This is a genomic window from Shewanella sp. N2AIL (assembly GCF_022690845.1).
GTDB lineage: Bacteria > Pseudomonadota > Gammaproteobacteria > Enterobacterales > Shewanellaceae > Shewanella > Shewanella baltica.
Genome location: NZ_JALBYT010000024.1, coordinates 1 through 57671 on the forward strand (window position 1 = coordinate 1; position 57671 = coordinate 57671).

The following is a 57671-nucleotide window of genomic DNA, read 5'->3' on the forward strand; positions in this document are numbered from 1 at the left end:
GCTGCTTCAAGTTTGAATTCAGCACTAAATGTTTTTCTGGTTGTCGATCTCATGTGTTCACCTAAAGTCATCTACGAGGTAATAATATCACCTCTATTTAGGTGGCCAAAATTAGTGTGCCACTACAAGCCTTGTGTTTACAGAGCAATAGTTTTAGGTTGAATGGTTATGTTGCTCACTACTTAACACACCGTTTTTAAAGGTAAAAATGAACTTTGTATATGAATTCCTATATGTGCTGTCATTATCAAAACGCACTCAGTTAGCCCTGATTTTTGGTGTCGTTTTTCACTTTGTAATATTATTGATTGGCAAATACTACATCGCTGAAATTGAGTTCCAAGGAGTAATGAAGCCTTTAGAAGATGCCATTGTTGGGAAGTTATTACATAGGTACGATAAGGTAGCGTTATTCGTTCTGGATCTTGGCTTTTAAATGTTACCGTAAAGACCGCAAAAGACTATATAGCTTATAGTGATATTGCAGCCGAGACTTGTGAACTTACTGAACGTCCCCTATGTATTTACCGGTTGAACTCGCTTTAGGGTAAAGGGATTTTTTGACTGCCATGATGTTTTGCCGTTGAGCATAAAACAGACATCACCGCGAACTCTACCTAGCCAAAACCAGCCATGGCGCTCGACTTCCATTATTGAGGATGTATGGAAAAGGAAGGTATTCTCTTGTTCCGACCGCATAATGACTTAGTTCAATCGGGTAGCGAAGGCCTCTAGCCACCACACCTGAGTGATTTTATGAACAATATTGTTGGTGTTGGCAAATTACTGATGACCATTCCCGTAGGAAATATTCTAGGGGAAGGCGTGCTTTGGGATGATAAAACCCAATCCATTATTCAATTACAACTCAAAGTCTTCGAACCATTGCCATGCCGCACCGAGTAGGTTCATTTGGTCTGACGCAAAATGCAGATCAACTGATTGTCGCGTTTGATCGTGGTATAGCTTTATACCATTTAAAAACTAGAGAAGTACAATGGCTTGCTAAGCCAGAATCACACCTAACGAATAATAGATTTAACGACGGCCGAGTCGACAGGCAAGGGCGCTTCTGGGCCGGCACTATGGTTGAATCTATGGTCGAAAATGGCCCTTATCCAAGTAGTGATGCGGCACTTTACTGCGTAGGTCATCAAAGCCAATGCTTAAAAAAGTGTGCGAGAACATCAGCATTTCAAATGGACTCTGCTGGAGTCCAGATGGGCTAACTATGTACCATGCAGACTCACCAACAAATGAAATATTTCAATATGACTTTGATCCAAACACTGCATCAGTCAGCAATAAGCGTTCATTTGTCACAACAGAGCAAATGATTTTCCCTGATGGTTCTGAAGTCGATGCCGCTGGATATATTTGGAACGCTCAATGGGGTGGCGGCCAAGTGGTGCGTTATCGTCCCAACGGTCAAGTCGATCTTACGCTGACATTACCCGTCACCAATCCAACCAGTATTGCCATCGGTGGGCCAAACATGGACTAGCTCATCATCACCAGCGCAAAGCATTCCTTAAGTGCTGAACAATTATCAAATGAGTCCCAGGCAGGCGATGTATATATTTATCAGTTAGTCGGCATAAACGGACTGCAAAGTCATTTAGCCGAAATTTCCAAGATATTTACTTGAACGCCATCTTAGACAAGCAAATGCCAAATTGGCGAGAGCATCGTAATTTACTCAACAGTCTGCCATTGGCCTATGAAGATTGGCAATATTGATACCAGTCAAAAAGAACGCGTTGCTACGTGAATAATAGAGGACTATGCCAGCCAAGACTCTAATGAATTCACGTAGCTACGCGACACACAAGCCACTAAACTTCATTTTTCAAAACTTAAGTTGAGTAATTCCAGTGATTTAGGTGGTATTGATAACTTCAAGCAATGGATTGTTATACTTAGAACAAACCTTTACAGAGATTGATGGGCGAGGGCGGATAAGGGAGATAGTAGTAACATAGTCATGACTCGATTTTATTTGAACTATGCAATTAAGACTTAGTCCAATTTTAGCAACTAATGAGGGAAGGCGTATCAAGATATAGCTCATCAATGTTTTATTGAGTATGAGATTTTTGGGGTCTAAAGAGTATAAAGTGGGCCATGCGCTGAGATTTACTAGCTTCGCAATTCGCAACAGGTTAGGGCAGTGTACCCTCGACATACACAGTTTTTGTTGTCCATCATGATTCAATCAGATGAATACAGTTTGTTATTATGTGCATAAGCTATTATTCAAGAAAAATACAGTTTTACGCTAATGCCGATAACGTCATTTATCGGCATTCTTGGAGACTCAGATAACACTATTAACCGTTCAATGAACTTATTATTTACTGACACATTTGCTCAGTTCATTTCTAAAGATTCCATGTATCAATCAGTGGATTTATAGCCGGTAAGACAAATGTATCACTTAGCCAGAGTTTAGGTCGCTTTAACATCCGCTTCGATAGAGTCATATCATATCTTCGAACTTGAAGGCATTCTGCAAAAGTAAATCTGCTTTAAAGCTGTTACTGCGCGTTTTAAATGATTTCTTTCGCATATGGTTACACAAAATCTTAAAGCATTCACGTAGAGACGCGAAAATCCAATAGCTCAATGACATCTTCGATATCAGACTTTAGATGAAAATTTCAATCTAATCGAATAAGAAACCGTCCGTAATTTTTATCTGAATATCCATTTGCTAATCCTAGCTAGTCAAACAGCAAAAAATATCAGTAGGTTAGCTTGCTGCATAGATTCATGTTCATCATAAAGGTAAATCTCAGTCTGCCGCGAAATCTCATTCTGAGTGGCCACGAACAAACACACACGGGTGAAATATAATAAACATTAGCCATATTTAACATAATATACATTGTGCGCAGCTTTGTGTGGAAGGGATTAGGGGTCGATAATGTGGTAATTTATCTTCGCAATGAAAATATTTGATCGAATGAAAATGACCTTTCTCGTTGAAATTATTATCTATCTGGAAAAACTATCCTTATGGGCTTAATTTTCTTCCTACGTGAATGCTTTAGCGTTTTGGCTATGCTTGCCCGCAATTATTCACGTACAGACACCTCATCATGAGAGCATGAACCACTTCAGCACTTAAGGAATGTTTTGCGCTGGTGATGAGCCAGTCCATGTTGGGCTCACCTATGGCAATACTGGTTGGATTGGATGGTTTTATCCGCTTAAATGGAAATTATACTTCAGTGTAATTATGAGTTTATCATTCGTATTACTCCTAAAAGTTAAGCGCAAGCGCTCAGCTAAACAAACATTCTAAAGAAGCATTTTAAGAAATTATTTCAAGAAACCATTTAAGAATCTATCTTAATAAATTGAGTCACATGGATAATCGTAAGCGGCTCAGATTGATTAAATCAAAGCCGCTTTATTTTTTCATCTCATCCAATGACTCAAGGCCGTGCTAAGTGACAGCTTATGAGCTTTGAAAGCCTCAAGCGATTTTGCTACTGTTAGCACCCTCACACTTTTCGAATACGACTTATGCCCTCTTCATGGTTTTTCTTTGATGCGATCCCCGCCGATATATTTGCCCTACTCACCCTAAGCGCCGCATTTACCTCTTTTTTTACTGCCTGCTTTGGCATTGGTGGTGGCGTCATGCTTTTAGGCGTGATGGCGCAAGTGTTACCGCCGCAATTGATTATTCCATTGCATGGCGTGGTGCAATTGGGCTCGAACGGTGGCCGTGCCGTTCTAGGCTGGCGCCATATAGAATGGCGACTGATAGCGGCATTTTTCCCCGGTGCAATATTAGGGGCATTATTGGGGAGTGTTTTGTTAGTGGCGCTGCCACCATCAGTTATGTATCTCACCATTGCTGCATTTATTCTTTATTCATGTTGGGGTCCCAAACTGCCCAAAATGGTATTTGGTACTTTAGGGACACTTGCAGCTGGCGCCATAACCACGTTTATCTCGTTATTTGCAGGCGCAACTGGGCCATTAGTTGCGGCGTTTATTAAACAATTGGAAGTTGACCGTTTTCGCACCGTCGCCACTTTTGCCATGGCGATGTCACTGCAACACGGGGTTAAAATTGCGGTGTTTGAAGGCATGGGGGTATCGCTAGCGGATTGGTTGCCGCTGTTGATGTGCATGATTTTAAGCGGCACCATAGGCACGTGGATTGGGTTTAAAATGCTAAAACGCGTCGCCGATAAACATTTTCAAACCGCTTTTAGCATTGTACTGACGCTGTTGGCCATTCGATTAATTTGGCAGACGATTAGCCAGTGGTAGAGGCATAAAAAAGCAATAACTTTTAAATAGTTACTGCTTAGCGCCGCGCAACGCTGGCTCGACCAAGATGTCGTTAAGCGACCTCAATTTACAAACTGTTTGTTGCTATTTCACCTCTCTGAAATAGAACTGCTGCGAAATATTATTTTTCCAGACATCCTCAACGATATTATCGCCATTGGCATAAGACTCGCCTGCCACTTTCATCGATGAACAGCCCTTACGCGATACCACTCGCAGTGAACCGTTTGGCATAAACTCAGTTCGCCATTCACTGTCCGCCTGCTCGCAACCACCCAGATGCATCACTAAGCATTGGGCTTGTTTGTTCGCCTTTAGCTGCTTCGATTGCAGGCGGTAATAACCATCAGTGGTGGATGTTGCTTGCCATTGCTGGCAGGCATTAGCGGTAAATTCATGTTGAACCACATTGGCTCACCAAAGTTAGGCAGGCCTTTTTCATCACACTTACTTTTTCATCACACTTAAAGGGTTGAAAAGTTTCGCTTGTGGCGATTTTGGGGTGGCGTGGTTAATCTGGTGATTGACATCGAGCGGATGAGTGAGAATAATATGCGGCAGGTTGCAGAGAAGCCTGTCCGCAAAAGATGATATCACTCTGATAAATTAACAGCGTTGCGAATCGATTTCATATCGAACCCACAGCAATCAAATAAGTTTGGCTTAGCGGAATGCCAATAAACTTAGGAGAATTGTTTGTGAAACATGCAACAGCCAACACTTTCAAGCCCGCCAGTATCAATGTTGAACCTTCTGACATTGTGCCCTTGGCAGCCACCGCCCCCCCCTCCCACGGGAAATCTCATTCAGGCTTTCAGTCAAGATCTCAGTCAACAGAGTCCTTAGGTACGTTAGCTATCCCTACTTTGTATTTACGTTTTGCGTTACCCATGGCATTCGCCATGATGCTCAGCGGCAGTTACAACTTAGTTGACTCTTATTTTATTTTGAAATACATCGGCGCCGATGCATTGGCTGGGGTAACGATTGCCTTCCCGTTACAAATGATGATTTTCGCTTTAGCCTGCATGATAGGAAATGGGACTGCGACCTTAGTGAGCCGATTTTTAGGGGCAAACGAGTTTGATAAGGCGAGTCAAATCGCGAATACCGGTTTCGCGTTAGCCCTAGCTTGTGGCGTGATCGTCACTGTCGTGTCACTCACCCAGCTCGATAATCTATTAGCGTTTATTGGGATAAGCTCAACACTTGCCTTAGCTGCTACAGAGTATCTACAACCCATTATCTGTTTTAGTCTGTTCACCTTTTTGTTATCCCTTAGCGGCGATTTACTCAGAGCACAAGGCAAAGTCGTGGTGATGCTGCTGGTTATCTTGTTGTCGGCGGTTATGAACATTCTGTTCGATACACTCTTTATTGCCGTTTTGGAGATGGGCGTAAGTGGTGCGGCGTGGGCAACGGTAGCGGGCCAGTGTGTGAGTCTATTTATCGCCGTCGTCTATTTTGTTCCCAATAACCGCTTTGCCAATAAGCAGGCGCTTCATAGGCAAGCTGCCCAGCCTATTTGTTTTAGAATAGAGCAGATAAAGCTCAACCTCACTAAGATAAAAGCGATTCTTGGCTTAGGTAGCCCGATATTATTGTCATATCTTGGGATTGCCTGTGTGATCTCATTGGTAAATCATATTTTAGTCAGTCATTTAGCCAATGTAGTGCCCAATACGCCAGCGGCGAATGAGGTCGCGTACATGATCAGCGCTTATGGTTTGATCGGACGCTTTAATATCTTTATCGCCCTGCCGCTCATGGCTCTCACCAGTGCAGCACAAACGATCAGTGCCTATAACTATGGGGCGATGGCATCTTCTCGGGTATTAGCGTGTGCTAAATGGGGAATCGTCTTGACCTGCTGTTATCTGAGTGTTGTGACAATTATATTTATGGGGTTTCCTACCTCGGTATTTGGTGTTTTCACCGACAATCACTCACTCATTGCCGCCTGTATTAAGATTTCGAGTGTGACGTTTATCGCCTTACCTTTGGCGGGGATCACAGGTATTGCGATTGCTATGTATCAAGGCACAAACCGCCCTAAGCTTGCATTGCTATTATCTGGGATAAAAATCTATGGTTTGTTACTGCCCCTGCTGGTCCTGTTACCTCAACTATCCTTTACAGATATTTCATTTATCACAGGTGCATTAAACATTAATATCATGCCAAACGCTTTGATTGAGTTATGGATGGCCTTTCCAATTGCGGACATCTTAGCTTGTCTCTTGAGTTTATTGATCATCAGTATTTGGCCTTTCATTCACGTGCCGCGAGCAAATCGAGTCAGTCATGGAGGTAATGCAAAATGAAGTTAGCCAATATGAAAGACTCAAGCGCCATCGCATTAAATGAAACCAAAATTCGCGCTAAAAAGCTGCTCAAAGCTTGTCAGCAGGATGAGCCATCTGCCAAGCAAAGAGTCGCGACCTTAATAGCGAAGTTGGGCATCTTACACTTAGATCTCCAGCTTAAGCATTGCCAACAAGTGATTGCACGTGAGCTAGGCTTTATCGATTTTTATCATTGCCAGCGAGTCCTGTCGGGTCAAGCCATACTCGGGGATGATTGGGGAAACTTATTCCACACTAAGCAATGCGAGACGCTACTCAATCATTGGTTTACTGGCTATTTAGCCGCCCGTGATTTTAATGCACAAGCTGAAGGCACATTGTTACTCCCCTACAAGAAGCAGTTTTTTGTGGTGGAGCGGAAGGATTACTGTAATGCGCTGAATTTGTCGATAATTTCGCAACAGGTGGATAACGCCAGCGAACCGACAATCCTGCGGGATCTGGTGAGTAGCTATGCGAATGCAGACTGGAGCGCCTTTGCGCTGGCCATGATCCAACACAAATTACCCAAGGTGTAATGATGGCTGAGATTGTCAGTGCATCATCTTGAATGAGGAAATCTAGAGTGAAATGACAAAAACCAACAAGGCCATCAGTACTGATGGCCTTGTTGGTGAAATATGCTGGAGGCACTGCGTTTCGAATCAGAAACTCAAGGATAGAATAGCTATAATGCAAAAAGCCGCTAATTGCTTAGCGGCTTTTTGACTGAATATGGCGGAGGAGTAGGGATTTGAACCCTAGGTGGGCTATAAACCCACGCCGGTTTTCAAGACCGGTGCATTAAACCACTCTGCCACCCCTCCGAACGAGGCGCATAATATAAGTAAGTGTGTTGACTGTAAAGCACTAACTCTCAATTATGCGCCGATTGTTGCTATTACACTCAATCCACTGGATTTTGCTTCACATCGGCCACTATGCCGACACGTGCGGGATCTGGCTTAGTGAAATGTTTGGCAAAATCGCCCCACCCTTGTTGGCTCTTCAGCACATAACCGACCATAACTAAGATAGCGCAACATAGGATGCCCCAACCGATCGCTACTTCACCTAGGCTTGCCCACATAGCAACTAAGCTAGATGCACCAAAGGCAATGCTTATCTGCAAGAAATTCTGTAATCCTGCGGCCTTAGCGGCATTCAGACTAAATTGCTGTAGCGCGCTGTTCACGACTATCGGGTAAATGGCGCCATTAGCTGCGGCCAAAATAGAGAACGAAATAAGCAGTGGGAAAATAGTGCTTGCTGGGAAAATCAGCGTGAACATGATGATCGAAATAACGCAGGCTGCGAAAATCGACAATAAGATATTCAGCGTTTGATGCCCACCAATGCGTTTTATCAGTAACTTACTCGCATAACCACCGACAATAAACATGATGGTTTGCGGGATAAAGCTAAGGCCGATTTCAGTTGGCAGATAACCGTGCATTTCCATCACAATCGGCCATACGGTTAGATAAGCAAAGAAAGCACCGGAACAGGCGCCGAAGATCACGACGTTGCCTAAATAGCGGGTGTTTTTCAAAATTTGCCCATAAGATACCGCAGCATGTTCACTGTGTGTATGCTGACGCTTGCCTGGCACAAAGTACAAGGTCATCAATATCAGTAGAAAAGCGATAACACACAAAGAGATAAAGATTGCACGCCAGCCTAATTCGTTCAGAATGTAAGCGCCAAGGATCGGTGCTAATGCAGGCGATAATGCAACCAGTGGCATAATGTTGCTGAAAATACCTTGGGCTTTATCGGCATCATATTGTTCAACCACAATCGCTTGCCAAATAACCCCTGCACTACAGGCGCCAATCGCTTGGAAGAAGCGCGCGGTATTGAGCATCAGGATAGAATCACTGTTGGCAATAAACACGCTGGCAATGGCAAACACCACTAGGCCAAAGATCAGTGCCCAACGTTTGCCGATTTTATTGACTAAGGGGCCATAAAGTAGCTGACCTAAGGCAAGACCCGCCAGGAAACAGGTCAGCGACATCGCCACCTGTGATGGGGTACTGCTAAGTGAGCCTTCAATTGCTTTGAAAGCAGGCAAATACATGTCAGTGGCAATAAAGCCGAGCATGCTCAACATGGCTAAATAGAATAGAAACATAAAGAACTTTATGTTTACAAAGGTGTTACTAGACGTTTTCATAAAATAATCGGGTCGGATTGACTAAAGCGTGCAGTCTAATGACTTGTTAAATCTATTGGAAACGTTTATTTTTGACTTGTGCTATCAATTATTTTCATTGGAACGGACGTCAGCTATGCTCTCAGAACAAGCGCTAGAACTCATAGATATTGTGGCTCGTGTAGGAAGTTTCACCGCGGCGGCGAATCGGCTGCATAAAGTGCCCTCTGCCGTGAGCTACGCGGTCAAGCAAATAGAAGAAGAACTCGGCGTCATTCTTTTCGAACGTCATCATCGCAGCGTAACCTTAACGCCTGCGGGTGAACATTTTGTTAAGCAAGCCAGAACCTTGCTTACGCAGATGGACGAGATGAAGCGTGGCACGCAGCGCGTAGCCAACGGTTGGCAACCGACCTTGTCCATCGCGCTGGATAATATCGTCCGTGCCGATAGGATCAGCGTATTGATTGCTGACTTCTATCGGCATTTCCATGATATTGAATTGATTATTCGCATTGAGGTCTTTAACGGCGTTTGGGAAGCACTTGCCACGGGCCGCAGTGACATTGCAATTGGTGCAACAACCGCAATTCCGGTCGGCGGCGTGTACCAATATAAAGACATGGGCGATATTGAGTGGGCTTTTTTAGTCAGCAAAAATCATCCATTGGCCAATATTGACCGTCCGCTAAGCGACGATGAGCTGCGCCCTTTCCCATCGATTTGCCTAGAAGACACCTCAAGGGAAATTCCAAAACGTATGACCTGGTTGCTCGAAAATCAACGTCGCCTCGTTGTACCCGATTGGATCCGCGCCATTAACTGTTTCCGCGAAGGTTTAGGCGTTGGTTATATGCCAGTGCACTTAGCAAGTGTGTTTATTAAAGCGGGTGCGCTGGTTGAGAAACAGCTAGAAAATCCTAAGCAGACCAGCCCTTGCTGTCTCGCGTGGAATGCCGACAAGATGTCGCCTGCGCTCGCTTGGGTGCTGGAATATCTGGGCGATACTGAAAAATTGCATAAAGAGTGGCTGGCTTAAGCTTGGTTTAAACTCAATATGCTGATCTAGTCCTTATACTTGGCATTGAAATTAGCATTGGACTTGTCTTTGAAATCGGCATTGAAATTAACATTGAACTTGAAATAAGTTTTAACCAAGCATTCATGTGCTTAGTGGATAAAGATACGGATGCAGCCATCTCAATCCTCAGCGCTTAGCACTTAGCACTTAAGATTGATATGGGAGATGAGGTAAAATTTTTAAGATTAACAATTTGTTATTCATGGTTCTATGACTTTCACCCGTATCTCAGGTACGGTATCATGAATGCAGTTAAGTTCGTTTTAGGATTTTACGGGAACTTAGTGTGCTGTAAAAAATCAAAATGATCAGTTTGGAAATGTGTCAACGGAGATCAACATGACCCAAGAAACCTTATATTCGACAAGTGCGTCAACACTGGAAGTGAACAAACTTCTTAAAAACACTTATATGCTGTTGTCAATGACATTGGCCTTCTCTGCCCTGTGCGCTGGCTTGGCAATGGCATTAAATATCAGTCCATTACTCTCCATTGGCTTATCCATTGGTGGCCTAGTGCTGTTGTTTGTGACCTTACGTAAAGCCGAGTCTGCAGCGGGTATCTTCTGGGTATTTGCCTTTACTGGTATGGAAGGCGCGTCACTGGGCTACATGTTAAATCACTACGCAGGCATGGCAAACGGTCCACAACTGATCATGCAAGCACTGGGGTTAACGTCAGTGATTTTCGTTGCGTTATCAGCCTATGCGGTGACCACTAAGAAAGATTTCTCTTTTCTACGTGGGTTCTTGTTCGCTGGCTTGATTGTGGTGATTGCTGCAGCCGTAATTAACATCTTTATGGGTAACAGCATTGCCTTTATGGCGATTAACGCCGGTATTGCATTATTGATGACAGGTTTTATTCTGTTTGATACTAGCCGAATTGTGAACGGTGGCGAGACGAATTACATTCGCGCAACTATCTCATTATACTTAGATTTCTTAAACCTCTTCATCGCGCTGTTGCACCTTATGGGCATAGGCAACGATGACTAATCCTAGTTAGCGATTTTTAGCTTAACTTGCGTTAGAATGGCCCTACTTTTAGGGCCATTTTTATTTTAAATGAGCAAATTTATTATCCAAGTGAACGGGCCCGCTTATGGCACGTCGGCTAGTGTTAACGCCTTACGCTTTTCCCAAGCTGCACTTTTGGCTGGGCATCAGATTATCTGTGTGTTTTTTTATCAAGACGGCGTGTATAACTCCACAGATTTAAGCTTACCCGCCTCCGATGAAAACGATGTGATCAGTGACTGGAAACAGCTCGCGCAATCCCATCAGCTCCCGTTAGTCAATTGCGTTTCAGCAGCGCTGCGCCGTGGGATTGTGAGCAAGCAAGATGCCAGCGAGAATGGCCTGAGCCACTGGAATGTGGGCGAGTCATTTATCATGGGCGGTTTAGGCGAGCTTGTCACCGGCATTGAATCGGCCGATCGTTTGATCAGTTTTTAACTCTCAGGGTGACTATGAAAAAATTGTGTATCCTATTTCGCTGTTCGCCACACGGTACTGTTCGTGGCCGCGAAGGTTTAGATCTCGCCCTGCTGAGCGCCAGCTTTGAGCAAGAAGTGAGTTTAGTCTTTGTCGATGAAGGTGTGCTGCATTTGATTAAAGATCAACAGCCTGAGCTTATCGGCGCTAAAGATTACATCTCCACCTTTAAAGCACTGCCGCTGTACGATATCGAGTCGGTATTTGTCTGTAAGCAATCCTTAGCCGACTACGGCTTAAGCCATGGCTTACTGTCAGTTCCTGTTACTGTGGTCAACGATGAGGCCATCGCTGCCCATTTAAAACAGGTGGATGAGGTCTTAGTATTCTGATGATTTTACATCATATTCAAACATCTCCCAGCCGAGATAGTGCGTTGAAACTCTGCTTACGTTACGCCTGTAAGGAAGATGCGATTCTACTATCGAGCGATGGCGTGAACGCGTTACTGCTGCGTCAATGGGCAATGGCATTATCGCCCTTCAAGCTCATGGTCTTAAAAGACGATGTCGTCGCACGCGGCCTATCTGAGCGTTTAAAGAACGTGACGCTTATCGATTACAATGAGTTTGTGGCTCAATCATTACTCCATGACAAGGTGATAACGTGGTAAATCCATTGCAATTTAATGGCGCAGAAATCGCCCGTGACCATCAAGGTTATTTAAAAGATCTCAACGATTGGCAACCAGATATGGCTTTACTATTGGCGGCAGAAGAGCAAATCGTGCTTACGCCCGCCCATTGGGAAGTGATTAACTTTGTTCGCGATTTTTATCTTGAATACAAAACGAGCCCTGCTATTCGCGTATTAGTCAAAGCTATTGGCCAAGCTTTAGGGCCAGACAAAGGCAATTCAAAATACTTATATACCTTGTTCCCTATTGGCCCTGCAAAACAAGCGACCAAAATTGCAGGCCTGCCAAAGCCAGCTAAATGCATTTAATCGTATAGGTTAAGTCATCACACTTAACTCAATATCGAACGTAAGCGTCAAATGTGAGCATTGAACATAAACATGGCACAAACAAAAAAGGCATGTTCCCTTGGGAAACATGCCTTTCTTTTTACTTGAACAAAGTTAATAGGGTTATTTGACGTTTTCTAACACAACCCAGACGGCTTTGCCTATGGTCGCCAACATCACCGCAAAAAATACAGCAATGACAGCGGTATAGGAAAGCCAACGGAGATAGCGCTGGCCTTTATCCATAGTATTATTTTGCGTTCCATTAGCCTATTTGAGTCAAGCCGCCCATGTATGGACGCAGCACTTCTGGGATTGTGATACTGCCATCGGCATTTTGATAGTTTTCTAAAATAGCGACTAAGGTACGACCCACAGCTAAACCGGAACCGTTTAAGGTATGCAGTAACGCGGGCTTATTGTCTGCTTTCACGCGGTAGCGCGCTTGCATACGACGGGCTTGGAAATCCTTCATGTTTGAGCAAGAAGAAATTTCACGATAAGTGTTTTGTGCAGGTAACCAGACTTCGATGTCGTAGGTTTTGCTTGAGCCAAAGCCCATATCGCCAGTACATAAAATCACAGTACGGTACGGTAGACCTAAACGTTGCAATACCGTTTCAGCATGACCTGTTAGCGCTTCGAGCGCCGCCATTGAATCTTCCGGCTTAACGATTTGCACCATTTCAACTTTATCGAACTGATGCTGACGGATCAGACCGCGAGTGTCTTTGCCGTATGAGCCCGCTTCGCTGCGGAAACATGCGGTATGCGCGGTTAATTTAATCGGCAGCTCGTCTTCATCAACAATGCTATCGCGCACTAAGTTGGTTAATGGCACTTCGGCCGTTGGGATCAAGCTCAAACCCTGACCTTCTTCGGTGGCAGGTTTCGTGTGGAACAAGTCTTCACCAAACTTAGGCAGTTGACCTGTGCCCAGCAAGCTTGCCTCGTTAACCAGTAACGGCACATAGGCTTCGGTATAACCGTGCTCTGTGGTGTGCAAGTCCAGCATGAACTGACCAATGGCGCGGTTTAAGCGAGCAACTTGGCCTTTCATCACGATGAAACGTGAGCCAGTTATTTTCACTGCATTTTTAAAATCTAAACCGTTTAAGCCTTCGCCTAAATCGATATGATCTTTAATTGGGAAATCAAACGTGCGTGGCGTACTCCAGCGGCGAACTTCAACGTTCTCCGTTTCATCGGCACCGATTGGCGCGGATTCGTCTGGCAGGTTGGGCATTGACATGGCAATGGCATTGACTTCTTCAAGCACGGCCGCCAGTTCAATCTTTTTGGCATCCAGCTGTGAACCTAAATCGCCCACTTGCGCCATGATCGCTTCAACATCTTCACCACGGGCTTTAGCTTGGCCAATGGATTTGGAGATGGCATTACGCGACGCTTGTAATTCTTCGGTAGCCACTTGCAGTGACTTACGCTTTTCTTCTAATTGAGTGAGGTGAGCTATGTCTAAAATAAAGCCACGGGTGGCCAGTCGCTCAGCGGTAACTTCTAATTCGTTGCGCAAAAATTTAGGATCTAACATGTGATATATTCTTAATAGTTAAATGCGAGAAAAAACCAGTTGCTGACCTAAGTACACCATGAATAAACATAGACTTAGATTCAACACCACATTCAAAGTCGCCTTCAGCCAATCCCCTTCTTGCAACAGCAATAAGGTTTCATTAGAGAAAGTCGAAAACGTTGTCAAAGCGCCCAACAGGCCGATACCGATCAGCGCTTTGAGTTCTGGGCTGATATGACTCATTTGCCCCAGTGCGTAAATTACGCCCATTAAAAATGAACCGAGGACATTAACCAACAGTGTACCAAAAGGAAAACTGCTGCCAAATACTTGGATCATGAATATTGAAATAAGATAGCGAAAAACAGCCCCAATTGAACCACCTAGCGCCACAAGTAAGAAATTATTCATATCTTTTATGCTCGCTGGCTTGATCTAACTGGGCTAATTGCGCCAACTTATCTTTGATTCGCTTCTCGAACCCTCGCTCAGTCGGAAAATAAAACTGCGCTGTTTGCAGGGATTCTGGGAAATAATTTTCACCACTGGCATAGGCATTGGCTTCATCGTGGGCATATCGATACCCTGCTCCCATGCCAATGTCTTTCATTAACTGAGTCGGTGCATTGCGTAAATGGTGCGGTACTTCGACTTGCCCAGTATCGCGAGCTAACTCACGCGCGGCCTTAAATGCGGTATAGACAGCATTGCTCTTTGGCGCGCTGGCAAGATAAACAATGGCTTGCGCTATTGCTCGCTCGCCTTCGGCTGGGCCAACACGGTGAAAACAATCCCAAGCATTAAGCGCTATGGTCATCGCCGCAGGATCGGCATTGCCGACATCTTCAGAGGCAATCGCCAGTAAGCGCCTTGCGACATACAGCGGATCGCCGCCGCCTTCTAATATTCGACAAAACCAATACAGCGCCGCATCGGGTGCTGAACCGCGGATTGATTTATGGACGGCTGAGATTAAATCGTAAAACTGATCGCCGTTCTTATCGAATCCGGCAACTTGGTGCCCCGCCACTTGGATCAACATCTCAGTGGTAAAGGTGCCGCCATCGACGAGCATATCGCTCATCAACTCAATAAGATTTAAAGCCTTACGGGCATCACCATCACAAAGTTGCGCCAGAGTGGTGAGTACATCGGTTGGCATCACAAATTGGCGTTGGCCTAAGCCGCGCTCGGTATCGCTTAAGGCTTGAGTCACTATATGGGCAATCTCATCATGGCTTAAGCGCTTGATAAGATAAACCCGTGCCCGCGAGAGCAAGGCATTGTTGATTTCAAAGGATGGGTTTTCAGTGGTCGCACCGATAAAAATCACAGTGCCATCTTCAATAAATGGCAGAAAGGCATCCTGCTGGCTTTTATTGAATCGGTGGACTTCATCGACAAACAATAACGTGCGTTGACCACGGGATTCAGCCACGGCTTTCGCTTGCTCAATCGCTGCGCGAATATCTTTGACGCCAGAGGTGACCGCAGAGATGCGTTCAACGTGCGCATTTGAATAATGTGCAATTAATTCGGCTAAGGTCGTTTTACCTGTGCCCGGCGGCCCCCACAACATCATGGAATGGGCGCGCCCCGCTTCCAATGCTTTGCGTAGCGGCTGGTCTTCACCCAGTAAATGGGCTTGGCCTATGTACTCAGCGATCGTTCTTGGCCGCATGCGTGCGGCCAAGGGACGAAAGTCGGGGGCGAAATTAAAGGATAAACTGCTCACGCTATCGCCTAGTGCGCTGTTTTACGACGTTGATCATCAACATCGACATTATCAGGCAGCACAAAGCTGAACAGCGCTTTGTCTTTATCAGTAATCGCTTGCTGATTGCTCAAATCAAATTGGCTCAAAATACCTTTGTCATCGGCAACATTAAAGTTGGCTAACTGGGCATTTTTGAAACACACCTTGACAGACAAAATACCCGAATCAATCGCCTTAGGTTTGATCTCATAGCAGTCTTGTTGCTTAGTGACTGAATACTGTGACCAAGTGGCATCGTCGCGGTGGACTAACAAGGCGATAGGCGAAGCATTAATGGCCTCGGCAAAATCCATGATGACCACTTCTTCGGCGAAGGGATTGTAGATCCATAAATCTTTACCATCGGCGACAATTTGCGATTCATCGGGCTGAGTTAAATGCCAATAAAACTGATTTGGATAGGCCAATGCAAAGATACCAGAACCCGTCTGAATGACCTTTTTATTGACGTCAGTGACGGTTTGTTTGAAATCGGCTTTTAGTGAAGCAGTACCAATTAACTTGTCTCTTAACTGCTGCGCATCATCGGCAAACACAGTCGCGCTAAATAGTAAAGGTGAAGCTAACAACACAGCGCATAATCGTTTTTTCATTTTATTCCTTACCCTGTAAAACCCTTGGGTGTATCAAAGCCACGCCTTAGCGCGGCTTAATAATGTTTTGGTGCCGGCGGCGCTAAGACTTCACGGTTACCGTTGTGGCCTTGAGCCGAAACGATACCTTGGGCTTCCATCTGTTCAATAATGCGCGCTGCACGGTTATAACCAATCTTAAATTTACGCTGTACGCTTGAAATCGAGCCGCGACGGGTTTCAGTCACAAAGGCGACGGCTTCATCGTAGAGTGGATCATATTCTTCATCGGTTTCTGCGGTTTCACCCGGTAGTAAGACTTGCTCACCATCGCTGGCACCATTGAGAATTTCATCGATATATTGCGGTTTACCACGGGCACACCAATCGGCAACAACGCGGTGAACTTCATGGTCATCAACAAAGGCGCCATGGACACGGTTTGGAACCGCGGTACCCGGTGGTAGGAATAACATATCCCCCATACCGAGTAAGGTTTCAGCACCCTGTTGGTCTAAAATGGTGCGCGAATCGATACGCGATGATACTTGGAACGCCATACGTGTCGGAATGTTAGCTTTAATCAAGCCAGTAATCACATCCACTGACGGTCTTTGGGTTGCTAGGATCAAATGTATGCCTGCGGCACGGGCCTTTTGCGCGATACGGGCAATCAACTCTTCCACTTTTTTACCGACAATCATCATCATGTCGGCAAATTCATCGACCACGACAACAATCGATGGCAGCTTATCTAACGCAGGCGCTTCAGGCTCCATGCTGTCGGATGACTTCCACATAGGATCTAAAATCACTTCGCCATTGGCTTTCGCCTCGGCAATTTTGGCGTTATAGCCCTTGATGTTACGCACGCCCATCATAGACATTAGCTTGTAGCGACGTTCCATCTCGCCCACACACCAACGCAGTGCATTGGCGGCCTCTTTCATATCGGTAACCACTTCACAGAGCAAATGCGGAATGCCTTCATAGACAGACAGTTCCAACATCTTGGGGTCGATCATGATAAAGCGCACATCTTCTGGGCCAGACTTATACAGTAAGCTGGTGATCATCACGTTTACGCCCACAGACTTACCAGAACCTGTGGTACCGGCAACTAATAAATGCGGCATTTTTCCAAGGTCAACCACGACTGGGTCGCCGGCAATATCTTGGCCTAACACCATAGTTAAGTTGGATTTACTGTCGGTAAAGGCGGCGCAATCTAACACATCGCGCATAAACACGGTTTCGCGGAATTTGTTCGGCAATTCGAGTCCGACATAAGCCTTGCCTGGGATAACTTCAACCACGCGCACACTTTCAGCCAGCAGTGAACGGGCTAAATCCTTCGACAGATTAGAGATTTTTGACGCTTTAACGCCAGGCGCTAATTCTAATTCGAAGCGCGTGATCACAGGACCTGGATACACACCCACCACATTGGCGATGATGTTGAAATCGGCTAACTTCACTTCAACTAGACGAGCGACTTGATCTAACTCTTCTGGGCTGATCGGGTTTTTCTTACGATCTGGCACATCAAGCAAATTGATACTGGGTAACGGGTCCATTGGTTTTTTTGGCGCGGGTTTATCTTCTTGTCCCGGTAACACCACAATGCCATCCACAATCTTCGCTTTTTGATCTTGCTTCTTACGCTGGGCTTGATTCACGGCGCCCGTTGAGGCTTTTGTATCAAAATCAATGACGTCATCATCGGTAAAGCCTAAGCTTTCATCGTCATCTTCCGCCAAGGTTTGGCTGTTAAACACTGGCTCATTGTCGTCGTGATCGAATGAATGAGAATTGAAATCGGCTCTTTCTTGCTCATCATTTCTTGCATGTTGAGGTTCAGCTAACCAAGGTGGCGCTTCAAAATTGCCATGGGCGGCAAAATCCTCTTGATCGATTTGAGGCTCAACCCTTTGTGCATTTTTGCTTTTACTGCCATTCAAACTCAAAATTTTTGCAAGGGCCGATAGCTTGGTTTTTTGCGGCGCAACTTCTTCAATATTAATGCTTTCGGTAATAAACCCTTCATCTGCGGCAGTAGACAGGGTTGGGGTTATTTCGGCTCTGCGGCCAATATGACGTTCACGCACCTTTGGCGTTGCAACGACTGGCGGCTTCTCAAGCACGTATTGTGATTCGCGGCGCTGTTTAAACTTATCAACCACAGACATAAAACCACGGGTATCTTCGGTTTCACGCTCACGTTTCATCGCTTGCGGTAATAATTTAAGTTTCTTATAAATCCAAATAGAGATTAAGCCGATTTTCTCGACCACGGTCAGCCAGCTGATCCCCGTCAACAGGGTAAAGCCAGAACCTAAGAAGCACAGCAGCAATAAGGTGGTGCCGAGTTTATTAAAATACGGCAGCATGGCTTGGCCGATCACATCGCCCGCCACCCCGCCTGCCGAAAACTCGTAGATATTGTTGGCGTTCATACTCGCCAACGCAGAAAACCCAAGGATGATCAGCAAAAATCCAATCAATCTCAGGGCCACTGAAAAGTAATCAACTTCGAGCAAATGATGGGCGCGTTTGAACAGCAGCCAGCCGGTCGACGCGACAATGATTGGCATGATGTAAGCCGTGACGCCGAAGAAATATAACAGAATATCGGCTATCCAAGCCCCTACTGCTCCGGTCCAGTTTTTAATATCGCCTTGAAAATGCGACTGACTCCAACCAGGATCAGACGGACTAAAACTCGTCAATGCGAGTAAAATATAAGTGGCGAGGACACAACAAATGATAAGTCCGCCTTCCAGCAGACGTTGCAGGCCAGTGAGCGTGCGTACACTATTTCCTTGAGACAAACGACGTAATCCATAAAAAGTGAAAACAGGTGGCCTAACGATACCAGAATCCCACTAAATGTGGAGCACATTAGCCTGTTTTTCTGTGCAGAATTGGCCATGATTGGCAAAAATTAACCTATTGGGGTGTTTAAGTGTGCTTTTGGAGAGGAATGAGTTATTACACAAACACTTCCGTTAACAACTCTGCTTAAAAATGCCACAAAAATAAGCCCCTAAGTTGGCGAACTTAAGGGCTATAACAAGGTTAGTCGTCGTAGTTGTTTAACGGGATAGTTGTGCTGACTTAAACAATAAATAAGGGGCCTAAGCCCCTTATTGTAAAACCAAACAATCAGGGTAATTTAGATATCTGAGAGTAGATGATTTATCGCTACGCGACTGGTGTGTTTAACCTCTTCCATCACGACATAAGTGCGCGTGTCGGAAACAGAAGGTAATTTCAACAAGGTTTCACCTAACAAGCGACGATAAGCCGACATATCTGAAACACGAGTTTTCAGTAAGTAGTCAAAATCGCCTGAAACCAGATGACATTCTTGAATGTCGTCGAGTAACTGCACTGCACGGTTAAACTTATCAAACACTTCGGGAGTATCACGGCTTAAGGTGATTTCCACGAATACCAGTAGGGATGCACCCAGGAAATGAGGATTGACCAATGCGGTATAGCCATTGATATAACCTTGCTTTTCGAGTCGTTTCACTCTTTCTAAACACGGAGTTGGACTAAGTCCGACTCTTTTTGATAATTCCACATTAGAAATGCGGCCATCAAGTTGTAATTCGTTAAGAATGTTGCGATCGATGCGATCCAAGTCTTTTACAGGACTCTTTTTATTATATGCCATTTATTTAACCTTGCTTTATCACTAAAACAACATTTTATTCTACGTATGCCGAAAGTTCAGCAGCATAAACTGCGTCGCCGATACTATACTAGATATCCCTGAATTAATCACGTTCAGGTCACGATAAAATAACAATTATGCCCATTAAAAGTGGGTTTTCAGGCAATTGAGGCTCAAAGATGATTATTGGTGTTCCCAAGGAAATTAAAAACCACGAATATCGTGTCGGTATGGTTCCTTCTAGTGTTCGCGAGTTAGCGATCAAAGGTCACGAAGTTTTTGTAGAAACAAATGCTGGCACAGGTATTGGTTTTTCAGATCAAGATTATATTGATGCTGGCGCCACAATTTTAGCGACTGCTGCTGAAGTTTTTGCTAAAGCGCAGATGATTGTAAAAGTAAAAGAGCCTCAAGCAGTTGAACGCGCTATGTTGCGTCACGATCAGATTTTATTTACTTATCTGCATCTTGCGCCAGATTTACCGCAAACTGAAGATTTAATTAAAAGTGGTGCCGTATGTATCGCTTACGAAACTGTGACTGACGACCGTGGTGGCCTGCCCTTACTTGCCCCAATGTCAGAAGTTGCTGGCCGTATGTCTATCCAAGCTGGCGCTATGGCATTAGAGAAATCATCTGGTGGTCGCGGTATGTTACTGGGCGGCGTACCAGGGGTTGAACCAGCTAAAGTCGTCATTATTGGTGGCGGCATGGTTGGTACTAACGCAGCGCAAATGGCTGTTGGTTTAGGCGCTGATGTTGTAGTACTTGATCGCAGTATTGATGCACTACGTCGCTTAAATGTGCAATTCGGCTCTGCCGTAAAAGCCATTTACTCTACTGCTGATGCGATTGAACGTCATGTTATTGAAGCCGATCTTGTGATCGGTGGCGTACTGATCCCAGGTGCTGCGGCACCTAAATTGGTTACCCGTAGCATGATTTCACGTATGAAGCCGGGCAGTGCCATCGTTGACGTAGCAATCGATCAAGGCGGCTGTGTTGAAACGTCACACGCAACGACTCACCAAGATCCGACTTATATCGTTGACGATGTTGTGCATTACTGTGTGGCGAACATGCCAGGTGCGGTTGCTCGCACTTCCACTTTCGCACTTAACAATGCAACGCTACCGTATATTCTTAAGTTAGCTAACTTAGGCTATAAAGAAGCGCTGTTGCAAGACAAGCACTTACTCAATGGCTTAAACGTGATGCACGGTAAAGTGGTCTGTAAGGAAGTGGCTCACGCCCTGAACTTAGCGTTCACCTCTCCAGTTACATTACTGGCATAAGCATTTAATTAGCTTAAGCTTTCGGTGGAACATTGCGTTTGCTTCACCTAGCAAATGATCCAAATCGGCCTCGACTCTGTTGAGGCTGATTTTTTATTGGCCAGAACCAAAGCTCAAGCATGCGAATCGATAATCTCCCGTATCCAAACTTGTCTCGTGCTTTCGTTAGTGATGCCCTCTCAAGCTGTTTATTTGGCCGTAGTAAAGTAAAAATGACACTCTGAATACCAAAGCGCACTGACTCGATTAGCGCAATCTAAAAGAATCGCCCTCCAACACTTTACCCCCACAGGTAAATTCCCTACAATCCTTGCAATTTGCTAAAGGCACGGAGATAAAAATGAGCCAGGTCAGACATTGTAACTTATTGATTTTGGGTTCAGGCCCAGCAGGATATACCGCAGCCGTTTATGCTGCGCGTGCTAATTTAAAACCTGTGATGATCACAGGTATGCAGCAAGGTGGTCAATTAACCACTACGACTGAAGTTGAAAACTGGCCAGGTGACGCGGATGACTTAACTGGTCCAGCGTTGATGGAACGTATGCAGAAGCATGCTGAAAAGTTCGATACTGAAATCTTGTTCGATCACATCAACGAAGTGACCTTAACCGAGCGCCCTTTCCGTTTGAAAGGCGATAACGGCGAGTACACCTGTGATGCGCTGATCATCGCAACTGGCGCTTCTGCCCGTTACTTAGGATTAGAGTCAGAAGAAGCATTCAAGGGCCGCGGTGTATCAGCCTGTGCGACCTGTGATGGTTTCTTCTATCGCAATCAAAAGGTCGCTGTGATCGGTGGCGGTAACACTGCCGTTGAAGAAGCATTGTACTTAAGCAATATTGCCGCTGAAGTGCATCTGATCCACCGTCGTGACAACTTCCGCTCAGAAAAAATCTTAATCGACCGTCTGATGGACAAAGTTGCCAATGGCAACATCATCCTTCATTTAGATCAAACCATGGATGAAGTGGTTGGTGATGCTATGGGTGTAAACGGCCTGAAGATGAAGAGCACTAAAGATGGCTCAATCACTGACTTAGCCGTTGCTGGTGTGTTCGTCGCGATTGGTCACAGCCCTAATACCGGTATTTTTGAAGGCCAGTTGGAAATGAACCACGGTTATTTAAAAGTACAGAGCGGTTTGCAAGGTAACGCCACGCAAACCAGTATCGAAGGTGTTTATGCTTGTGGTGATGTGATGGACCAACATTATCGTCAAGCGATTACTTCTGCGGGCACAGGCTGTATGGCCGCACTCGATGCAGAGCGTTATTTAGACGCTAAGAAGTAACTAGACTCAATTTTTCAACGAATAGCAGGCTTAGCCTGCTATTTTTTTAGCCCAAAATCCTTAAGCGATTACAAAAAATTTTGTGAGTTTTCCAATCAGTACTGTTCACGCGTGCACATGTTTTTCCTTCACGATGCTTAATCTTGTACCAGTCAGATGAGCGCTTATAAGTGTTTAGGTAAATAACATCATTGGGTTAAGTCAAAAATGGCGCACAAAAAAAGGGACCAAATGGTCCCTTCTCTACAGCAACAAACTAATTTCTTAGTTTAACGCTTCTTTTGCTTTTTCAACTAAAGTTGCAAATACAACTTTGTCGAATACAGCGATGTCAGCCAAAATCTTACGATCGATTTCGATAGACGCCTTTTTCAGACCGTTGATGAAACGGCTGTAAGACAGACCATTTTGGCGAGCGGCAGCATTAATACGTGCAATCCAAAGTTGACGGAATTGACGTTTTTTCTGACGACGGTCACGATAAGCATATTGACCAGCTTTAGTTACTGCTTGAACAGCAACACGGTAAGTACGGCTACGAGCGCCATAATAACCTTTAGCTAGTTTTAAAACTTTCTTGTGACGAGCACGAGCGGTTACACCACGCTTAACTCTTGGCATTTTCTAAACTCCTAAATTAAGCGTAAGGTAATTGACGCGCGATTGCTGGAACGTCAGCTTTTGATACTAAACATTTGGCACGTAAGTGACGTTTACGTTTAGTGCTTTTTTTCGTCAAAATGTGACGTAAGTGTGCTTGCTTGCGCTTGAAACCATTAGCGGTTTTCTTAAAACGCTTCGCTACACCCTTGTCTGTTTTCATTTTAGGCATTTCTAAAACTCCGCATTGGGATGTTTAATAAAAAGCAAGGCGAGCAAAGGCCATAGACCTTTGCTACTTTAAGTTTTGCCCTACTTATTTCTTTTTAGGCGCTAGCACCATAATTGCTTGTCGGCCTTCCATTTTCGGGAAAGATTCAACAACCGCATACTCGTCCAAATCAGCCTTGATACGGTTCAATAGATCCATACCCAGGTTTTGGTGTGCCATTTCGCGACCTCGGAAACGTAGCGTAATCTTCGCTTTGTCCCCGTCTTCCAGAAAACGTATCAGGTTGCGTAGTTTTACCTGATAGTCGTTTTCGTCAGTTCCAGGACGGAATTTAATTTCCTTGACCTGAACCTGCTTTTGCTTCTTCTTTTGTTCCTTGGCTGACTTAGCCTTATCAAAAAGGAACTTACCGTAGTCCATAATGCGACATACTGGAGGTTCAGCATTTGGGCTGATTTCTACCAGGTCTACACCTGCTTCATCTGCCAAATTCTGAGCATCTCTGATGCTTACCACACCAATAGCTTCACCATCAATGCCAGTTAAGCGTACTTCAGGTACACCTGTGATTTCTTCATTGATTCTATTAGGGGCCGGCTGACGCCCTGCTGTTTTTTTGATCTTTATGACCTATTCCTCCAACAATTTGAGACTACGGAGCGAAATCTGTTGATGGATTTTAGTGGCGAAATCTTCAAGTCGCATCTTACCTAAATCGATACCATCACGGGTACGCACCGCTACTTCCTTATTTTCCATTTCTTGATCGCCAACGACCAACAAATAAGGGACACGCCTTAAGGTGTGTTCGCGTATTTTAAAGCCTATTTTCTCATTCCTCAAGTCAAAAGACGCTCGAATACCTTGTTCTTTGAAGAATTTTACGACTTCTTCAACATAATCAGCCTGTTTATCAGTGATATTCATCACGACAACTTGCATTGGGGCTAACCAAGTTGGGAAACGTCCTGCATATTCTTCTATCAAGATACCCAAGAATCGTTCCAAAGAGCCTAAAATGGCACGATGGATCATCACTGGGGTCTGACGGCTATTATCTTCGGCAACGTAAGTTGCACCAAGACGGCTTGGCAACGCATAATCGAGCTGCACAGTACCACATTGCCACGCACGGTCCAAACAATCGTGTAAAGTAAATTCGATTTTTGGTCCGTAGAACGCGCCTTCACCTGGCAAAATGGTGAATTCAATATTATTGTCACGCAGAGCTTGCTTAAGCGCTTCTTCCGCTCTGTCCCACATCGCATCGTCACCGATACGTTTTTCTGGGCGAGTCGACAGTTTCACCACTATATTTTCAAAGCCGAAGGTGGCGTATGTATCGTAAACCATCTGGATACAAGCACTCACTTCCTCTTGAACTTGGCTGTCAGTACAGAAAATATGCGCGTCATCTTGGGTAAAGCCACGTACGCGCATTAATCCGTGTAACGAACCAGAAGGTTCATTACGGTGACAGCAACCAAACTCAGCCATACGTAATGGCAGGTCGCGGTAAGATTTCAACCCTTGGTTGAAGATCTGCACATGGCCTGGGCAGTTCATTGGCTTGATAGCATATTCACGGTTTTCGCTGCTGGTAGTGAACATGGCTTCTGAGTATTTATCCCAGTGACCAGAACGTTCCCACAACACGCGGTCCATCATTAATGGACCTTTTACTTCTTGGTAAGTGTATTGGTTTAACTTACGGCGAATGAATCTTTCTAATTCGAGGAAGATGCTCCAACCGTCGTTGTGCCAGAACACCATACCCGGTGCTTCTTCTTGCATATGATACAAGTCGAGCTGCTTACCGATTTTACGGTGGTCACGCTTAGCCGCTTCTTCAAGACGGGTTAAGTGTGTGCTCAAAGCTTTTTTGTCAGCCCAAGCAGTACCATAGATACGTTGCAACATCTTGTTTTCTGAGTTGCCACGCCAGTAAGCGCCAGCAATGCTCATTAATTTGAAATGTTGGCAGAAACGCATGTTAGGTACGTGCGGTCCACGACACATGTCTGTGTATTCTTCGTGATGATACAGCGCAGGCGTCGCGTCTTTGCTGATGTTTTCATCCAGAATGGCAATCTTATAATCTTCGCCACGCGCCGCGAATGTATCGCGCGCTTCTTGCCAGCTAACCACACATTTTACTACGTCATAGTTAGTTTTGGCCAGTTGAAGCATGCGCTTTTCTAAGGCGTCGATGTCATCTTGAGTCAACTTGTGCTCAAGGTCGATATCATAGTAGAAGCCGTTATCGATAACTGGACCAATCGCCATCTTGGTTTCTGGCCACATTTGCTTAATCGCGTGACCTAATAAATGCGCGCAAGAATGGCGAAGAATTTCAACACCTTCTTCGTCTTTGGCGGTAATGATTGATAGTTCTGCATCGGTTTCAATGAGATCGCAAGCATCTTTTAATTCGCCATTAACGCGGCCAGCGATACAAGCTTTCGCTAAACCAGGGCCAATATCGGCGGCAACATCGAGGGTCGATACAGCATGAGCAAACTCGCGTTTGCTACCATCGGGAAGTGTAATTACAGGCATGAAATGTCCTTTCCAGTGGTGACCCACACGTAGGGCCACTTGGTTTTAGTTAATGTAAGAGAAATGCTCGCTAGGTTAAGACAGTACAGGAGTCTTAGCCGCCTTGCGTAGCAGGGCGTTTATTCTAAGGGATTGTAGCTAAAAGGCGCAAGCATATTGGCCAGAATTGGGATTGAAAGCAAAAAGCAAATTCATGATTTTGCAGTGTCTTGGTAACTTAGCGGTCATCTAACTCCCCTATTCTGGCGCCAGTTTATTAGCCATCACTGAAAACATGACAAGGGAGTTGATATGTTGAACTGCATTCTACTGGCTGTGGCACTCACGAACACAGTCGCCGCTTTACCTGAGCCGCAGCATATAAGTACAAACGAACCTCAGATTGATACTCAAGTATTACTCGTTGATATTAAAAGTGAACTTGAGCTACAGATGCAGCGTTTAACGCTGGATATTACCCAAAATGCCCGCGATGGCGTGTTACACAGTAGCGAAATGGAAGGATTAGTCACGGTTAAGGACTAAATGCTAAAAGTGTTGTTGAACAATTAAGCAAAATATTTAACCAGAAGGTCTATCGTGCTGCCTTTTGAGACCGACTTCGTCTAAGTCAGCGCACTGCACTCTGCTGTATACTCAAATAGGAAGCACTTAAATAGAGGCGCTCGAATAGGACGCACATAAACAGCACTCAGGTTTGCAAAACCAACGCGCACAACAATAAGTGCGATGAACGAACTAAGTGTGAGATGTACTGATTGAACTGAGTGATTCGCTCTATTCTATTGGGGCTCTGCTCTATTGTGGCTTTCTTCTATTAGCTATAAGGAGTTACACCATGAGAGTCATGAACAAAGTTATTGCTTGTCCCCACTGCGGGCACCATCAAGATATCAGTATCGATGCCAGCTGCGGAGATCAAGATTATTACGATGATTGCCGAATTTGTTGTAATCCCATTCACTTACGCTTACATATCGACGAATTGAGACGTACCGTTGAGCTGTATATCGATTCAGACGACGAGCAAATCTATTAAACGAGATTGCACTAAAGGCTGCGATGTCATGAAACTAACGGGCTTGTTCGTTAAAACGCCTGGCCAGCACGCGCTCGACAGTGTCGACGATAACTTGCGTTTGGCTGTCGATCTCAATATTGAGTTCATCACCCACTTTATACTGACTTAAATTGGTCAGTTTTAGGGTTTCAGGAATTAAGTGCAACTTAAAGCCGGAGTCACTCACCTCGCCTACCGTTAAGCTGCAGCCGTTAACGCCAACAAAACCTTTATAAAAAATGTAATCCATCCATTTAGGCTCAATGCCCAGTGTCAGATCATAATGCTGTTCTGTATGGCTAATATCAACGACTTTAGCCTTAGTATGGATATGGCCAGAGAGAATGTGACCACCAATCTCACTACCAAAAGTTAACGAACGCTCAACATTAACGCTTTGACCTATAGACAAATTAGCCAGATTCGTCAGTCGCAAGGTCTCTTCCACTACGTCGAAAAATACCCTATCATCAACGACCTGAGTCACAGTAAGACATACCCCGTTATTTGCCACACTTGCACCAATCGCAAGTCCCTCATGCAAATCAGGTTCGAACGCTACCTCAAGGGTATTTAGGCCATCTTTCTTATGTATTGCAACCACCTCGCAGGTGGCTTGAACTATACCTGTAAACATTTTTTGCTCGCTTAATCGTTAAAGGCTGTATTTATGAATAATTCAGGCTATCAAGCCAAACGTTTAATCCAATTGGCGCTGCCGGTGCTAATAGCTCAGGTCACTCAGACCATGATGGGCTTTATTGATACCGTTATGGCGGGCCGTGTTAACGCGGTTGATATGGCCGCTGTTGCGGTCGGCACTAGCCTTTGGTTGCCCGCTATTCTGTTTGTCCAAGGTTTACTGATGGCTTTTACGCCTTTATTTGCCCACTACAATGGGGCGAATAACCAAAAAGCTATCCAACCTTTGGCCTTTCAAGGTGCCTATCTTGCCATCATTGGTGGCATTGGCGTGATGATTTTCCTCGCATCAGCGCCCTTTGTGCTTGGCCATATGGATTTAGAACCAGAATTATACCGCTTAACCATTGGATATCTCGACGGTATTTTATGGGGCGCGCCCGCATTTGTACTTTATCAAGTGCTGCGCGGCTGTAGTGAAGGGATTTCTTACACGTTACCGACTATGGTCATTGGCTTTGTCGGCTTAGCAGTGAACATCCCCGCCAACTACATCTTTATTTATGGACACTTTGGCGTACCTCCGATGGGTGGCGCTGGCTGCGGTATTGCCACTGCCTTGGTTTTTTGGGCCATGCTGATTGCCATGACGATTTATATGCAGCTGCATAAGAAATTCGCGGCCTTGGCTCCTTTCAGTAAATTTCATCGTCCTGACTTTGAAACGATGAAAAAAATGACCAAACTCGGCATGCCGATAGCTATGGCGCTGTTTTTTGAAGTGAGTTTATTTGCCATTATCGCGCTGTTACTCGCCCCATTAGGCGCAACTGTGGTGGCAAGTCACCAGATAGCACTGAACTTTTCTGCCATCGTATTTATGCTGCCGTTATCTATTGGTATCGCGGTATCGATTCGAATTGGTTACTACTTAGGCCGTGATCGCGCCGATATTTCCGCAGTGGTTACCAAAGTGGGTTTATGGCTTGCGCTGTCCCTTGCATTATCAACTGCAGTCTTGACCGTCATATTTAGATTCCAGATTGCAGAGCTTTATAATGGTGATCCTGAAGTTGTCGCTTTAGCCGGCAGCTTGATGTTGATGGCGGCACTGTATCAATTATCGGATTCAGTCCAAGTGGTTGCCGCCGGAGCCCTACGTGGTTATAAAGATACCCGCAGTGCCTTTTATATCACGCTGTTTTCCTATTGGGGCATAGGGATGTCACTCGGTTATACCTTGGCTTATACGGATCATATCGTTCCTGCCATGGGCGCCCATGGTTTCTGGGCCGGATTGATAGCAGGCCTCACCTCGGCGGCGCTGCTATTTTTCATTCGACTGCGTTACATCCAAAAACATGGCGTGCATTTAAGCCTCATCGATGGTGATAGTGTGCATCATTGATAGCATTAACGGCGAGCATCGATGCTCGCCGTTTTGTTTATCGGTTTGATTTCGATGCCTTCTCTAATACCAATCACATTAAATATCTAATCAGTTCAGAGTCTCACAGGATCTAATCAGTTCAGAGTCTCACAGGCATCTCAATCCAAGGCGTATTGACGCAGAAATGGTTATTCCCTTTTAAGTCAATGCAACACAGGAGTGGGATGCCTGCGTGGCTCCCTAAGGGCGGCTGATGTTAACGGCATGGCAACGCGCTTTATACTGCGTTTAAGGCTTTCGACAGAGCACCACTATGCCTTCAAGCCTTCGCCTTGTCTAAAGCGCGTTGAACTCCCGCTGAATGAGCAGATATTTTATACGATTGGTATAAACGAATAAGAAACTGCGGTTTTATCAGCGACTTTGCTGAAACACTGGACAAGTTGCACAGCAATTCACCATTTGACGACAAATTTGATTTTTTTGCTTGCCAGCCCTGCGCTATGCCCCTAATATAGCGCTCGTTCCAAGGCGCAACGCTTTTGAATAGCAAGTTAAAATTTACTATACACCCGTAGCTCAGTTGGTTAGAGCACTACCTTGACATGGTAGGGGTCGGTGGTTCGAGTCCACTCGGGTGTACCACTCTCTTCAAAGAGTCTAAATTTGAAATTCAAACAGTGCACCCGTAGCTCAGTTGGTTAGAGCACTACCTTGACATGGTAGGGGTCGGTGGTTCGAGTCCACTCGGGTGTACCATTTCTTGTTTTATCTCCATTTGTGCTAATTCCTATATATTTACTCAAAACCAATGATTCTCCGTTCTTGAGCAAGTTGTCCCTCTTCATCTTTGAAATTTCTTTATAAATTCAAAACATATTGTTAATGCCGATTTGTGTTGGCTGATTAAGCCTTTGGACTCAGGGAGATATCCATTACAATGAAGTTCATTTTGAGTCCGTGAAACAGATATTCAGCCTATGCCTAAGTCTCATACCCACATGCACCAACATTTGCAGATGCCGCATTCGCGAGTCGAACTGCACACTTTGGCGCGCGAACTTGCCTTCGAGCAAGTGACCATTATTGGTAATGCTTCTGGCAATTGGCAGCCTGCTACTACGGGCACGACATTTATCTTTAACGGCACTCAATGGAATGAGAAAAGTAACCAAAATAATCAGATAGTGAATATCGCTAATGGCGGTTTTGCAGAATCAAAATATGCTTTTGTGGTACAAGGTCACCCGCAAAATGATTTGCTTACCCAAGCTTTGACACAAGTTGCGATTGAATTAACGCCTCAGCTTGGCTGCTGGCCTTCATCTGGCTTAACCACAATCGTGTTGATGCAGCAGTTGTCTCAGCATGTTCAAGTGCAGCGTATGTCGCTGTTTCCGAGTTTAGCAAGGCCCAATGATTTACCGCCTGAAGACCACTTACCGTGTATGGTGCATAACTGGTTAGGCGAGCGGCGGATTGCGCAGATGTTCGCGCCCGCACTCGACTGGCCGGAGTTCACTCTGTCACCGGTTTTTTTAGCAAATTTAGCTACAACAGACAAAGAGAGTTCATCCCAAGCTTCGCAGGTGATTAACTCGGGCAATCCCTTTGATTTACTTGCGCGTTTACAAGAAGCAAACCCATCGACAGATGTGCCACATTCCGTAAAACACATACAATTCGATTGGCTGATTGCGCTGGCTCATACGCCTATCGACGTTTGGCTAAAATATGCAGATTTAAAACAAGTCATCAATGCCGAAGCATTATTTTTTAATCACATGCCAGAATCAAAACCCAGCTACTGGTATTTAATGGATACTCAGGCGTCCCAATATCTCGATGCTATCCGCCACAGTTTGGCCTATTGCTGGCAAACACTTTCGACTAAGCAAAACGGCACGACTCACACCTTCACTCACCGTTGAATAGTTAAATCAGCTTCGAATTTGTCGACTTGCCAACCAAGCTTGTACTCGCATCACACTGCCATTTACCGTATTTTGACGTACTTTCAAAAGATTATAATCAGCCAAGCGGATGTTTACTCAATGCCATTCCTAGTGGCTCGAAGTAATTGATCAAAGCGTTAAAAATCACTTTTCGGTGGGCTTCATCGGGATAAGCGCCCTCCTTTGCCATTGCTGAAAAGCGTGTCCCAGATACTAAATACGGATTCGAAATCGCATCATAGGATTCAATACAAGCTTCAAATGCCCGCGCCATCATTTCAGTTGGCCGTGCGAAGTACTGCATGCCATGTTTTTTGTCTAAGGCAATCGCTCGGCGCACATAATCATGGGGCTCATCGCCATCACCACTCAAAAACGTTACCTTGAAGATCTCTGATAAGCGTGCATTCAGTGGATGTTCTATGACGGGCAGATCCGACAACCAAAGATCGCTCGCGCATTGAAACCGCTTAGACGAAGATTTGAAGGACTTAGCGGCAATATAGTGGTCAAACGCATGCCAAAATTCGTGGGCTAAAGCGCCAGCACCGGCATTTTTTGCCAAGGCCAATTCCCGAGTCGCGGGCGCATAATGGGCCTGAACGCCTTTTTGACCGCCATGACCAAAAGCCAGACTCACGGTTTCGCGCAGACCTAACGTCAAAGGTGGCAACTTTAAGATAAAGGCCAGATCGGCGAGCGAATCAAACACCAGATCCGCAGCAAGGCGCGATTCATCCCGCGTAACCCAGCGGCCAACACGTACATGACTAAAACCAAAGGTTTGTTTAACATCAAGAAATGTCACCTGCTCACCAAATCGGTAATCGGGTCCATGGCGGGTATATTGCTGATTGATTAACACAGTTTCCCTTGAGTACTAATGCACTGAATGTCGAATGCTTTGTTTAGCTGGGCTTGTGGCGAGGTAACATCACCTCGTCCCATATTACCGCACGATTCCGCCCGAGGGTTTTAGCGTGATAGAGTGCTTTATCGGCCTCGGCCACCAGCTTTTCAGCATCCGAGCGACACTGACTTCCGGTTCCCACGAGCAATTCAACCTGCTCCACATCTGCAATATCAGTAGTATTATCAATGCTATGGCGAATAATCACAGGGGTTAAGGCGCTGACGCCTGCTGAAAATTGATATTGAAAATCAGCCACGATTGCAGAAATGTCCTCATTGGCAAGGGATGACATCATACGCATTACGATTTTTTGAGCGGTATCAACCGTGGTTTCTGGCAGTAGCAGTGCAAACTCTTCACCGCCGAGGCGGCCAAAAATATCGTAGGGACGGGTTCGGGCGCTGATGAATTGGGTAAAATGTTGCAATATCTTGTCACCGACTTGATGGCCGTAGCGATCATTAACCAGTTTAAAATTATCGATATCCATCATCACTAGGCATAATGGCAACTGTAAGCGACCCAAGCGTTTGATTTCATGTTCTAACTGCTGAAAAAAGTGACGCCGATTGGCAATCCCCGTTAACTCATCGGTGAGCGCGAGGCGATTTAATTCAGTCTGCGCATTCCTAAGGGCAAATTCGACCTGTTTTAACTGGGTGATATCCGTGCAAACAATCACCATATCGCCATTGTGATAAACCTGTTCCGAGAGTTGTAACCAGCAGCCATCCACCAGATCCACTTCAAAACGTCGAAAAGCTGATTTACGTTGATTGGCATGAATCAGTTCGAGCCATTCCTCTATGGTTTCATGTTCAATGTTCGGTCCCTGTTTATGGGTAAAGGCAAAGCGCATCATGTCATCAAAATGCTTGCCGACCATGTCTTGCTCAACAAAACCAAACATTTTGGCAAAGGTATTATTATAAAAGATAAAATGATTATGCTTGTCTAACACCGCTAGACCATTCTCGCTCAGCCGCAAAGCTTCCGTTAAAAATGGGTAAACCAATTCAAGGGGTTTTTTATCCATCGGCATTCCTAGCGATAACATTAAATAGACTCAATCAGATTAGCAGGGATCACTCTAAAACTCGCGAGTTTATGCCTTTAAGTACTCAGCATAAGCCTTATTTTATCCTTAAAGTTAAATTAATGAAAAATGACAACATAGAATATGCATCCTTGAAACGTGCTTACATGAATATCTATGCTTTAAATATGCAAAATAATCGATGTAGCCTCGGGTAATTGCCTAACTTTTATGCATTTTATTGAATAGAAGTTCACTTTTATATTAACAAACAACAAAGGACCTGTATTAAGTTAGTGGTCAAAATGAAGAGACACGTCCGGCCGTATCGCCCAATACCGTGTCGATTGGCAGCAAAATGGCCCCAGTATCAAACTCGTGCGGGATATTCATACCCCAAGCCAAGTTGAAGGCTGCGTGGTCGATGAAGCCCAACATGCGCTGTTTATCGGTGAAGAAGACAAAGGCATTTGGCGCTTTGATGCCAAACCGAACGCCAGCACTGAGGGCAAACTAATCATCAAGGCCGGAGGGGATTTAGTCGCCGATATTGAAGGGATTTCACTCTACCAAGGTGCGAGCATTCACGGCAAAAAACAAGATTTGCTGGTGGTCTCAAGCCAAGGCAATAACAGTTATCTGCTTTATCAAGCAAGCGCGCCTTACGCACAGGTGGGACGTTTCCGCATTGGCGTGAACTTGAACGGGATGGAAAACGGCCGCGAAACCAGCATCGACGGCAGCGCCGAAACCGATGGGCTAGCCGTCAAGCATTTGCCCGTCGGTAGTGGAGTTTGGCAACAGGGAATGCTGGTGGTACAGGACGGTCACAACCACTTACCCGATGCCAACCAAGCTTTTAAATGGTTACCTTGGAGCAGCATAGTCAAACAACTCGAGATCCACTAAGGTCAGTTTGCTGACAAAATGACGCAGCGCAAAAAACATCAAGTAACAAGTGAACAAGAATTGACAAATGAAAAGTGTAGAAAAGGCTTTTGCGCTTTGGATGAATGGTTTGAACCAAACCTTGGGAGCAGTACTTAACATGAGCTTTGGCATTCGCGTTTAAAGCAAGTTTAGGGCTGATTTTGGAGGTGAGTTATTTGAACTTGGCGTAATAATGAGCGACTGGCGCTACCTGATTGTAAATTGTGGCATTCACTCATTATGCGCTCGATATGCAAATCTAAAACTATAACCCCCGAGAATTTTCTAACCATAATGCAATAAAGTGAATAGTTAGTCGTAAAAAAGAGGTTAACCGTGTACTACGGTTAACCTCTTTTTCATTTAATCAGGCGATAAATCAGACGTTTTATCAAACAGTCAGAGCCATAACTTCAAACCGACGCTTACACAAGCCAAGCAATACAAAAATCAACTCAGGTATTAAAGTCTACTCATGTAAAAGCTAACTGAATACAACACTCATTCCTTACTAGCATGAAACAGCAAACCGTAGAAACAACGGCAAATCGCATGCGTGAAAAAACGAGCGCAAAACTAACGCCAGTAAAAAGCCATGCCCGCTAAATTTGGCAGACATCGGATTAGGCTTAGCTGCGCTTAGTGCCCCACGGATCGTTATCATCCGTCGACGGGCCTGGTCCTGAGCGCTCTGTCATTTTTGAATCATTTCTTGAATCGTTTCTGGGTTCGCTTCGGCGCTGGGAGCTGCTATTCGATGAACCATAGCCAGAACCTGTTCCGCGTCCACCCGCAGGTTTTTTGGCTGCGCTTTTACCTGAGCTACCTGAGCCGTATCCAGAGTTTGGACGGCGGTTACCCGCTTCGTACTCGGCGCTGGCTTTGGCTTGCATTTCAGCGATAGAGGCTAATGTTAGCTCCATCGGTTTACGCGGCGCGATACCTGAGGCAAAACCTCGTTCACGTGGCTTAAGATCAAACTGCTCACCGACGGCTTTAGGCATACGCTTGAATCGGTATAAGTAGAAGTTTTCCACTTTCTCCCGCGCCCATTCGGTCTTTTTGAGGAAAATGATACAGGCCTCAATGGTCGGGTTAGTGTTAAAGCAGCCTAGCTTTAATGCCGCGTATAAAATTTTCCAACCATAAAAATCGACTAACTCAGTGATCATTGTCTCGAGTTTAAGGCCGTGTAATGGGTTGTTCTGTTGCTCTTCTATCATGGGAATTCCAAATCCAGCCCAATTGGCTGATTTTACAGTATTAGTTTACGGTATTGATTTATCAAATTAGTTACTGAATTCGCGACTAAATGAGCTATAAAAGCAATAACATTAGTTAATTAAGCCATTAAAATCACTTAAGCGAATGATGGCACTCGCTAAGCTATTCGCTTAAGTGACGGCACTAGCATGCAGCGTTATATGCTTGAATCGTTAATCTTACTAGACCCAAAACTTGCATATAGTGCAGTTAACTATTTGCCGCAAAATTAGCCGCAAAATCTGCTTTCTCAGCAAAACTGCGGGAATAATAACGGTAAATAAGCTAAACGCCTCCTTTTATTTGTTCTGGCAGGGTTTAGCATTGGCTTTAGCGCATGAAATCTACCACGCCTCAAGTCGCCATGAGGGCTTGAATCTACCATCGGCGCCTATCATTAATAGAAAGCACTTAATGGATATCATTTCATAGATAGGCATTTTATATAGAGACTTCATAGGTAGACGCTTAGATAAGAGTCACTTAACAGACCTTCACTCAGTAGCAAGCTCAAACCTGTGCCAATTTTTGCCGATAAACCGCTTACGCCTTCGCTCATCCTCAAAATAAACGCAACTGAAACGGCTCGATTTATCGCTGCGCATCACATACTTGCTCGCATATTTAGCCCTTAGTCTGTATACTCCGCGACCTTATTATCCCCACTTTACTATTTTGGCTTAGAGTGGGTGAAGCGCATGTTTCATTTTGAGGCTTGTTTGTCACAATCCCCGTTAGCAAATACCTAGGAAAGCTCCTTTGATCTCTACCGCGAACATCACGATGCAGTTTGGCCCAGAGCCATTGTTTGAAAACATTTCAGCGAAATTTGGCAATGGTCACCGCTATGGTTTGATCGGCGCGAATGGCTGTGGCAAATCGACCTTTATGAAGATCCTCAGCGGAGCGTTAGCGCCAACCTCTGGCAATGTGTCCATCACGCCCGGCTTAAAAGTCGGTACCCTAAGCCAAGATCAGTTCGCGTTTGAACAATACAGTGTGATCGATGCGGTGATCATGGGGGATGTTGCCCTGTGGAAAGTCAAACAGGAACGCGATGCAATTTACGCTAATCCGAATATGACTGAAGAAGATGGCATGCGTGTAGGCGATCTTGAAAGTGAATTTGCCGAAATGGATGGCTACAGCGCCGAAAGCCGCGCCGGTGAAATCCTGCTCGAAGCGGGTATTGAAGAATCTTTCCATTACGGCCTAATGCAACAAGTGGCACCGGGCTGGAAACTGCGAGTCCTGTTGGCACAAGCACTATTCGCCAACCCAGATATTCTGCTGCTGGACGAACCAACCAACAACTTGGACATCCATACCATTAGCTGGTTAGAAGCCGAGTTGAACAAACGTAAATGCACCATGATCATTATTTCCCATGATAGGCATTTCTTGAATGCCGTCTGTACCCACATGGCCGATATCGATTACGGCGAACTGCGCATTTACCCAGGTAACTACGAATACTTCCTCGCCCAATCCTCTTTGATCCGCGAGCAATTATTGTCGGGCAACGCCAAGAAAAGTGCTGAAATCGAAGAACTGCAAGACTTCGTTAACCGCTTTGGTGCCAACGCTTCTAAAGCGAAGCAAGCTAGCTCGCGCGCTAAAAAGATGGACAAGATCAAACTCGATGATGTGAAATCATCTAGCCGTATCCACCCTTCTATTCGTTTCGATGCTGGCAAGAAAATGCATCGCCAAGCACTGATCCTCGAAGATCTCGCCCACGGATTTGATGGCGAACAGTTATTCCAAGGCGGCGACTTGATCCTCGAAGCTGGCGCAAAATTAGCGATTATCGGCGAGAACGGCGTGGGTAAAACCACCTTCCTACGTTGCTTAGTCAATGATTTAGAACATAATAAAGGCGTGATCAAGTGGTCAGAAAACGCATCAATCGGCTATTGCCCGCAAGACAGCAGTGACGAATTTGATAATGACTACACGCTAATGGATTGGATGTCACAGTGGCGCCAACCCAAGCATAACGATCTGATGGTACGTGCCATGTTAGGCCGTCTGCTGTTCACCGAAGATGATGCCAACAAGAAAGCGCGTAACTGTTCAGGCGGAGAGAAAAACCGCTTGTTATTCGGTAAGTTAATGATGCAAGACATCAACGTGCTGATCATGGACGAACCGACAAACCACATGGACATGGAAGCCATCGAAGCACTTAATAATGCATTGAAAGACTTTGAAGGCACTTTGATATTTGTCAGTCATGACCGTGAGTTTGTATCGTCGCTCGCTACACGTATCATTGATATTAAAGATAAAAAAGTGATTAACTTCCAAGGTACCTTCGATGAGTACCTTTCAAGCCAAGCCGAAATGGAAGCGAGAAAAAGCGCGTAATGCTATTCGGCTAACTTGCGCCGATTAATCCAGCGTTATCGCATTAAAAAGTCGTCATTGGTTATCCAATGACGACTTTTTGTTGGGCCAAATAATGATTTCAAAACGTGAGGTGAGTTATGGCTTGCCCTGCAAACAACGTTGCATAATTTGATAGGCGATTGCATTCACTTGCTCTTGAGTGAATATAGCGGCATTCATCTTAGGAAGTGTAATCGCGACTTGCTTATGATTAATGATAGGAAACGGTGGTTTAGTTTGTGACTTCACCATCCACCCGGGAAATACGAGTACAGGCATTACCGGAATAGATTGGCCTACAGCCTTTGTGAGCCATTCACTCACCCACTTAGCTTGACGTTGAGCTTGTTCAATCGGTGCCGTTTCGGTCCAAGACGGAAACACCAATTTCCCATCACGGTAAAACAACTCATGTGCCTTATGTTGTCCACCATTCGACTCGTTTTTCTTATCACTGTACCACTTGTGCCGCCCCTTAGTTTCAATGGCAAACACCCCATTAATGCCTACAACTAAGTGATCAATATTAAATCCATCGGCTTGAATATCATGGAAAACTTGATAACCCAATCCCTGCAAACGCATTAGTTCAGCTGCGGTAGCTAATTCGGCGGTATGCCCCAAACGTAACTTAGTCAATCGAGTCATACTACGATAGGTTTTGACCACAAAATAAATTGGGCCGAGTACAATGAATCCAACAAATGCCAAAGGAAATGTACCTTTGTCGAGGTATCCCCTTAATCCTTCAAATGCAAACGGAATGGTAACAATGATGACCGACATGAGCATTGCGCTCAGAATATCAAATTGCAGCTCTTGGATCTGTTTTTGAATGCCAAAACCCGGCAATCTGTTTAACTTCTCCCTATCAATAGGGAGTTTTACCGTTCTGTCTCTATGCCGTATAACAAAAAACATAGGAACTAAAATCGCTCCCATCCCCAACAAAATAAGTGAAACTGAAAAAATCCCTTTTAGTAACTCTGTCATACCTTTCCTTTAAAAATTAGATTATTAAGATTCTGAAGCTGAATAAACGCTACTTACTACTTTGTTTCTAGATTGCTGTGCTCGATAAGTCATTATCTGTCGCGTTAAAATGCACAAAGGTCTTTTTATCGAGCCATAGAGGCGAGCGATTTTGTCCTGCAAGCTGATAAGCCCAAGTCGTAATGGCTTCAGAGCGATCACTCTCACAGACGAAATATCGGCTGAGTTCAGAGTGCAACGCTTGGCCGTGCTGGATAATATTTTGCTCATACCAGTTATCTTTATGGTGCTGAGCGGCAAGATGATCGCGTTTATTGTTATTGCAACTGCTATGAGCGAGAACAAAATTATGCCCTAAATCATTAGGATATCGTGTCCAAGGAATAAAGTGATCCACTTCGCCAGTTTCTTTTAATGACTTATGGCAATAGAAGCATTGGCCTTTTTGGATATCAAGTAGTACAGGTCTGGCGTGAGTGATCGTCTGTCGGTCACTGCCAAATAGAAACTCGCTTAAATTGCCTTTATTGCCAATAACGACCTGATTTGCGGGAAATTCGGCGACTTTCTGCACCCATTGAGTACGAGCCAATGACACCACTAAATCGTGAAATCGCCTGAAGCAAAATGCTATGCCCGGATTTAACTCAATGTAATTTTTCGTTTTATCATGGGGATAAAGAAAACAATCTGCGCTTCGGGACAAAATTTGTAAGCGCCATAACGGACCCTCTTTAAAGGTAGCGCGTGTTTTACGCAATAAAGCTGGATAACTAAGATGCGCTTTTAACTGGGATAAACTGTTAACGCCTTGATTACGTAGCTCAATCAAACTGTTGATTAAGGCTGATTGCTTTCCATTATTTTGAAGTAGAACAAAATGCGCATTAACGGCACCAAAAGGTAAAGAGTGTTGCCAATAGAGTTCAATAAACTTTTCTACCAGCTCATCAATACTGATGGCAGTTCTCTGTTCAGGATCGGCATTAAGTATTAATGGCCGTTCGATGCAGACATCTGCGATCGCATGCAGTAAGGCAAATTTGTATGTTGTAACGAAATCACCTTCCACTAACAGACGTTGTAAATAGCTAATAAATTCAACTTGTTTTCTCGCATCAATCGGCATTCAGTCGCTCCTGAATAATAACGCTTGCTTCAGGTGAATTTACGCTTGGCATCAGTTTGGATGTAAAAACTAGCGTCTGCCAATGCACTTGTGTGCGACCGAGTTTGTCAGTCTCATCTTGGCTCGAATCTAAAAGTTGTAGCTGACAATCTGCAGCCAATGTGAGCAGTTCATCAGCACTAACGGGGTGCATAACGCGCGCATCGGGGCTTGGACCATGGCGCAAACTGATGACTAAAAGTCCCGTTGAATTGAGTAAACGTGAGAGTGTTGCCAGTGCATGTGGGCGCTCAGAGGGCGATAAATGCATCCACACCGCGCTGAGTAAAATCAGATCAAACTGTTGCGCTAGGCCAACCACTTTTTGCAACTGAGGTAAACCATCCTCAATCCAGCTCACGGCCAAATCTCGGGTTAACACCTGCCCCATTTTCGCTAACGCAACCGCAGGTTCGACCGCAATAATTTGCGTTTCTCTGCCCTGTGCCTTTTGGGCTAAGTAATGCACATCCCGCCCAGAACCGGCTCCAACATCCAATATCGACAGTGTATTTTTGGCGAGTAAAGGTAAAAAATGATGTAACCAACTTGAATGCACTTCTTCAAAGGTTTTAGACAAATACTGTGCCGCGAGTATTTCGGCGTGGTCATTATAAAATGCTATGCTCACTGACAAGGATCCTTTTGCAACAAGTGATTGTTTTTAATGAGGCTAACTTATCACAATCGCTTTTGATACAAAATACACGTCATCATTATCCTGCTGTTTTACATAAAATATTTTACGCTTTGCCGTTTTATGTCACAACGCGAATATTGGCGATTTAAAAAGGAAGTCTATTTAGGGAAGCGACATCTCTACATTTCTCCGTCGTTTTTTTTGCAGTGGTTTACACTCTATTAGTCAGAGAGGAAATACGTGCAATTGGTTGAATCTGTTACATCCTTCTGTTGAGAACAGTGTCAATTTAAGTATCGGTATAAACGGGTTTTATCGTCCCGAGGTAGCGACCACACGGAGAAACCTAGGGCTCAATCATTTAGGATATCTATTGCCTATGAGTTTTGAAGATTCGTTAGAGCAACTTAAACGACAGTTTTTACATGCACTGCCGGATAAAAAGAAACAAATCATTACCTTGTGGATTTCGTTGCGTAAGAATTGGAATGCACACATGCTGTCGGCTGTGTATCGCGAGGTGCATAACTTAAAAGGGTCGAGCGAGACCTTTGGATTGTCGGATACCAAACAAATAGTCGATAAACTTGAGCTGCAGCTTAAAGGGTTGCTCAATGCGCCAGCTCCCGAACTTCCTACTATCAAAGGCTTAGATACCCTCTTCCACCAGTTGTTGCAAAACAATATGCGCGGTCAACCGTCGGCGCCAGTGGTGGAGGCGCAAATGCAGCAAAGTCCCTATAAACCGGCTAAGGCGCGGCATGAGCACCATATTGCCATCATAGAAGACGATGGTAATGTCGGCGCTATGATCACAAAGCAGCTGCGAGAGTTCGGTTTTAGTGTGCAGCACTTTTTGGATTTCACGAGTTTTCTGGTGGTGCAAAATGAATCGCCCTTCGATCTGATTTTATTAGATTTAATTCTACCCGATTGGACTGAAGAAGCCTTGTTCGAAGCTGCTACTGAGTTTGAGAAGAACAATACTCGAGTGTTTGTTTTATCGTCGCGGGGGGATTTTGACATGCGGCTATTGGCCATTCGTGCCAATGTCAGCGAATATTTTGTCAAACCCGCTGAAACCACCTTATTAGTGCGCAAAATCCACCAATCCCTCAAGATGTCAGAGAAACAGCCGCTTAAGGTGTTACTGGTGGATGATCAACAATCTATGGTGGATTACTTTTCAAGTCTGTTACGCAGTCATGGTTTGATGGTAAAAGGGTTATCGAGTGCAGAGCAAGTCTTGCCTGCCCTTGAACAATTTGAGCCTGATTTGTTTATCTTCGATTTGTACATGCCCGAAGTGAACGGGCTTGAGCTAGCAAAGATGATCCGCCAATTGGATAAATACACCTCTAGCCCCATCCTAGTGTTGAGTTCTGACGATACTATGCAGAATAAAGTCAGCATCATACAAGCGGGATCAGATGACTTGATTTCGAAGCAAACTGCACCGAGCTTATTTGTCGCCCAGGTGATTTCCCGCGCCCAACGTGGCCATGATATTCGCAGTTCGGCAAGCCGCGACAGCCTAACAGGGCTGTTAAACCATACCCAAATTCTGGTTGCCGCGAGACGTTGCTATAACGTGGCGAGGCGAATTAACTCTCAGGTTTGTATCGCCATGTTCGATTTAGATCACTTCAAAAAAGTGAACGACACCTATGGCCATGCTGGTGGTGACAAGGTGTTGCTGGCCTTTGCCCATCTGTTACAACAATCCTTACGGCAAACGGACTTTACCGGTCGCTACGGTGGCGAGGAATTTATGCTAGTGCTGCCAGATATGCAAAAGCCACTGGCCATTGCTAAGTTAAATGCGATCCGCGAGAGCTTTAGCCATATTGTATTTGTCGAAGATGGCGTCGAGTTTAAAGTGACGCTCAGCGGCGGCTTAGTGTTCTTGGACGAATGTGAAGAGTTTCAAGATTGCTTATTACTGGCGGATAAACACTTGTACGAAGCGAAACGATTAGGCCGAAATCAATTAGTGGTTTCACCAAGTGGGCAGGATTGAAACCCATTCACTCATCCGGTGCATGAATCAGGCCGTAATGTCATTCGGTTTGACTCACCGCAATATTGATGGTTACTTTTGAACTTCATTAAAAGCAGCAATCACAGTGAGCTTAAGTGATTAATAAGTTTGCTCGGCATCTGCGCTAACTCCACCACATAATCTACCGCGCGGCACTTTATCGCTTCCCTTGGCATACCAAATACCACACAACTTTGTTCATCTTGGGCAAAAGTGGTGACGCCTTTTTGATGCAGCGCCACCATACCTTCGGCGCCATCTTTGCCCATGCCGGTTAATATCATCGCGCTGATATTAGGCGCGGCACATTGCGCCAAGGCATTAAACATCACATCGACCGACGGCCTGTGGCCGCTGACCTTTTCATCTTGGGTTAATTTCACTTTATAACTGCCACCCACTTTGATGATCTCTAGGTGATGATCGCCAGGGGCAACATAGGCATAACTGGGTAAAAGTCGCTCACCGTGCTCGGCTTCTTTGACAGTGATCCGCGACAGTCGATTTAAGCGTTCGGCAAAAGTGCGGGTAAAACCCGCTGGCATGTGTTGGGTGATCACTATCGGTGGCATAGCCGCAGGTAAATGCTGTAATACATACAAAATGGCTTCAGTTCCGCCTGTAGAGGCGCCTATCGCAACTAGATGTTGTGTCAGGGTTGCATTGGCCAATACCGGCCGCTTACTCGACACTGGGCGTACTGGCTCAACAAATTTCTGCGGTTTGATGATGTTGGCTTTCGCGGCAGATTTGATCTTATCTAAAATCAAATCCTGATAATCATGGATACCTTGGGGCGAGTCTAATTTCGGTTTAGGGATAAAATCCACCGCGCCTAAGGCCAAGGCATTAAAGGTCGCATCCGCGCCCTGTTCGGTTAACGATGAAATCATCACTACAGCAGTAGGTCTGGCTTTCATCAAGCGATCCAAAAATGTTAAACCGTCTACTTTGGGCATTTCAATGTCTAAGGTAATCACATCGGGGCGAAATTGATTCACCAGATCCTTGGCCTCATAGGCATCGGCAGCGAGCCCAACCAGAGACAACTCAGGGTCAGCCTCAATCATTTTACCCAGTAGGCTGCGCATCAGCGCTGAATCATCAACAACGAGTACTTTGATCGTCATAACTTAATCACCAAATAGTTCAACGTCGCCGCCCGTGGGAAGATTACGAACCCGTAAGCGGTATTCACTTTCTCGGTCAAGAATGGTGCTGTTGTGCATGGTCTTAATTTTGCGCACTTTCACTTTGCCCGTATGGGGAAAGAAATACACCTTACGTGGATACACATCGAGTAAATCGGCCGCAATGATAGGGATATTTTCAAGATTGAGGTATTCAATCACAAACTCCGCATTACGCTCACCAATATTGTGTACAGTAAAACTACGCAACATGTTGCCGCCCCCAAACACCTTAGCTTCGAGTGAATTACGCTGCGCGCCAAGCTTGAGCAAGTCGTTGATTAATAACTCCATCGCATACACACCGTAACGGGCTGAGTCGGCAAGCACCCCTGTGCAATTGCTGTTATCGCTTGGCAATAAGAAATGATTCATTCCGCCGATTTTGAGCTTAGGATCATACAAACACACGGACACACAGGAGCCTAACACTGTCACTATCATGGTATCTTCACGGGTGGCAAAATACTCGCCTGGCAAGATTTTCACAGCATCGCAACCAAAATGGTGGTCATGATAGCGATTAGGCTCTGAAATGGCATATTCGATATTAGGTTTTAGCACTCATGAGCCCCTTCACTGGCCGATAGGTTGTTTGGCCTACGGCAGTGATAATTTGTGGGAACATGTTGAAATTTTCAGAATGCCCCGCAATATAAAGCCCATCCTCGCTGAGGGAGTTCATCATGTGTTTTAAAATGACTTCCTGTGTTTCTTTATCGAAATAAATCATTACATTACGGCAAAAAATCACATCGATTGGTGTTTTTAACGACCAAAATGAATCGAGTAAATTGATGCGAATAAATTTGATCATTTGTTTTAATTCAGGCACCACACGCACATTCCCTAACTGTGCTCCGCGTCCGCGGTGAAAAAACCGTTTCTTACGGATATCGCTGACAGTATCGATCCTGTCTAAGGGATAAATGCCCATTTCAGCCTTTTTAAGTACGCCGCTGTCGATATCGGAGGCAATGATCTCGATAGGCGTTTTAAAACTGTTGAAATGTTCAGCGACGACAATGGCTATTGAGTAAGGTTCTTCCCCTGTGCTACTGGCCGCACACCAGATCCTGCGCGTATCAGGGTTATCGATTAAATACTGTTTTAACACCTCAAAGTGATGCGGTTCCCTGAAAAAAGCCGTTTGATTAGTGGTTAACGCATTAATAAATTCTTGATGCTCGTTTTCATGACTTAACAGGTGCTCAAAATAAGCCGAAAATCCGGCTAATTTCAATGTCCTGATCCGCCGCACTAAACGGCTATACACCATAGCATCCTTGCTATCGGCGAGCTTGATCCCCGCTAAACGATATAGCGTTGTCCTTGCGGTATTAAAATGCACCGAGGTATAGGCAAACTCTCGATCCAATGGTTTATTTTCGCTCAATTAAAATTCTTCCCATTCATCTTGATCTTGCTTTATGGGCTTCATCGCATTGGTTTTAGGTTTATCTGTAGCCCTTGCTCTTGCAACAGGTTGTAGCTGCTTAAGGGGTTTCACCGCTTTCGCTTTAGGCGCTGCTAATCGCGCGTTACTGTGCCTTGGGGCTTCATCCTCATCGTCTACGCGAAAGCTGGCAACACTGTCCGACAGTTGTTGTGCTTGGGATTGCATACTTTCGGCTGCAGCGGCCGCTTCTTCAACCAAGGCGGCATTTTGCTGCGTCATTTCATCCATTTGCACCACGGCTTTACTGATCTCATCGATACCTATGGCCTGCTCATTAGAGGCTGAAGCTATCTCCGCCATGATGTCGTTCACCCGTTTAATGGCGATGACGATTTCCTTCATGGTATCGCCAGACTTACCGACAAGGCTGTTGCCACTCTCGATTTTAGACACGGAATCCGAGATCAATGCCTTGATATCTTTAGCTGCATTGGCCGAGCGTTGGGCTAAGCTGCGCACTTCTGATGCGACTACAGCAAAGCCACGGCCTTGCTCACCCGCCCGCGCGGCTTCAACGGCGGCATTAAGCGCTAAGATATTGGTTTGGAATGCAATGCCATCGATAACACCAATTATGTCGGCAATCTTACGCGCCGATTCATTAATCGATGCCATGGTCTGAACCACTTGCTGGATAAGCTCACCACCGTCCACCGCCACTTCCGAAGCTTTAGATGCTAAGGCATTGGCTTGACTGGCGTTATCCGCATTGAGTTTCACTGTACCGGTGAGTTCCTCCATGCTGGCGGAGGTTTCTTCTAGGCTCGAAGCTTGTTCTTCGGTGCGGCTGGATAAATCGGCGTTGCCTTGGGCAATTTCTGCTGAGGCGGTATTAATGGTATCCGCCGCTCGCTGAATATCTTGGATCATAAAAGATAGCTTTTCAGCGGTTTGATTTGAGTAGTTTTTCAAATCATTAAACGTGCCTTCATAGTCGTTATAAATGCGGGTGGTGAGATCGCCATCCGCCAGCGCCATCAGCACGCGCGCCACATCTTGCAGTCCACGGTCTGAGGTTTCAATTAACGAATTCAAGTTGTTCGCCAGCATCAGGAAGAAACCTTGCTTGCCTTCGGTGTCCGCCCTTTGGGAGAAATCACCCGCTGCTGCTGCGGTCACAATGCGGGAAATCTCTTGCTCGGTTTGCACTTCAATGGTGCGGTCGAGCCATTCAACCACAGTCCCTAAGCGCTCACCCTCTTTTGACACTATTGGGCTGGCGGTTAAACGGAAATGGCAGCTGGCCACCTTAATCAGCGATTCATATTTGCGGTCTAATTTATCGAGTAAACTCGCTTGATGGGCAGGATTGCGATGGAAGATATCCATCGAGCTGCCGAGAATTTTATCCACGGAAAAATGCGGTAAGGCCTGCCTAATTTCATGCTCAGACTGACGTAACATGGCTTCGACCGAGCGATTCATATAAATGATGGTACGGTTAGCATCGGCGATCATGACGTTGGTACTGGTATTGTTGAGCGCTTCCATAATGCGCTGAGTTGCTCGCTCGGCTTCGATACTTTCGGTAAGATCTATCCACTCAACACCTGTGCCTAAGTGTTTATTTTCAGAAGTGATAATTGGCGTCAAAATCAACCTAAAGGTACGCTTGCCAATGGTGATTTGCGCAGTATGGGACTGAGTCAAACGCTCTAACAGATTGCGTTGATGCGCTGGATTTTTATGGAAAATATCGATATTACTGCCGATCAGTTTGGCAACCGAGAATTGAGGTAATTCTTTACGAATATCGTCCTCGGCCTCTTGCAGCAAACGGACTACGGCTTTATTCGCATAGATGATATTGCGCTGACTGTCAGCAATCATGAAACTGTTGCCACTGTTATCTAGCAACTGAAAATAGCGCTGACGTTCTTCATCCTTTTCTAGGCTTGCTTCAGCACTTCCAAATATATTAAAGATACCCATTATCATTGCTCCTGATCAGTCAGACTATTTGCATCAATTAGACCCAGCTCATCACTGCTGATCAGAGCCTGAATATTTACCAGAATTACCATCTTATCTTCAACCGTGGCTAAGCCTTTGAGGTAGCGACTATCGAATGCCACCCCAAATTCTGGTGCGGGTAAGATTTCCTCCGTCGACAACTTAATCACATCGGATACGGCATCGACCACTATGCCAACAATGCGCTCGAACACGTTGAGCATAATAACGATAGTGAACTCGTTATAAGTGGCTGATCCAACAGCAAACTTCATCCGTAAATCGACTATGGGTACTATGTCACCGCGCAGATTTAACACACCTTTAATAAAGTTGGGGGCGTTGGCGATTTTAGTGACTGGCTCATAACCGCGAATTTCTTTCACGGACATAATATCGAGGGCATAGTGCTCATCACCCAATACAAAGCTCAAAAACTCCACCTCATCTTGGGAACTGTATTCCACTTTGGCGGCCATGGTTGATCGACTCTCCATTTGCTGTTCCTTAATTTTTGATGTGCAATGCAAGCGATTCGACATCGAGGATCAAAGCAACGCTACCATCACCCATGATGGTGGCGCCGGAAACTCCGGGGATCCTGCGGTAATGTTTTTCAAGACTCTTGATCACGACTTGCTGCTGGCCAACTAAGGCATCAACGCACAGGCCAAAGCGCTTGTGGTTGCTTTCGAGCAATACCACTATGCCCTCTTCTGGCGTGCTGGCCTTTGGCTCAATCTCCATCAGTTGATGAAGATTAAGTAGAGGTAAGTACTCTTCACGCACTTTTAAGAGTCTTTCTTTGGCTAGAAATTTGAGTTGTTCGGTTTGCGGCTGAATGGATTCTATAATGTGTACTAAGGGCAAAATGTAGATCTGATTGCCAACAGACACACTCATACCATCTACAATGGCGAGCGTGAGTGGCAATTGAATTTCAAAGGTTGAACCTTGGCCCTCAACCGACTCAATATCAATGCGTCCACCTAAGGCTTCGATATTGCGACGCACCACATCCATACCGACACCGCGGCCAGATACATCAGTGACTTCAAGCGCGGTTGAAAATCCTGCTGCAAAAATCAATTGCCAAACTTGCTTGTCGCTACTGTTATCAGCCACTTGCAAACCATTTTCCCGCGCTTTTTGAATAATGCGCTCACGGTTTAAACCTGCGCCATTATCATGCACAGCGATAACAATATTGCCCCCCCTTTGGCTGGCTTTTAGGGACAATATGCCCACTTCAGATTTACCCGCCGCGAGCCGTTTATCAGGTTTTTCGATGCCGTGATCTAAGCTATTGCGCACTAAATGGGTCAGTGGATCGACAAGCTTTTCAATCATGCCCTTATCAATTTCTGTGTTGCCACCTTCAATCACGAGATTGACGTTTTTACCCAGTTGCTCAGAAAGATCCCTCACCAAACGATTGAAACGGTTAAACACAAAAGATACCGGCAGCATACGCACCGACATCACAGCTTCTTGCATCTCACGGGTATTACGTTCCAATTCATTAAGTGCAGTCTTAAGGCGTTCGCCTAAATCGCCAGTCAACTCATTCCCAATCAGAGTCAACATAGACTGAGTTATGACCAATTCGCCCGCCAGATTGACCAGAGTATCGATTTTGGAGGTTTCGACCCTTAAGGTGGCATCCTGAGCCGACGCGGCTGGTTTTTTAGCCGCTGCTTTCACTTCTGGAGGCGTATTTTTTGGTATAGCGGATGAACTGAGTGTCGCATTTGAACTTGTTGCATTTGAATGGAGTGCAGCAGGCGAGCTGGGGTTTACAGAAACACTCGCGGGGACACTTACAGCAGGCGACGCTTTAGAGTTAGTCGCGCTCTTTTTATCCTTATCTTTAAATATGCCGCGTTTAGTTTGGCTACTATCTGCGATGACTTTAGCTTGATTGGCTCGTGGGGGGACGGGTTCAGCAACCTGAGGTGCCACAGGCTTTGAGCTCAATAACTCGATTTCATTGGCGAAGGATTCGGGGGTTAATGCCTCAAAAAAACCAAAGCCTAATTCATCATCGTCAGCTATGACACCAAGTGGGTCTGCCGCTTTCTCAGCATTGCTGACATCATTTATGACACTTTGTGCGCTGATTTCTTCGGCATGAAAAGCCTCATCAAAAAAGCCAAAGTCTTCACCTTCAATAGCGATATCGCGAGCCATTTCATCTTCGAAAAATCCAAAACCCTGTGACTCCTCTGTTTCCACGGGCACGGCTTTAACGTTTGGTGTTGAAGGATTCACAGTATCAGTGCCATTGCGTACTGCAACCGAGGAGCTAAAAGCTTCACCATTCAATGCCGCCACTAATTGACTCTTGCTGTACTCGACTTCTTGCCAATCAATAGGATCTTCTTCGCGATACAGACTCAATATATGGGATAAAGTATCAACGGTACTCAGCAGTAAATCGATGGTGGATGAGGTGAGCTGGAAGTTACCCTTGCGCGTTTTATCCAGCAGGTTTTCCATAACATGAGTGACACTGGTGAGTGCGGTAAAACCAAAAATACCGCTGCCGCCTTTAATCGAGTGGGCGGCACGGAAAATAGTGTTCAGTTCTTCAGGATCGGGAGAAGCCAGGTCCAATGCCAATAGCAATTGTTCCATATTTTCAAGATGTTCATGACTTTCTTCAAAAAAGACCTGATGGAATTCGGCCATATTGATGGACATAGCGCACCCCGTTGCAGTTAACCCAGCACTTTAGCCGTAATAGCCAACAGCTTTTGAGGATCAAAGGGTTTTACCATCCACCCAGTTGCACCTGCCGCTTTTCCTTGCGCCTTCATGTCATCGCCCGCTTCCGTCGTGAGCATAATGATCGGCGTACGCATAAATGCCGACATAGCACGTAAGGATTTAATTAAGGTCAGCCCATCCATTCGCGGCATATTCTGGTCAGTCAGAATAAAATCAAATCTTTGCCCGTTACAGATATCGAGGGCTTCACGACCATCTTTTGCCAGTACCACTTGGTAGCTAACCGATTTAAGAGTCGCTTCGACCATTTGTCGAATCGCTGCCGAATCATCAACCACTAATATTTTTTTACTCATGCGCTATTCCATTATGACTTTAGTTATATTTCCTGGCGGTACTAATTCGTAGGTCTTAGATAATGTTTTCACTAGTGATAGACCACGACCAGACAATTGAGGAATGTCTGCAATGATGTTTTCATCACCCGCAAAACCCTTCCCACTGTCACTCACACTTATATGTAACTCATTTTGCGATGAGCACCAGATAATACTCACTTTCACCCAATCATTTAATGTAAGTCTGTCAGCAAAGCTCTCCCTAATACTATGGTACAATTCAAAGCCTTCTGGATCGTTTTTTAACCGAGAATCTAATTTTAGTACACCATGGTCAATCGCGTTGCTAAATAACTCTGCGACCACAGTAAAAACCCGTTGACAAAAATGAGTGGCAAAACCAAATATGCTTAAAAATTGATTTAACGAGCTTAAATAGTCAGCGCTCAGCAACATAGGACCGGCAATACTGACATCCCAGTGAAACTCGCCATCCATAATAGATTGTGCTCGACTGACGTCTCTGCTTTGATGCCAACTGCTTAGTTTCTCAAAATCTAAGGTGCAAATCGTAATATCATCTGCAATATTTTCAGTAGAGCAGTATTCATGCATGCTTTCATTTAAATAATGGGTAAGCCCACCAGACAAATTAATAAACAACGCTTTTAATTTATCGATACCAAATGGGCGTTCTTCATGGGTATATTGCTCAATTAAACCGTCACTAAAAAGACAGGCATGGCCATTATTCGGTAAATCAACGGTAAAAATATCAGCAATAAAAGTATGTGGCGGCAATATACCCAGTGCCATATTGGTCGATTTAAATTGTTCTATCGCTTTATGGCTATCTGAACTTAAAATATGTCGTTCTTCAATATCAGTATTCGGTAACTTGGCGTGTTCATCTGCCTGAATATACACAGGAGGCATACCGCCATTCCAAATGTGTAATTTATTGCGATTAAAATCGGCTTCCAAAATAATACAGGCTACGAATCTGTCTTCTGGATTCTCGCGATGAACCTTAGCATTCAGCTCGTAGATCAGCGTTATTAAAGAAAACCCCTTTGAAACCATAGCTCTAAATGTGCTCGCGACGCGCATAATCGGCATGGCTGCACTCAGGCCATGACCCGTTGAATCAGCGAGAATTAAGAAGAAATTGCCATTGGGTGCCATGCCATTAAGGATAATGTCACCACTAAAATTGGCACTCGCTTGGCAGTAGGTCTGCACAAAATCAAAATCAGTATTATCAATATTAACTAAGTGCTCAAACAAATGCCGGGCCATGTGTTCTTCTCTGGCCTTCTCATAAAGCATTTTTTCGAGTTCAATTCTTTGTTGTTCGACTTTATGTTGTAGTTGCACACGGCTAAGTAAGCATTCAACTTTGTACCAAAATATTTCAACATTGATCGGTTTAACGACAAAATCTAATACCCCCATACTAAAACACGCTAACACGTTTTGGCTTTCTTTAGTCTCACTCATCACAATAACAGGCGTTTCTTGTTTTTCCTCGTTCAACTTATTCAGTAACGCTAGTGCAGTGCCATCTTTGAGCCAGTAGTTAATCAGGATTAAATCAACCGTATTTTGCGTTATTTCAAAAAATACCTCCTCGAGATCATTACAAACAATCACGTTGTAACCTTTACTATGAATAAAGTCACTGATCCTCTGACTCGCAATAGCATCATCATCGACAACTAATATAAAATGTTCAGGCTGAGTAAGTGATACCATAACGAGTGTTACTCTATGATGTATATTTTCTGCATATTGGCGATGTCTAGGATTTCATTCGCCTGTCCATGTGCCCCTTTGACAGATGTTGAAATATGTAATTCCTGCGCCTTTCGATGCAGCAGTACCATCATGCCTAAAGCAGAACTGTCCAAATAAAGCACTCGGCTAAAATCTAAAATAATATGATTAACCTCTGGGAGGGTTAACATCTCTTGATAATCACTGGTAAATTTTTTGTGGTAATAAAAGTCAAAGCGCTCTGGCAATGAAATAACTTTAATATTTGACATTATGCTATCCCTAATTAAAAGAGTTCAATTTCACCACAGGTTATTTGATCCCTCGATACGGGATTATGCGTCTCCTGGCGTCGGCGACTCATTTGTGTCGAAATGTCATCACCTTGAATGCCAAACTCCTGTTGTGACATAGTGGCAACACGATTGAGGGACTCTTTTAAATGGCTTAAGGATTGATTGGTATAAATCAGACTTTGGGAGGTGATATCACTGAACTGCAAGCCACGTATCGTATCTGAAATGGCCTGTTCGAGTTCATGTGCCGATGAATCTATGCGTTCGATCACTTGAGAATCCTTCTCTGCTTTAACGATAATCTGCCTTAGCGCAGTATCAATATCCTTCTTTGCATCTATGATATAAGTCATATCTTGTGCAGCAACTTTACTTACGTGTACGGTTAATTGCTCAATCTGAGTTTGAATCGATCTAAGCTGTTTTTGAATGCCTTCACTAAAGCCTGCACTGCGAGTGGATAAAGCCCGCACCTCATCGGCCACAACCGCAAATCCCCTGCCCGCATCACCCGCCCGCGCCGCTTCAATTGCCGCATTTAAGGCGAGTAAATTGGTCTGGGAAGAGATCTGATCTATATCCTGCAAGGCCTTCATCGCTTGGGGCATAGACTCATAGATGAGGTTCACTTTCTCCAATAACTCCATGGTCGATGCCGACATTTCTATGGTGGATTGAATGAAGCGCTCTAACGTCATTGAGGTATTATTGGCAAATTGTTTCATTTGGTCTGAATGGAATAACTCAGCATCGTCAGTGCTTTGAACAAGAGCGGAAATGAACCCTGTTTGCTCGGTCATTAATCGCCCTAAGCCATCAAACGATTCTCCCAGCAGATTGACCGCATCGCCCTGCACCGCAAGTACGCTGTCAATGTTAGATCCACAACTGTTGAGTGTGGTGATTGTTTCTTGATACAGACTGACGTGAGCTTGCCAATCGGCGGCAAGTTGGGTGTTTGAAGACTTATCATCATGCTGTTGAACTGACTGCATTTGCTTGTGCTGATAAAATTGCCACAGCAACATAATCAACACAGAAATAATCGGCCCCATCGCCCACAAGGTGATTAAACTCAGCAAATATCCAACGCCTGCCGCGAGCAACGCAACGACCCCATCCTTGTATGTCATATGGACTTCACAATAATTCTACAGTGATTAAAAAGTAGTTTCATATTGGGTGATTTTCAAACATGAAAGTGAAATTTTTCACATTGTTACGTGTCGCAATGCGGAAAATGCAGTTATCACAGGATAAATCCACAGAATTGGGCTCAGATTCTCAGTAAATGACTGTAAATTCATGATTTGCTAATAAACTTACCTTAATCGAACCCGAAACTTAAACTGGGCAGTACTCATACCCTAGGTTACACTGGAAGCGTCATTGATTGGGATGGAATCGCTTATGAGTCAACGTACATTACACTCCTTATTTAAACCGACTTCCGTTGCCATTATTGGCGCTTCGAATACCGAGAAACGCGCGGGTAATGTGCTGATGAAAAACCTGCTCTCCAGTGGTTTTTCTGGGCCTATCATGCCCGTCACCCCTAAATATCGGGCAGTGATGGGTGTGCTCGCCTATCCCAATATTGAAGCGTTACCCATCAAACCCGATTTAGCCGTCATCTGTACCCGCGCTTGCCGTGTGCCCGCCATCGTTGAAACCCTGGCGCAATTTGGCTGTAAAGTGGCGATAATTATGGCGTCGGGCATGGCGCAGGAATTTAACGAAGATGGCGTGAGTCTACTTGATCTAACAATGCAAAATGCCAAGCGTTACGGGATGCGCATTCTGGGGCCAAATAGCTTAGGTATGTTGCTGCCGCCATTGGGATTAAACGCCAGTTTGGCCCATGCCAGCGCCCTACCGGGTAAAATTGCCTTCGTGTCTCAATCAGCCGCCATTTGTACAACAGTACTCGATTGGGCTAATAACAAAGGTATTGGCTTTTCGTCCTTTATCTCTCTGGGCGATGCCACCGACATTAACTTTGACGAATTGCTCGATTACCTTGGTCGCGACAGTCGCACCAGTGCCATCATGCTTTATATCGATTCTGTGAATGAGAAACGCCATTTCCTCTCCGCTGCGCGAGCCGCCTCACGCAATAAACCGATTCTGGTGATTAAATCTGGTCGCAGCGCCGAAGGGGCCCGCGCCGCAAAATTACATACGGGCGGCGTTGGCGGTAACGATGCCGTATATGAAGCCGCATTTCGCCGTGCGGGTATGCTACGGGTTAACGACTTGATTGAACTGTTTGCCGCGGTTGAAAGCCTTGCGCATTCCAATCCGCTGCAAGGTGAACGCTTAGGGATTATCAGTAATGGTGGTGGCCCCGCGGTGTTAGCGGTGGATGAACTCATTATGCGCGGCGGTAAATTGGCTGAATTGTCAGATGACACCATAGCGAAATTAGAGGCCGTGTTGCCTAATACTTGGTCAAGGCAAAATCCCATCGATATTATTGGTGATGCGAACGCATCACGATATGCTAAAGCCTTGACTATCTTGATGGATTCCAATGAGCTGGATGCCATTTTGGTACTGCACTCGCCTTCAGCGCTCGGTGAAAGCGTTGAAATCGCCGATGCCTTGATTAGTGTGATCCACGCGCATCCGAAAAAGAATCGCCTTAATATTTTGACCAACTGGAGCGGCGAAGACTCTGCCTATCAGGCGCGAAAACGCTTCACTAAGGGCGGCATATCTACCTATCGTACACCCGAAGGTGCCGTGGGTGCTTTTATGCACATGGTTGAATACCGCCGTAACCAAAAACTGCTACAAGAAGTACCGCAATCGATCCCCGACAATATTCCTACCGATAGCCACACGGCGCGCACATTACTGCAAGCGGCTCAAGCGAAAGGTAAATCGGTACTCGAAACCCACGAGGCAAGTCCTATTTTGCGCGCCTATGGACTGAACACGATAGACACTTGGTTTGTGAAAGATGCCGATGAAGCGGTCGCCATCGCTAATGAGGCGGGCTATCCCTTAGCATTAAAAGTGCAGTCTCCGAACATCTTGCATAAGTCCGATGTGCACGGAGTGATGCTCAATCTAACCTCGGCCGAAGATATCCGCCACGCCGCGAGTGCCATTACTCAAAGGGTGCATCAAGCCAATCCCGAAGCCATTATCGAAGGCATGATAGTGCAAAAGATGGCGTTGACCGCTGGCGCACAGGAAATCCGTGTTGCCGTAATAAGCGATCCCGTCTTTGGTCCAGCGATTTGTTTGGGTGAAGGCGGTTCAGAGTGGGATCCGACCAATGACGCCGCCGTTGCCTTGCCGCCACTGAATATGGCACTGGCGCGTTACATGGTGATCCAAGCGTTAAAAACCCATAAGTTGAAGGACAGGCATTTACCGCTCGGTTTAGACATGAATGCCCTGTGTGTGATGCTTACGCAAATATCCCACATCATTATCGATTGCCCCGAAATCGCCTCTTTGGATTTAAACCCAGTATTAGCCGCGGGTGAAAACATCACGCTGCTCGATGTTAATATCCGTTTGCACGATGCCAATGCCGACAGTTCATCGCGCATGGCCATCATGCCGTATCCGAAGGAATTAGAAGAAGTTGCCGAGCTTAAAAATGGCCTAAAGGTGATGCTAAGACCGATTCTTCCCGAAGATGAACCCAAGCATTTGGCTTTTGATAATTCGTTATCCGATGAAGACAGATACAAACGCTATTTTGGGGTGCGCTCGAAAATGACCCATGAGGAAATGGCGGTATTGACCCAAATCGATTACGCCCGTGAGATGGCCTTTATCGCCACCGCCAAAGGCCCCGATGGAGATGACATCACCTTAGGTGCAGTACGGGCGTCCATCGACCCCGACAATACCGAGGCCGAGTTTGCCATGGCAGTGCGCGGCGATCATCAAGGAATAGGTTTAGGTAAGTTGTTGCTCGAAAAACTGATTAAGTATTATCAAGCTAACGATACGCCTGTGCTCACCGGCTTTACCATGTTCGAGAATCGCAATATGGCCAGCCTTGCCAAGAGTCTCGGTTTTAAGGTGAGCTTCGACATGGAGGAGCATTTGATCAAAATGCATATGGATTTAAAACCGCCCAGTGATAAATAGTGCCTATCCAAACTAAAAAAACGCCGCAATGATTTGCGGCGTTTTTTTATCAAATCTGCTGAAATCTATAGTACAACCGCACAGTTTAATTTTTATGCAACTTAGTTTTATCTATTAATCACTTAAAATGTCAGGATGCTTGAGAAGAATATTGATAACGAGCCAAGGTCGTGAACCGTTGGCCAAATAAATGCAGCAAAATCAACAGATTAATGGCAACTGAACCAGCAAAAACTCAATCACGATTCAACCTATCTGATTAACCTCTCACGCAGTTACGGCCTTCGGCCTTCGCTTGATACAGCGCTTTGTCGGCGCGACTGAATAGGGTTTCTGCATCGTCGCCTTGCTGTAATGAAGCGAGACCAATCGAAACAGTAATTGCGCCAAGGGAAAGCTTTTTGTCTTTTCCTATGGTTAAGCGGCGCTCAGATATACGTTCCCGTAAATTTTCAGCCACTTGTAATGCATCGTGAAAATGAGTGTTCGGTAACACCACCACAAATTCTTCGCCGCCATAGCGCGCCACAAAGTCATCCCCTCGCACACATTGTTTTAAGGCTAATGCGACATAGGCCAACACTTTATCGCCGGTCAAATGGCCATAGGTGTCGTTAAAGGCTTTAAAATTATCGATATCGATCAGCAAAAGACTGCAACGGGTTTGATGATCTTGGGAGAGGTAGATTTGATCTTGAATACTCAATTCATAGGCACGGCGATTGTGCAGCGAGGTTAATTGGTCTGTCATCGCTGCTAGGCTCAGGTTTTCCATTTCCGATTTAAGATTTTGCACTTCTTGGCCCATGGTGCACAGGCTTTGCTCCATCTCACGGTTGTTGATGAGCAGCATCTGCATTTCATCGACTACACCATCAACCAGCTCGTTTAAGGTATTAATGTCGGGATTCGTCTGTAGGCGTAAACCAAACTCTGCTAATGAACCTGAAAACGCCGCGGTGCCTTGACTCAACTGACTGATTTTACTTAACAAACTATTGATCAGGATTTGCGTTTCAATCTGCACATTTTCAATCACTTCGGGTGACTGTTCTTGAATGAAGTTCTTATACAGGCTGGTATTGACCTCCTTAGTAAAAGAGACCGAATTAGCCAGAAAGCCATCAATCGCACGGTTTAAATCGAGATTTGTCCCTGCAAAATATTCATACCAAACGGTGTAGTTTTCAGGTGTAACGGGGATATCGAGGGCAGACATTTGCGGTACGGCCAAACGCAAAATTTGCGCGGCAGAATCAAGCTCTTTATTTTCTGCAGTAGAAGGCATAAATCGCGAACCATAGACTTGTTATGTTTTTGTATGCATTAAGTTAACTCAAGTGCTTCGATTTGGATATGGGGGAAATCAATTATTATGATAGGCGACAAAAGAAAAGAGGATGTTGCCATCCCCTTTTAAGTTAGAACTTGAATTGACGACACCAAACTAACGAGGTATCACTCAATAACTTGGGGTCAGTCGATCAG

53 protein-coding genes, 3 tRNA genes and 1 pseudogene are annotated in these 57671 nt (G+C 45.1%); 24 read left to right on the forward strand and 33 right to left on the reverse strand.

Going from position 1 to position 57671, the window contains the following annotated elements; translation table 11 throughout:
* Positions 1-505: 505 nt before the first annotated feature.
* A pseudogene (locus tag MO387_RS14265) lies at positions 506-648 on the reverse strand (IS4 family transposase); the annotation flags it as partial.
* Positions 649-756: 108 nt separating this feature from the next.
* Between MO387_RS14265 and MO387_RS14270 the strand changes: the two are divergent.
* The 4 genes from MO387_RS14270 to MO387_RS14280 all read left to right on the forward strand — a co-directional run bounded on the left by MO387_RS14270 (position 757) and on the right by MO387_RS14280 (position 4290).
* On the forward strand, positions 757-906 hold the full coding sequence (locus MO387_RS14270; RefSeq protein ID WP_234421015.1) for a hypothetical protein: 150 nt from the start codon (positions 757-759) through the stop codon (positions 904-906).
* Positions 891-1229: an SMP-30/gluconolactonase/LRE family protein gene (locus MO387_RS21190; RefSeq protein WP_267897853.1), complete on the forward strand. Its 339-nt coding sequence runs from the start codon at positions 891-893 to the stop codon at positions 1227-1229. Before MO387_RS14270 ends, MO387_RS21190 begins: the two co-directional genes overlap by 16 nt.
* Positions 1163-1504, forward strand: a complete 342-nt coding sequence (locus tag MO387_RS21195; RefSeq protein WP_267897854.1) for an SMP-30/gluconolactonase/LRE family protein — start codon at positions 1163-1165, stop codon at positions 1502-1504. The genes MO387_RS21190 and MO387_RS21195 overlap by 67 nt, the downstream gene beginning before the upstream one ends.
* A 2027-nt stretch (positions 1505-3531) precedes the next feature.
* Entirely contained in the window at positions 3532-4290 is a 759-nt protein-coding gene (locus tag MO387_RS14280) for a sulfite exporter TauE/SafE family protein (protein ID WP_107947526.1), read from the forward strand.
* Positions 4291-4395: 105 nt separating this feature from the next.
* Here the strand turns inward: MO387_RS14280 and MO387_RS14285 are convergent, their stop codons facing one another.
* Positions 4396-4719, reverse strand: a complete 324-nt coding sequence (locus tag MO387_RS14285; RefSeq protein ID WP_063882983.1) for an RICIN domain-containing protein — start codon at positions 4717-4719, stop codon at positions 4396-4398.
* 290 nt (positions 4720-5009) lie between these two features.
* Here MO387_RS14285 and MO387_RS14290 point away from each other — a divergent pair, with 290 nt between their 5' ends.
* Together MO387_RS14290 and MO387_RS14295 are read left to right on the forward strand one after the other, a co-directional pair.
* Positions 5010-6635, forward strand: a complete 1626-nt coding sequence (locus MO387_RS14290; RefSeq protein ID WP_107947528.1) for an MATE family efflux transporter — start codon at positions 5010-5012, stop codon at positions 6633-6635.
* Positions 6632-7195, forward strand: coding sequence for a hypothetical protein (locus tag MO387_RS14295; RefSeq protein ID WP_107947530.1), 564 nt, complete (start codon positions 6632-6634; stop codon positions 7193-7195). Before MO387_RS14290 ends, MO387_RS14295 begins: the two co-directional genes overlap by 4 nt.
* A 197-nt stretch (positions 7196-7392) precedes the next feature.
* On the opposite strand, the gene MO387_RS14300 is transcribed toward MO387_RS14295, so the two are convergent.
* Positions 7393-7483: transfer RNA gene (locus MO387_RS14300), tRNA-Ser, on the reverse strand.
* A gap of 80 nt (positions 7484-7563) precedes the next feature.
* Positions 7564-8835 (reverse strand): purine nucleoside transporter PunC, encoded by a 1272-nt coding sequence (punC, locus tag MO387_RS14305; RefSeq protein WP_107947533.1) that lies wholly within the window; start codon positions 8833-8835, stop codon positions 7564-7566.
* Positions 8836-8950: 115 nt separating this feature from the next.
* Between punC and punR the strand changes: the two genes are divergently transcribed.
* The 6 genes from punR to MO387_RS14335 all read left to right on the forward strand — a co-directional run bounded on the left by punR (position 8951) and on the right by MO387_RS14335 (position 12337).
* A complete protein-coding gene (gene punR / locus MO387_RS14310) occupies positions 8951-9853 on the forward strand; it encodes a DNA-binding transcriptional activator PunR (RefSeq protein WP_011846842.1) in 903 nt (300 codons plus the stop codon).
* A gap of 381 nt (positions 9854-10234) precedes the next feature.
* Entirely contained in the window at positions 10235-10894 is a 660-nt protein-coding gene (locus MO387_RS14315) for a Bax inhibitor-1/YccA family protein (RefSeq protein ID WP_006081638.1), read from the forward strand.
* A 69-nt stretch (positions 10895-10963) separates the two neighbouring features.
* Entirely contained in the window at positions 10964-11353 is a 390-nt protein-coding gene (gene tusD / locus MO387_RS14320) for a sulfurtransferase complex subunit TusD (RefSeq protein WP_012089235.1), read from the forward strand.
* A gap of 14 nt (positions 11354-11367) precedes the next feature.
* On the forward strand, positions 11368-11724 hold the full coding sequence (gene tusC / locus MO387_RS14325) for a sulfurtransferase complex subunit TusC (protein ID WP_063882974.1): 357 nt from the start codon (positions 11368-11370) through the stop codon (positions 11722-11724).
* Positions 11724-12005, forward strand: a complete 282-nt coding sequence (tusB, locus tag MO387_RS14330) for a sulfurtransferase complex subunit TusB (RefSeq protein ID WP_006081641.1) — start codon at positions 11724-11726, stop codon at positions 12003-12005. The genes tusC and tusB overlap by 1 nt, the downstream gene beginning before the upstream one ends.
* Positions 11999-12337, forward strand: coding sequence for a TusE/DsrC/DsvC family sulfur relay protein (locus tag MO387_RS14335; RefSeq protein ID WP_006081642.1), 339 nt, complete (start codon positions 11999-12001; stop codon positions 12335-12337). The genes tusB and MO387_RS14335 overlap by 7 nt, the downstream gene beginning before the upstream one ends.
* A 144-nt stretch (positions 12338-12481) precedes the next feature.
* On the opposite strand, the gene MO387_RS21200 is transcribed toward MO387_RS14335, so the two are convergent.
* The 7 genes from MO387_RS21200 to lrp form a co-directional block, all read right to left on the reverse strand.
* Positions 12482-12604: a hypothetical protein gene (locus MO387_RS21200; RefSeq protein ID WP_006081643.1), complete on the reverse strand. Its 123-nt coding sequence runs from the start codon at positions 12602-12604 to the stop codon at positions 12482-12484.
* A gap of 19 nt (positions 12605-12623) precedes the next feature.
* Positions 12624-13910 (reverse strand): serine--tRNA ligase, encoded by a 1287-nt coding sequence (gene serS / locus MO387_RS14340; RefSeq protein WP_107947535.1) that lies wholly within the window; start codon positions 13908-13910, stop codon positions 12624-12626.
* Positions 13911-13928: 18 nt separating this feature from the next.
* Positions 13929-14303 (reverse strand): fluoride efflux transporter CrcB, encoded by a 375-nt coding sequence (gene crcB, locus MO387_RS14345; RefSeq protein WP_242326350.1) that lies wholly within the window; start codon positions 14301-14303, stop codon positions 13929-13931.
* On the reverse strand, positions 14296-15627 hold the full coding sequence (locus tag MO387_RS14350) for a replication-associated recombination protein A (RefSeq protein ID WP_242326352.1): 1332 nt from the start codon (positions 15625-15627) through the stop codon (positions 14296-14298). Before MO387_RS14350 ends, crcB begins: the two co-directional genes overlap by 8 nt.
* 8 nt (positions 15628-15635) lie before the next feature.
* Complete coding sequence (gene lolA, locus MO387_RS14355; protein ID WP_242326354.1) at positions 15636-16262, reverse strand: outer membrane lipoprotein chaperone LolA; 627 nt, start codon at positions 16260-16262, stop codon at positions 15636-15638.
* Positions 16263-16318: 56 nt separating this feature from the next.
* Entirely contained in the window at positions 16319-19072 is a 2754-nt protein-coding gene (locus tag MO387_RS14360; protein WP_107947542.1) for a DNA translocase FtsK 4TM domain-containing protein, read from the reverse strand.
* 344 nt (positions 19073-19416) lie between these two features.
* Positions 19417-19923 carry a leucine-responsive transcriptional regulator Lrp gene (gene lrp / locus MO387_RS14365; protein ID WP_006081649.1) on the reverse strand — a complete coding sequence of 169 codons (507 nt, stop codon included), beginning with the start codon at positions 19921-19923 and terminating at the stop codon, positions 19417-19419.
* A gap of 179 nt (positions 19924-20102) precedes the next feature.
* Between lrp and ald the strand changes: the two genes are divergently transcribed.
* On the forward strand, positions 20103-21218 hold the full coding sequence (ald, locus tag MO387_RS14370; RefSeq protein ID WP_107947544.1) for an alanine dehydrogenase: 1116 nt from the start codon (positions 20103-20105) through the stop codon (positions 21216-21218).
* A 340-nt stretch (positions 21219-21558) separates the two neighbouring features.
* Entirely contained in the window at positions 21559-22512 is a 954-nt protein-coding gene (gene trxB, locus MO387_RS14375; RefSeq protein ID WP_107947545.1) for a thioredoxin-disulfide reductase, read from the forward strand.
* 264 nt (positions 22513-22776) lie between these two features.
* On the opposite strand, the gene rplT is transcribed toward trxB, so the two are convergent.
* The 4 genes from rplT to thrS all read right to left on the reverse strand — a co-directional run bounded on the left by rplT (position 22777) and on the right by thrS (position 25903).
* Positions 22777-23133 carry a 50S ribosomal protein L20 gene (gene rplT / locus MO387_RS14380; RefSeq protein ID WP_006081652.1) on the reverse strand — a complete coding sequence of 119 codons (357 nt, stop codon included), beginning with the start codon at positions 23131-23133 and terminating at the stop codon, positions 22777-22779.
* A gap of 16 nt (positions 23134-23149) precedes the next feature.
* On the reverse strand, positions 23150-23344 hold the full coding sequence (rpmI, locus tag MO387_RS14385; RefSeq protein WP_006081653.1) for a 50S ribosomal protein L35: 195 nt from the start codon (positions 23342-23344) through the stop codon (positions 23150-23152).
* Between the two features lie 84 nt (positions 23345-23428).
* Positions 23429-23971: a translation initiation factor IF-3 gene (infC, locus tag MO387_RS14390; protein WP_012089240.1), complete on the reverse strand. Its 543-nt coding sequence runs from the start codon at positions 23969-23971 to the stop codon at positions 23429-23431.
* A 3-nt stretch (positions 23972-23974) separates the two neighbouring features.
* Complete coding sequence (gene thrS, locus MO387_RS14395; protein WP_107947547.1) at positions 23975-25903, reverse strand: threonine--tRNA ligase; 1929 nt, start codon at positions 25901-25903, stop codon at positions 23975-23977.
* A gap of 291 nt (positions 25904-26194) precedes the next feature.
* Here thrS and MO387_RS14400 point away from each other — a divergent pair, with 291 nt between their 5' ends.
* Positions 26195-26428 carry a hypothetical protein gene (locus tag MO387_RS14400; protein ID WP_107947549.1) on the forward strand — a complete coding sequence of 78 codons (234 nt, stop codon included), beginning with the start codon at positions 26195-26197 and terminating at the stop codon, positions 26426-26428.
* Between the two features lie 313 nt (positions 26429-26741).
* Positions 26742-26942, forward strand: a complete 201-nt coding sequence (locus tag MO387_RS14405; RefSeq protein ID WP_006087488.1) for a CPXCG motif-containing cysteine-rich protein — start codon at positions 26742-26744, stop codon at positions 26940-26942.
* 34 nt (positions 26943-26976) lie between these two features.
* Here MO387_RS14405 and MO387_RS14410 read toward each other — a convergent pair whose 3' ends face one another.
* Positions 26977-27600 carry a riboflavin synthase gene (locus MO387_RS14410; protein WP_012197183.1) on the reverse strand — a complete coding sequence of 208 codons (624 nt, stop codon included), beginning with the start codon at positions 27598-27600 and terminating at the stop codon, positions 26977-26979.
* A gap of 33 nt (positions 27601-27633) precedes the next feature.
* Between MO387_RS14410 and MO387_RS14415 the strand changes: the two genes are divergently transcribed.
* The 4 genes from MO387_RS14415 to MO387_RS14430 all read left to right on the forward strand — a co-directional run bounded on the left by MO387_RS14415 (position 27634) and on the right by MO387_RS14430 (position 30926).
* On the forward strand, positions 27634-29013 hold the full coding sequence (locus MO387_RS14415) for an MATE family efflux transporter (RefSeq protein WP_107947551.1): 1380 nt from the start codon (positions 27634-27636) through the stop codon (positions 29011-29013).
* A gap of 550 nt (positions 29014-29563) precedes the next feature.
* Positions 29564-29640: transfer RNA gene (locus MO387_RS14420), tRNA-Val, on the forward strand.
* A 37-nt stretch (positions 29641-29677) separates the two neighbouring features.
* A tRNA-Val gene (locus MO387_RS14425) sits at positions 29678-29754 on the forward strand.
* Positions 29755-29975: 221 nt separating this feature from the next.
* Positions 29976-30926: a hypothetical protein gene (locus MO387_RS14430; protein ID WP_107947553.1), complete on the forward strand. Its 951-nt coding sequence runs from the start codon at positions 29976-29978 to the stop codon at positions 30924-30926.
* A 100-nt stretch (positions 30927-31026) separates the two neighbouring features.
* Here the strand turns inward: MO387_RS14430 and MO387_RS14435 are convergent, their stop codons facing one another.
* Together MO387_RS14435 and MO387_RS14440 are read right to left on the reverse strand one after the other, a co-directional pair.
* The gene (locus MO387_RS14435; RefSeq protein ID WP_012197192.1) at positions 31027-31815 is read right to left on the reverse strand and encodes a CLCA_X family protein; all 789 of its coding nucleotides are present in this window, start codon (positions 31813-31815) and stop codon (positions 31027-31029) included.
* Positions 31816-31858: 43 nt separating this feature from the next.
* Entirely contained in the window at positions 31859-32899 is a 1041-nt protein-coding gene (locus tag MO387_RS14440) for a diguanylate cyclase (RefSeq protein WP_107947555.1), read from the reverse strand.
* Between the two features lie 378 nt (positions 32900-33277).
* Here MO387_RS14440 and MO387_RS14445 point away from each other — a divergent pair, with 378 nt between their 5' ends.
* Positions 33278-33808 carry a phytase gene (locus MO387_RS14445; RefSeq protein WP_234421016.1) on the forward strand — a complete coding sequence of 177 codons (531 nt, stop codon included), beginning with the start codon at positions 33278-33280 and terminating at the stop codon, positions 33806-33808.
* Between the two features lie 650 nt (positions 33809-34458).
* On the opposite strand, the gene MO387_RS14450 is transcribed toward MO387_RS14445, so the two are convergent.
* Positions 34459-35052 (reverse strand): VF530 family DNA-binding protein, encoded by a 594-nt coding sequence (locus MO387_RS14450; RefSeq protein WP_107947557.1) that lies wholly within the window; start codon positions 35050-35052, stop codon positions 34459-34461.
* A gap of 799 nt (positions 35053-35851) precedes the next feature.
* Here MO387_RS14450 and MO387_RS14455 point away from each other — a divergent pair.
* Positions 35852-37462 carry an ABC-F family ATPase gene (locus MO387_RS14455; protein ID WP_107947559.1) on the forward strand — a complete coding sequence of 537 codons (1611 nt, stop codon included), beginning with the start codon at positions 35852-35854 and terminating at the stop codon, positions 37460-37462.
* 117 nt (positions 37463-37579) lie between these two features.
* On the opposite strand, the gene MO387_RS14460 is transcribed toward MO387_RS14455, so the two are convergent.
* The 3 genes from MO387_RS14460 to MO387_RS14470 all read right to left on the reverse strand — a co-directional run bounded on the left by MO387_RS14460 (position 37580) and on the right by MO387_RS14470 (position 40275).
* Positions 37580-38476 (reverse strand): nuclease-related domain-containing protein, encoded by an 897-nt coding sequence (locus MO387_RS14460; protein WP_107947575.1) that lies wholly within the window; start codon positions 38474-38476, stop codon positions 37580-37582.
* 67 nt (positions 38477-38543) lie between these two features.
* On the reverse strand, positions 38544-39605 hold the full coding sequence (locus tag MO387_RS14465; RefSeq protein WP_107947576.1) for an HNH endonuclease: 1062 nt from the start codon (positions 39603-39605) through the stop codon (positions 38544-38546).
* The gene (locus MO387_RS14470) at positions 39595-40275 is read right to left on the reverse strand and encodes a class I SAM-dependent methyltransferase (RefSeq protein WP_107947579.1); all 681 of its coding nucleotides are present in this window, start codon (positions 40273-40275) and stop codon (positions 39595-39597) included. Before MO387_RS14470 ends, MO387_RS14465 begins: the two co-directional genes overlap by 11 nt.
* 388 nt (positions 40276-40663) lie before the next feature.
* Between MO387_RS14470 and MO387_RS14475 the strand changes: the two genes are divergently transcribed.
* Complete coding sequence (locus MO387_RS14475) at positions 40664-42304, forward strand: diguanylate cyclase (RefSeq protein ID WP_107947581.1); 1641 nt, start codon at positions 40664-40666, stop codon at positions 42302-42304.
* A gap of 101 nt (positions 42305-42405) precedes the next feature.
* Here MO387_RS14475 and MO387_RS14480 read toward each other — a convergent pair whose 3' ends face one another.
* From MO387_RS14480 to MO387_RS21205, 10 genes are read right to left on the reverse strand one after another with little or no spacing between them, the layout of a single operon-like run.
* On the reverse strand, positions 42406-43455 hold the full coding sequence (locus MO387_RS14480; RefSeq protein WP_107947583.1) for a chemotaxis response regulator protein-glutamate methylesterase: 1050 nt from the start codon (positions 43453-43455) through the stop codon (positions 42406-42408).
* 3 nt (positions 43456-43458) lie between these two features.
* Positions 43459-44079: a chemoreceptor glutamine deamidase CheD gene (gene cheD, locus MO387_RS14485; RefSeq protein WP_012089258.1), complete on the reverse strand. Its 621-nt coding sequence runs from the start codon at positions 44077-44079 to the stop codon at positions 43459-43461.
* Positions 44066-44911, reverse strand: a complete 846-nt coding sequence (locus MO387_RS14490; protein WP_012089259.1) for a CheR family methyltransferase — start codon at positions 44909-44911, stop codon at positions 44066-44068. Before MO387_RS14490 ends, cheD begins: the two co-directional genes overlap by 14 nt.
* Positions 44912-46906 carry a methyl-accepting chemotaxis protein gene (locus MO387_RS14495; RefSeq protein WP_107947585.1) on the reverse strand — a complete coding sequence of 665 codons (1995 nt, stop codon included), beginning with the start codon at positions 46904-46906 and terminating at the stop codon, positions 44912-44914.
* A 2-nt stretch (positions 46907-46908) separates the two neighbouring features.
* Positions 46909-47424, reverse strand: a complete 516-nt coding sequence (locus MO387_RS14500) for a chemotaxis protein CheW (protein ID WP_107947588.1) — start codon at positions 47422-47424, stop codon at positions 46909-46911.
* Positions 47425-47434: 10 nt separating this feature from the next.
* Positions 47435-49630 (reverse strand): chemotaxis protein CheA, encoded by a 2196-nt coding sequence (locus tag MO387_RS14505; protein WP_107947590.1) that lies wholly within the window; start codon positions 49628-49630, stop codon positions 47435-47437.
* Between the two features lie 17 nt (positions 49631-49647).
* A complete protein-coding gene (locus MO387_RS14510) occupies positions 49648-50013 on the reverse strand; it encodes a response regulator (protein WP_106650549.1) in 366 nt (121 codons plus the stop codon).
* Between the two features lie 3 nt (positions 50014-50016).
* Positions 50017-51750, reverse strand: coding sequence for a SpoIIE family protein phosphatase (locus MO387_RS14515; RefSeq protein ID WP_107947592.1), 1734 nt, complete (start codon positions 51748-51750; stop codon positions 50017-50019).
* 8 nt (positions 51751-51758) lie between these two features.
* On the reverse strand, positions 51759-52043 hold the full coding sequence (locus tag MO387_RS14520; protein WP_006086737.1) for an STAS domain-containing protein: 285 nt from the start codon (positions 52041-52043) through the stop codon (positions 51759-51761).
* A 14-nt stretch (positions 52044-52057) separates the two neighbouring features.
* Entirely contained in the window at positions 52058-53200 is a 1143-nt protein-coding gene (locus tag MO387_RS21205; protein WP_012089263.1) for a methyl-accepting chemotaxis protein, read from the reverse strand.
* A 277-nt stretch (positions 53201-53477) separates the two neighbouring features.
* Here MO387_RS21205 and MO387_RS14530 point away from each other — a divergent pair, with 277 nt between their 5' ends.
* Positions 53478-56183 (forward strand): acetate--CoA ligase family protein, encoded by a 2706-nt coding sequence (locus MO387_RS14530; RefSeq protein WP_087486481.1) that lies wholly within the window; start codon positions 53478-53480, stop codon positions 56181-56183.
* 259 nt (positions 56184-56442) lie between these two features.
* Here MO387_RS14530 and MO387_RS14535 read toward each other — a convergent pair whose 3' ends face one another.
* The gene (locus tag MO387_RS14535; RefSeq protein WP_006081693.1) at positions 56443-57471 is read right to left on the reverse strand and encodes a GGDEF domain-containing protein; all 1029 of its coding nucleotides are present in this window, start codon (positions 57469-57471) and stop codon (positions 56443-56445) included.
* Positions 57472-57671 lie beyond the last annotated feature (200 nt).

Bases quoted from the DNA above. Each gene is read 5' to 3' on its own strand.
- MO387_RS14270 (WP_234421015.1), top strand. From the start codon at position 757: ATGAACAATATTGTTGGTGTTGGCAAATTACTGATGACCATTCCCGTA.
- MO387_RS21190 (WP_267897853.1), top strand. From the start codon at position 891: ATGCCGCACCGAGTAGGTTCATTTGGTCTGACGCAAAATGCAGATCAA.
- MO387_RS21195 (WP_267897854.1), top strand. From the start codon at position 1,163: ATGCTTAAAAAAGTGTGCGAGAACATCAGCATTTCAAATGGACTCTGC.
- MO387_RS14280 (WP_107947526.1), top strand. From the start codon at position 3,532: ATGCCCTCTTCATGGTTTTTCTTTGATGCGATCCCCGCCGATATATTT.
- MO387_RS14295 (WP_107947530.1), top strand. From the start codon at position 6,632: ATGAAGTTAGCCAATATGAAAGACTCAAGCGCCATCGCATTAAATGAA.
- punC (WP_107947533.1), bottom strand. From the start codon at position 8,835: ATGAAAACGTCTAGTAACACCTTTGTAAACATAAAGTTCTTTATGTTT.
- punR (WP_011846842.1), top strand. From the start codon at position 8,951: ATGCTCTCAGAACAAGCGCTAGAACTCATAGATATTGTGGCTCGTGTA.
- MO387_RS14315 (WP_006081638.1), top strand. From the start codon at position 10,235: ATGACCCAAGAAACCTTATATTCGACAAGTGCGTCAACACTGGAAGTG.
- tusD (WP_012089235.1), top strand. From the start codon at position 10,964: ATGAGCAAATTTATTATCCAAGTGAACGGGCCCGCTTATGGCACGTCG.
- tusC (WP_063882974.1), top strand. From the start codon at position 11,368: ATGAAAAAATTGTGTATCCTATTTCGCTGTTCGCCACACGGTACTGTT.
- tusB (WP_006081641.1), top strand. From the start codon at position 11,724: ATGATTTTACATCATATTCAAACATCTCCCAGCCGAGATAGTGCGTTG.
- MO387_RS21200 (WP_006081643.1), bottom strand. From the start codon at position 12,604: ATGGATAAAGGCCAGCGCTATCTCCGTTGGCTTTCCTATACCGCTGTC.
- serS (WP_107947535.1), bottom strand. From the start codon at position 13,910: ATGTTAGATCCTAAATTTTTGCGCAACGAATTAGAAGTTACCGCTGAG.
- crcB (WP_242326350.1), bottom strand. From the start codon at position 14,303: ATGAATAATTTCTTACTTGTGGCGCTAGGTGGTTCAATTGGGGCTGTT.
- lolA (WP_242326354.1), bottom strand. From the start codon at position 16,262: ATGAAAAAACGATTATGCGCTGTGTTGTTAGCTTCACCTTTACTATTT.
- lrp (WP_006081649.1), bottom strand. From the start codon at position 19,923: ATGGCATATAATAAAAAGAGTCCTGTAAAAGACTTGGATCGCATCGAT.
- ald (WP_107947544.1), top strand. From the start codon at position 20,103: ATGATTATTGGTGTTCCCAAGGAAATTAAAAACCACGAATATCGTGTC.
- trxB (WP_107947545.1), top strand. From the start codon at position 21,559: ATGAGCCAGGTCAGACATTGTAACTTATTGATTTTGGGTTCAGGCCCA.
- rplT (WP_006081652.1), bottom strand. From the start codon at position 23,133: ATGCCAAGAGTTAAGCGTGGTGTAACCGCTCGTGCTCGTCACAAGAAA.
- rpmI (WP_006081653.1), bottom strand. From the start codon at position 23,344: ATGCCTAAAATGAAAACAGACAAGGGTGTAGCGAAGCGTTTTAAGAAA.
- thrS (WP_107947547.1), bottom strand. From the start codon at position 25,903: ATGCCTGTAATTACACTTCCCGATGGTAGCAAACGCGAGTTTGCTCAT.
- MO387_RS14400 (WP_107947549.1), top strand. From the start codon at position 26,195: ATGTTGAACTGCATTCTACTGGCTGTGGCACTCACGAACACAGTCGCC.
- MO387_RS14405 (WP_006087488.1), top strand. From the start codon at position 26,742: ATGAGAGTCATGAACAAAGTTATTGCTTGTCCCCACTGCGGGCACCAT.
- MO387_RS14410 (WP_012197183.1), bottom strand. From the start codon at position 27,600: ATGTTTACAGGTATAGTTCAAGCCACCTGCGAGGTGGTTGCAATACAT.
- MO387_RS14415 (WP_107947551.1), top strand. From the start codon at position 27,634: ATGAATAATTCAGGCTATCAAGCCAAACGTTTAATCCAATTGGCGCTG.
- MO387_RS14430 (WP_107947553.1), top strand. From the start codon at position 29,976: ATGCCTAAGTCTCATACCCACATGCACCAACATTTGCAGATGCCGCAT.
- MO387_RS14440 (WP_107947555.1), bottom strand. From the start codon at position 32,899: ATGGATAAAAAACCCCTTGAATTGGTTTACCCATTTTTAACGGAAGCT.
- MO387_RS14450 (WP_107947557.1), bottom strand. From the start codon at position 35,052: ATGATAGAAGAGCAACAGAACAACCCATTACACGGCCTTAAACTCGAG.
- MO387_RS14460 (WP_107947575.1), bottom strand. From the start codon at position 38,476: ATGACAGAGTTACTAAAAGGGATTTTTTCAGTTTCACTTATTTTGTTG.
- MO387_RS14465 (WP_107947576.1), bottom strand. From the start codon at position 39,605: ATGCCGATTGATGCGAGAAAACAAGTTGAATTTATTAGCTATTTACAA.
- MO387_RS14475 (WP_107947581.1), top strand. From the start codon at position 40,664: ATGAGTTTTGAAGATTCGTTAGAGCAACTTAAACGACAGTTTTTACAT.
- MO387_RS14480 (WP_107947583.1), bottom strand. From the start codon at position 43,455: ATGACGATCAAAGTACTCGTTGTTGATGATTCAGCGCTGATGCGCAGC.
- MO387_RS14495 (WP_107947585.1), bottom strand. From the start codon at position 46,906: ATGGGTATCTTTAATATATTTGGAAGTGCTGAAGCAAGCCTAGAAAAG.
- MO387_RS14500 (WP_107947588.1), bottom strand. From the start codon at position 47,424: ATGGAGAGTCGATCAACCATGGCCGCCAAAGTGGAATACAGTTCCCAA.
- MO387_RS14505 (WP_107947590.1), bottom strand. From the start codon at position 49,630: ATGTCCATCAATATGGCCGAATTCCATCAGGTCTTTTTTGAAGAAAGT.
- MO387_RS14510 (WP_106650549.1), bottom strand. From the start codon at position 50,013: ATGAGTAAAAAAATATTAGTGGTTGATGATTCGGCAGCGATTCGACAA.
- MO387_RS14515 (WP_107947592.1), bottom strand. From the start codon at position 51,750: ATGGTATCACTTACTCAGCCTGAACATTTTATATTAGTTGTCGATGAT.
- MO387_RS14520 (WP_006086737.1), bottom strand. From the start codon at position 52,043: ATGTCAAATATTAAAGTTATTTCATTGCCAGAGCGCTTTGACTTTTAT.
- MO387_RS21205 (WP_012089263.1), bottom strand. From the start codon at position 53,200: ATGACATACAAGGATGGGGTCGTTGCGTTGCTCGCGGCAGGCGTTGGA.
- MO387_RS14530 (WP_087486481.1), top strand. From the start codon at position 53,478: ATGAGTCAACGTACATTACACTCCTTATTTAAACCGACTTCCGTTGCC.
- MO387_RS14535 (WP_006081693.1), bottom strand. From the start codon at position 57,471: ATGCCTTCTACTGCAGAAAATAAAGAGCTTGATTCTGCCGCGCAAATT.